The sequence below is a fragment of the Streptococcus sanguinis genome (assembly GCF_013343115.1).
Lineage (GTDB): Bacteria > Bacillota > Bacilli > Lactobacillales > Streptococcaceae > Streptococcus > Streptococcus sanguinis_H.
The window spans coordinates 115343-173013 of sequence record NZ_CP054570.1 but is presented as its reverse complement, the minus strand read 5'-3'; the positions used below and the strand labels follow the sequence as shown (position 1 = coordinate 173013).

53 protein-coding genes and 4 pseudogenes (2 of these 57 running past the window's edge) are annotated in these 57671 nt (G+C 43.0%); 5 read left to right on the top strand and 52 right to left on the bottom strand.

The features are described from left to right. From FOC72_RS00840 to FOC72_RS00700, 30 genes and pseudogenes are all read right to left on the bottom strand, one after another. Nucleotide 1, bottom strand: a 1-nt sliver of a protein-coding gene (locus tag FOC72_RS00840; protein ID WP_032913974.1) for a GyrI-like domain-containing protein. Its footprint begins 410 nt before the window's first position; a 1-nt sliver of its 411-nt coding sequence is all that appears in the window; its start codon straddles the left edge of the window (only 1 of its three bases is visible, at nucleotide 1); the stop codon falls past the left edge of the window. 69 nt (nucleotides 2-70) lie between these two features. Continuing rightward, nucleotides 71-1684: a CTP synthase gene (gene pyrG, locus FOC72_RS00835; protein WP_002893694.1), complete on the bottom strand. Its 1614-nt coding sequence runs from the start codon at nucleotides 1682-1684 to the stop codon at nucleotides 71-73. 198 nt (nucleotides 1685-1882) lie between these two features. Next, nucleotides 1883-1975, bottom strand: a pseudogene (locus tag FOC72_RS11700) (B3/B4 domain-containing protein); the annotation flags it as partial. A 34-nt stretch (nucleotides 1976-2009) separates the two neighbouring features. Next, nucleotides 2010-3716 (bottom strand): FtsX-like permease family protein, encoded by a 1707-nt coding sequence (locus FOC72_RS00830; RefSeq protein ID WP_002893696.1) that lies wholly within the window; start codon nucleotides 3714-3716, stop codon nucleotides 2010-2012. A 1-nt stretch (nucleotide 3717) separates the two neighbouring features. Beyond that, a complete protein-coding gene (locus tag FOC72_RS00825; RefSeq protein ID WP_002893697.1) occupies nucleotides 3718-4419 on the bottom strand; it encodes an ABC transporter ATP-binding protein in 702 nt (233 codons plus the stop codon). Nucleotides 4420-4625: 206 nt separating this feature from the next. Further along, nucleotides 4626-5309, bottom strand: coding sequence for a B3/B4 domain-containing protein (locus tag FOC72_RS00820; protein WP_002893698.1), 684 nt, complete (start codon nucleotides 5307-5309; stop codon nucleotides 4626-4628). A gap of 120 nt (nucleotides 5310-5429) precedes the next feature. Beyond that, nucleotides 5430-6020 (bottom strand): DNA-directed RNA polymerase subunit delta, encoded by a 591-nt coding sequence (gene rpoE / locus FOC72_RS00815; protein WP_002893700.1) that lies wholly within the window; start codon nucleotides 6018-6020, stop codon nucleotides 5430-5432. Nucleotides 6021-6112: 92 nt separating this feature from the next. Further along, the gene (locus FOC72_RS00810; RefSeq protein WP_002893701.1) at nucleotides 6113-6862 is read right to left on the bottom strand and encodes a CPBP family glutamic-type intramembrane protease; all 750 of its coding nucleotides are present in this window, start codon (nucleotides 6860-6862) and stop codon (nucleotides 6113-6115) included. Nucleotides 6863-6998: 136 nt separating this feature from the next. Beyond that, the gene (tig, locus tag FOC72_RS00805) at nucleotides 6999-8282 is read right to left on the bottom strand and encodes a trigger factor (RefSeq protein ID WP_002893702.1); all 1284 of its coding nucleotides are present in this window, start codon (nucleotides 8280-8282) and stop codon (nucleotides 6999-7001) included. Between the two features lie 79 nt (nucleotides 8283-8361). Then, entirely contained in the window at nucleotides 8362-8925 is a 564-nt protein-coding gene (locus tag FOC72_RS00800; protein ID WP_002893703.1) for a TIGR01440 family protein, read from the bottom strand. A gap of 12 nt (nucleotides 8926-8937) precedes the next feature. Then, nucleotides 8938-9420, bottom strand: coding sequence for an ECF transporter S component (locus tag FOC72_RS00795; protein ID WP_002893704.1), 483 nt, complete (start codon nucleotides 9418-9420; stop codon nucleotides 8938-8940). Further along, the gene (locus FOC72_RS00790) at nucleotides 9401-10171 is read right to left on the bottom strand and encodes a bifunctional hydroxymethylpyrimidine kinase/phosphomethylpyrimidine kinase (protein WP_002893705.1); all 771 of its coding nucleotides are present in this window, start codon (nucleotides 10169-10171) and stop codon (nucleotides 9401-9403) included. Before FOC72_RS00790 ends, FOC72_RS00795 begins: the two co-directional genes overlap by 20 nt. Beyond that, a complete protein-coding gene (gene truA / locus FOC72_RS00785; protein WP_002893706.1) occupies nucleotides 10161-10910 on the bottom strand; it encodes a tRNA pseudouridine(38-40) synthase TruA in 750 nt (249 codons plus the stop codon). Before truA ends, FOC72_RS00790 begins: the two co-directional genes overlap by 11 nt. Before the next feature lie 257 nt (nucleotides 10911-11167). Continuing rightward, on the bottom strand, nucleotides 11168-16900 hold the full coding sequence (locus tag FOC72_RS00780; RefSeq protein ID WP_002893707.1) for an SIALI-17 repeat-containing surface protein: 5733 nt from the start codon (nucleotides 16898-16900) through the stop codon (nucleotides 11168-11170). A gap of 320 nt (nucleotides 16901-17220) precedes the next feature. Continuing rightward, nucleotides 17221-18354: a molecular chaperone DnaJ gene (dnaJ, locus tag FOC72_RS00775; protein ID WP_002893708.1), complete on the bottom strand. Its 1134-nt coding sequence runs from the start codon at nucleotides 18352-18354 to the stop codon at nucleotides 17221-17223. A gap of 198 nt (nucleotides 18355-18552) precedes the next feature. After that, nucleotides 18553-19185 carry a DJ-1/PfpI family protein gene (locus FOC72_RS00770; protein WP_002893709.1) on the bottom strand — a complete coding sequence of 211 codons (633 nt, stop codon included), beginning with the start codon at nucleotides 19183-19185 and terminating at the stop codon, nucleotides 18553-18555. Between the two features lie 226 nt (nucleotides 19186-19411). Then, a complete protein-coding gene (gene dnaK / locus FOC72_RS00765) occupies nucleotides 19412-21241 on the bottom strand; it encodes a molecular chaperone DnaK (protein WP_002893712.1) in 1830 nt (609 codons plus the stop codon). A 37-nt stretch (nucleotides 21242-21278) separates the two neighbouring features. Further along, nucleotides 21279-21542: a hypothetical protein gene (locus FOC72_RS00760; RefSeq protein WP_002893714.1), complete on the bottom strand. Its 264-nt coding sequence runs from the start codon at nucleotides 21540-21542 to the stop codon at nucleotides 21279-21281. A gap of 15 nt (nucleotides 21543-21557) precedes the next feature. Then, entirely contained in the window at nucleotides 21558-22094 is a 537-nt protein-coding gene (grpE, locus tag FOC72_RS00755; RefSeq protein ID WP_002893715.1) for a nucleotide exchange factor GrpE, read from the bottom strand. A 35-nt stretch (nucleotides 22095-22129) separates the two neighbouring features. Further along, on the bottom strand, nucleotides 22130-23164 hold the full coding sequence (gene hrcA, locus FOC72_RS00750; protein WP_011837494.1) for a heat-inducible transcriptional repressor HrcA: 1035 nt from the start codon (nucleotides 23162-23164) through the stop codon (nucleotides 22130-22132). Nucleotides 23165-23327: 163 nt separating this feature from the next. Then, nucleotides 23328-24056, bottom strand: coding sequence for an ABC transporter permease (locus tag FOC72_RS00745; RefSeq protein ID WP_002893718.1), 729 nt, complete (start codon nucleotides 24054-24056; stop codon nucleotides 23328-23330). Then, complete coding sequence (locus FOC72_RS00740) at nucleotides 24049-24888, bottom strand: ABC transporter ATP-binding protein (RefSeq protein WP_032913976.1); 840 nt, start codon at nucleotides 24886-24888, stop codon at nucleotides 24049-24051. The genes FOC72_RS00745 and FOC72_RS00740 overlap by 8 nt, the downstream gene beginning before the upstream one ends. A 41-nt stretch (nucleotides 24889-24929) precedes the next feature. After that, nucleotides 24930-25502: a DUF2812 domain-containing protein gene (locus FOC72_RS00735; RefSeq protein ID WP_002893721.1), complete on the bottom strand. Its 573-nt coding sequence runs from the start codon at nucleotides 25500-25502 to the stop codon at nucleotides 24930-24932. After that, nucleotides 25502-25825: a PadR family transcriptional regulator gene (locus tag FOC72_RS00730; protein WP_002893722.1), complete on the bottom strand. Its 324-nt coding sequence runs from the start codon at nucleotides 25823-25825 to the stop codon at nucleotides 25502-25504. The genes FOC72_RS00735 and FOC72_RS00730 overlap by 1 nt, the downstream gene beginning before the upstream one ends. 215 nt (nucleotides 25826-26040) lie before the next feature. Further along, complete coding sequence (locus tag FOC72_RS00725) at nucleotides 26041-26829, bottom strand: M15 family metallopeptidase (RefSeq protein WP_002893723.1); 789 nt, start codon at nucleotides 26827-26829, stop codon at nucleotides 26041-26043. Beyond that, nucleotides 26816-27514 carry a histidine phosphatase family protein gene (locus FOC72_RS00720; protein WP_002893724.1) on the bottom strand — a complete coding sequence of 233 codons (699 nt, stop codon included), beginning with the start codon at nucleotides 27512-27514 and terminating at the stop codon, nucleotides 26816-26818. The genes FOC72_RS00725 and FOC72_RS00720 overlap by 14 nt, the downstream gene beginning before the upstream one ends. Nucleotides 27515-27613: 99 nt before the next feature. Then, on the bottom strand, nucleotides 27614-28315 hold the full coding sequence (locus FOC72_RS00715) for a histidine phosphatase family protein (protein WP_002893725.1): 702 nt from the start codon (nucleotides 28313-28315) through the stop codon (nucleotides 27614-27616). A 136-nt stretch (nucleotides 28316-28451) separates the two neighbouring features. Further along, entirely contained in the window at nucleotides 28452-29348 is an 897-nt protein-coding gene (locus FOC72_RS00710) for a hypothetical protein (protein WP_002893726.1), read from the bottom strand. Between the two features lie 132 nt (nucleotides 29349-29480). Beyond that, on the bottom strand, nucleotides 29481-30818 hold the full coding sequence (locus FOC72_RS00705) for a PFL family protein (protein ID WP_002893728.1): 1338 nt from the start codon (nucleotides 30816-30818) through the stop codon (nucleotides 29481-29483). A 10-nt stretch (nucleotides 30819-30828) separates the two neighbouring features. Next, the gene (locus FOC72_RS00700) at nucleotides 30829-31095 is read right to left on the bottom strand and encodes an ACT domain-containing protein (protein WP_002893729.1); all 267 of its coding nucleotides are present in this window, start codon (nucleotides 31093-31095) and stop codon (nucleotides 30829-30831) included. Between the two features lie 253 nt (nucleotides 31096-31348). On the opposite strand from FOC72_RS00700, the gene FOC72_RS00695 reads away from it, so the two are divergent. Further along, the gene (locus FOC72_RS00695; protein ID WP_002893730.1) at nucleotides 31349-34456 is read left to right on the top strand and encodes an LPXTG-anchored zinc carboxypeptidase; all 3108 of its coding nucleotides are present in this window, start codon (nucleotides 31349-31351) and stop codon (nucleotides 34454-34456) included. 58 nt (nucleotides 34457-34514) lie between these two features. Here FOC72_RS00695 and FOC72_RS00690 read toward each other — a convergent pair whose 3' ends face one another. Continuing rightward, nucleotides 34515-35549, bottom strand: coding sequence for an NAD(P)H-dependent amine dehydrogenase family protein (locus FOC72_RS00690; protein WP_032913978.1), 1035 nt, complete (start codon nucleotides 35547-35549; stop codon nucleotides 34515-34517). 86 nt (nucleotides 35550-35635) lie between these two features. On the opposite strand from FOC72_RS00690, the gene FOC72_RS00685 reads away from it, so the two are divergent. Continuing rightward, nucleotides 35636-36472 (top strand): MerR family transcriptional regulator, encoded by an 837-nt coding sequence (locus FOC72_RS00685; RefSeq protein ID WP_002893734.1) that lies wholly within the window; start codon nucleotides 35636-35638, stop codon nucleotides 36470-36472. Nucleotides 36473-36619: 147 nt separating this feature from the next. On the opposite strand, the gene FOC72_RS00680 is transcribed toward FOC72_RS00685, so the two are convergent. From FOC72_RS00680 to FOC72_RS00610, 16 genes and pseudogenes are all read right to left on the bottom strand, one after another. After that, nucleotides 36620-40837, bottom strand: a complete 4218-nt coding sequence (locus tag FOC72_RS00680) for a GH32 C-terminal domain-containing protein (RefSeq protein WP_002893735.1) — start codon at nucleotides 40835-40837, stop codon at nucleotides 36620-36622. Between the two features lie 282 nt (nucleotides 40838-41119). After that, the gene (locus FOC72_RS00675; RefSeq protein ID WP_002893738.1) at nucleotides 41120-42058 is read right to left on the bottom strand and encodes an ATP-grasp domain-containing protein; all 939 of its coding nucleotides are present in this window, start codon (nucleotides 42056-42058) and stop codon (nucleotides 41120-41122) included. Between the two features lie 14 nt (nucleotides 42059-42072). After that, nucleotides 42073-43323, bottom strand: a complete 1251-nt coding sequence (locus FOC72_RS00670; protein WP_002893741.1) for a dicarboxylate/amino acid:cation symporter — start codon at nucleotides 43321-43323, stop codon at nucleotides 42073-42075. 540 nt (nucleotides 43324-43863) lie between these two features. Beyond that, nucleotides 43864-44913, bottom strand: a complete 1050-nt coding sequence (locus FOC72_RS00665) for a DUF389 domain-containing protein (RefSeq protein WP_002893746.1) — start codon at nucleotides 44911-44913, stop codon at nucleotides 43864-43866. Next, the gene (locus tag FOC72_RS00660) at nucleotides 44910-45233 is read right to left on the bottom strand and encodes a potassium channel family protein (protein WP_000825751.1); all 324 of its coding nucleotides are present in this window, start codon (nucleotides 45231-45233) and stop codon (nucleotides 44910-44912) included. Before FOC72_RS00660 ends, FOC72_RS00665 begins: the two co-directional genes overlap by 4 nt. Beyond that, nucleotides 45230-45589: a hypothetical protein gene (locus FOC72_RS00655; RefSeq protein WP_000397555.1), complete on the bottom strand. Its 360-nt coding sequence runs from the start codon at nucleotides 45587-45589 to the stop codon at nucleotides 45230-45232. The genes FOC72_RS00660 and FOC72_RS00655 overlap by 4 nt, the downstream gene beginning before the upstream one ends. Next, the gene (locus FOC72_RS00650; RefSeq protein WP_006151097.1) at nucleotides 45514-45816 is read right to left on the bottom strand and encodes a TMEM175 family protein; all 303 of its coding nucleotides are present in this window, start codon (nucleotides 45814-45816) and stop codon (nucleotides 45514-45516) included. Before FOC72_RS00650 ends, FOC72_RS00655 begins: the two co-directional genes overlap by 76 nt. 568 nt (nucleotides 45817-46384) lie before the next feature. Beyond that, entirely contained in the window at nucleotides 46385-46669 is a 285-nt protein-coding gene (locus FOC72_RS00645) for a hypothetical protein (protein ID WP_014334291.1), read from the bottom strand. A gap of 69 nt (nucleotides 46670-46738) precedes the next feature. Beyond that, nucleotides 46739-46873 carry a hypothetical protein gene (locus tag FOC72_RS11630; RefSeq protein ID WP_302479833.1) on the bottom strand — a complete coding sequence of 45 codons (135 nt, stop codon included), beginning with the start codon at nucleotides 46871-46873 and terminating at the stop codon, nucleotides 46739-46741. Between the two features lie 45 nt (nucleotides 46874-46918). Then, the gene (gene cadX / locus FOC72_RS00640) at nucleotides 46919-47257 is read right to left on the bottom strand and encodes a Cd(II)/Zn(II)-sensing metalloregulatory transcriptional regulator CadX (RefSeq protein WP_032913687.1); all 339 of its coding nucleotides are present in this window, start codon (nucleotides 47255-47257) and stop codon (nucleotides 46919-46921) included. A gap of 11 nt (nucleotides 47258-47268) precedes the next feature. Next, nucleotides 47269-47883 (bottom strand): CadD family cadmium resistance transporter, encoded by a 615-nt coding sequence (locus tag FOC72_RS00635; RefSeq protein WP_217451764.1) that lies wholly within the window; start codon nucleotides 47881-47883, stop codon nucleotides 47269-47271. 299 nt (nucleotides 47884-48182) lie between these two features. Next, the gene (locus tag FOC72_RS00630; RefSeq protein WP_002893754.1) at nucleotides 48183-50246 is read right to left on the bottom strand and encodes a heavy metal translocating P-type ATPase; all 2064 of its coding nucleotides are present in this window, start codon (nucleotides 50244-50246) and stop codon (nucleotides 48183-48185) included. A gap of 1 nt (nucleotide 50247) precedes the next feature. Beyond that, on the bottom strand, nucleotides 50248-50526 hold the full coding sequence (locus FOC72_RS00625; RefSeq protein WP_002893755.1) for a DUF6110 family protein: 279 nt from the start codon (nucleotides 50524-50526) through the stop codon (nucleotides 50248-50250). A 180-nt stretch (nucleotides 50527-50706) separates the two neighbouring features. Then, nucleotides 50707-51297 (bottom strand): annotated as a pseudogene (locus tag FOC72_RS00620) (IS256 family transposase); the annotation flags it as partial. Between the two features lie 148 nt (nucleotides 51298-51445). Next, nucleotides 51446-51779 (bottom strand): annotated as a pseudogene (locus FOC72_RS11515) (diacylglycerol/lipid kinase family protein); the annotation flags it as partial. Nucleotides 51780-51782: 3 nt separating this feature from the next. Further along, nucleotides 51783-51926 (bottom strand): annotated as a pseudogene (locus FOC72_RS00610) (IS982 family transposase); the annotation flags it as partial. Nucleotides 51927-52276: 350 nt separating this feature from the next. Here FOC72_RS00610 and FOC72_RS00605 point away from each other — a divergent pair. Next, nucleotides 52277-52885, top strand: coding sequence for a DUF1269 domain-containing protein (locus FOC72_RS00605; RefSeq protein ID WP_002893760.1), 609 nt, complete (start codon nucleotides 52277-52279; stop codon nucleotides 52883-52885). 244 nt (nucleotides 52886-53129) lie between these two features. Next, a complete protein-coding gene (locus tag FOC72_RS00600; RefSeq protein ID WP_002893762.1) occupies nucleotides 53130-53351 on the top strand; it encodes a tyrosine-type recombinase/integrase in 222 nt (73 codons plus the stop codon). Between the two features lie 109 nt (nucleotides 53352-53460). On the opposite strand, the gene rpsI is transcribed toward FOC72_RS00600, so the two are convergent. The 5 genes from rpsI to rlmB all read right to left on the bottom strand — a co-directional run bounded on the left by rpsI (nucleotide 53461) and on the right by rlmB (nucleotide 56599). Next, nucleotides 53461-53853: a 30S ribosomal protein S9 gene (gene rpsI, locus FOC72_RS00595; RefSeq protein ID WP_002893764.1), complete on the bottom strand. Its 393-nt coding sequence runs from the start codon at nucleotides 53851-53853 to the stop codon at nucleotides 53461-53463. Nucleotides 53854-53871: 18 nt separating this feature from the next. After that, entirely contained in the window at nucleotides 53872-54318 is a 447-nt protein-coding gene (gene rplM / locus FOC72_RS00590; RefSeq protein ID WP_002893769.1) for a 50S ribosomal protein L13, read from the bottom strand. 180 nt (nucleotides 54319-54498) lie between these two features. After that, a complete protein-coding gene (locus FOC72_RS00585; RefSeq protein ID WP_002893771.1) occupies nucleotides 54499-55362 on the bottom strand; it encodes a DegV family protein in 864 nt (287 codons plus the stop codon). Next, nucleotides 55359-55874, bottom strand: coding sequence for an NYN domain-containing protein (locus FOC72_RS00580; RefSeq protein WP_002893772.1), 516 nt, complete (start codon nucleotides 55872-55874; stop codon nucleotides 55359-55361). The genes FOC72_RS00585 and FOC72_RS00580 overlap by 4 nt, the downstream gene beginning before the upstream one ends. Next, nucleotides 55871-56599, bottom strand: coding sequence for a 23S rRNA (guanosine(2251)-2'-O)-methyltransferase RlmB (gene rlmB / locus FOC72_RS00575; protein WP_002893773.1), 729 nt, complete (start codon nucleotides 56597-56599; stop codon nucleotides 55871-55873). The genes FOC72_RS00580 and rlmB overlap by 4 nt, the downstream gene beginning before the upstream one ends. A 152-nt stretch (nucleotides 56600-56751) precedes the next feature. Between rlmB and FOC72_RS00570 the strand changes: the two genes are divergently transcribed. After that, on the top strand, nucleotides 56752-57671 hold the 5' portion of the coding sequence (locus FOC72_RS00570) for an aromatic acid exporter family protein (protein WP_002893774.1). 37 nt of this gene lie beyond the right edge of the window; only the first 920 of its 957 coding nucleotides appear in the window; its start codon is at nucleotides 56752-56754; its stop codon lies beyond the right edge, outside the window.

The window sequence follows — 57671 nt, the reverse complement described above, 5'->3', positions numbered from 1 at the left end:
TCTTCTTCCCTCCTTTTGCTTTCATTATAACATTTCTCTAGAAAAATCGCTTATCCTAGAAAAAGCAGGTCTATCTCTCCGAGCTCTTTTCTACCGCTGCCGTGACAAAGGCTGTATAAAGACCTTCAGGTCGGTTCGGGCGGCTGGAAAGCTCTGGGTGATACTGACAAGCAACGAAGAATTTGTTTTCTGGGATTTCCACTATTTCGACCAAGCGATTGTCTGGTGAAACTCCTGAAAATGTAAATCCGGCTGACTCAAACTGCTCGCGAAAATCATTGTTAAACTCATAGCGATGACGGTGACGGCGCTGCACGACTTCTTGATAGTCGTAAGCCGCTGCTGCCTTAGAGCCACTCTTAAGCTTAGAAGGATAGAGCCCCAATCTCAGCGTTCCACCCAAGTCTTCTACATCAATCTGATCACGCATGAGGTCAATGATTGGATATGGTGTGTCTGGATTAAGCTCCGCTGAGTTGGCATCTGCCAATCCTAGGACATGACGGGCGAATTCGACACAGGTTAACTGCATGCCCAAGCAAATTCCCAACATAGGCACATCCTGCTCACGCGCATATCGGATTGCCTGAATTTTCCCCTCAGTTCCTCTCTGACCAAAGCCGCCCGGAACGATAATCCCATCCGCATTTCCAAGAAGCTCTACGGCGTTTTCGGCTGTTATCTGATTCGCATCAATCCAGTCAATCTTAACTTCCGCATCATTGGCATAGCCGGCATGCTTGAGCGCTTCAACAACTGAAATATAGGCATCTGGCAACTCGACATACTTGCCGACCAGAGCAATATGGACCTGCTTTTTCAGGTTCATCACTTTCTCTACCATGGCTGACCACTCTGTCATATCCGCTGCTGGCACATCCAGCTTCAGATGGTCACAGACGATTTGGTCCATCTTTTGCGCCTGCAAATTGAGAGGAATTTGGTAAAGATGCTCCACATCTAGCGACTCAATGACCGCCTCCGGCGCCACATCACAGAATTGAGCTAGTTTGTTTTTGATATTTTGTCCAGCTGGCTTCTCTGTGCGGATGACCAGCATATTAGGCTGAATCCCCAGACCTCGCAGCTCTTTGACAGAATGCTGAGTCGGCTTGGTCTTCATTTCGCCAGCTGCCTTGAGATAGGGCAGGAGGGTCGTATGGATATACATGACATTGTCTGCTCCGACATCCGCCTTCATCTGACGCAAAGCTTCTAAGAAAGGAAGAGACTCGATGTCGCCCACTGTACCTCCGACCTCGGTGATAATCACATCCGAGTCCGTCGTCCGTGCAGCCCGCTTGATCTTGTCCTTGAGAGCATCCGTAATATGCGGAATGACTTGGACCGTCGCTCCCAGATACTCACCTTTACGCTCCTTGCGCAGGACTTCGCTATAGATCTTACCAGTGGTGACATTGGAGTATTTATTGAGATTGATGTCAATAAAACGCTCATAGTGCCCCAGATCCAGATCCGTCTCGGCTCCATCATCTGTCACAAACACCTCCCCATGCTGGTAAGGGCTCATGGTTCCGGGATCAATATTGATATAAGGGTCAAATTTCTGAATCGTAACTTTGAGACCTCGATTCTTCAAAAGGCGGCCCAAGCTAGCTGCCACAATTCCTTTCCCGATAGAAGAAACTACACCACCGGTGACAAAAATATATTTAGTTGACATACGTGCTCCTTTTCATAAAACAATTCGTTCCAGCAAGCATCACAGTTGCTGGAAACTTAGCCATAGGAGGATTTTCCATAATCTGTCCGAAAAAGAAAAATAGCTCCCTGGAAACAGGAAGCTCTGACCTCTAAAAGAGGTGCCCGAACAGTATGATATCGCAAACCTAAAAAATTGTCAAATGATTTCATTCGGTTTTCATCCATTTTCACTAATACTGATGACATGTGTTTCGAATTCTACATCAGGCATGCACTCTGCTAAATCGTGACGGATTTCTTTCAAGACTTCCGACTCCTTACCTTAAAAATCTTCATACTACTTCTCACCATTCTGATAAGAATTCTGCCTGCCGATTATCATCCCTGATTTTTTTAACCTTTTGAATAAATAAAAATCTAATAATAAAGTACAGGGCATTCAAGATGACAAACATATAAACAAAGGTAATCCAGTTGAGCTGGAATGGCATATAATCCCCTGTCTGAAGAGAAGTCATAATCTGGATATTCCTTGCAGCATAGATGGCCACAGGCAGAGTGAGCAAGAAAAGTAGATTGCTGATCACAATGTAGGGGTTAAGCAGGATACGATAAACCTCTCTCTCCTCATATCCTAGTAAATCAAACATCAATAGAGTCTTCATATTACCATTCAAACCGATAAACACTGCTAGGTAAATCAATAAACATCCCGTTATGACACCGATACTTTGGTTGATAATAGCACTTGCTTTGTTAGAAGTTTGACTTCTTTGAACAGCTGATAATTTTTCCTCTAGGGAGCGAACTTTTCCTTCACCTTTTTCTTGAGGCTTATTGGTCAATCTACCATTAAAAATATCATTAGTCTCATCTACCATGGCGGATGCTTGGTCTTTGGGAATATATATTGTCTTTAAATCAGCATTCTCCGCAAATCCAGCTATCTTTATCTGATGTTGCTTTCCCTTTACTCTTAGCTCTAGAGTATCCCCAACTTTAAGACCATAATTCTCTCGCAATTCAGGATTTACAAAGACACCTTGTGTGGGATCTAGAATTTCTCCCTTACTGTCAATCAGCTGAAACAAGTCATTTTGGTTGGTAAATGCAAGGGCATGATAAGCTATAGCTTCGCCTTTTATCATTAGCTCAACATCGTATCTCAGATAGGTTACAGAATCTGAAGCTGACCCAGCCTCCTCCTTTCGATAGTTATCATAGCTGATATCATAAGAATAGTTCCGGCCTTCCTTCTGAGATTCAAGGATTTTAGAGGAGCTAAAAGTAAGAGACAGGCTTAAGACGAACATGATGCTAAACGTAACGATAGCAATCAACAAGAGCCCCAAGGTGCTAAAATGATTTAAAGTCAGCTTAAATTTGAATTTATGCTTCATCGGCAGCTTTTGAATCAGCTTCTCTATCAAACCAGGACGGATGCTTTTCCCGTCTGTCTGTTTCATCATTAGAGCAAGGTCTGTCTTTCTCACTGTCAGTCCTGCCAGATAAGTAAGAGCTCCTAAGAAAAGACTTAGGAAGAGGGTTCCCGTCATAACCGACTGCAGAGAAAGTCCTTTACTCAACCCTTGAACGAGATAGGTCTGGCTATTAGCAGAAAGGAGGATATCGGATCCCCAGAAGCCCAAGACTAAGCCAATCAAGGAACTGATTAAGGATAAACCGCAGATTAATAGGGCATAGCTTGCCAGCACACTGGAGAAAGAAAAGCCGAGGGACATCAGCTGGGCTAGCTGTACTCGATTTCTTTGAAGCGTCCCTCTGATGAATAAGGATAAAATGAGGGAGAAAATGGCTACCATGGCGACAGTAATGTTTCGAATCAAGACCTGATTGCTTTTCAATGCTGTAAGATAATCTGACTCATTACCTGATAATTGCTCTCCACCTAAACGAAGTAAATTAGCATCAATGGCAAAATGAACGAAGAAGAACATAAAGGAAATGAAGATTAAAATCAGAGATAGAATGGACACCATGGTCCTCTTAGCAAAAAAGTCTCTGGATAGATATTTAAATAGCAAATCCATATTAAATCTCCCAACTCATTTGATTCGGCGACAGCTTCTCCATATTCATGTCGTCCCTAACAATACGGCCATCTTCCAAGAGCAGTATTCGGTCAGCTGTTCTAGCAATTTCTCGATTATGTGTCGTAAAAAGGATACTGGTTCCGTAGGTTTGCTTGATAGCATGCAATAAAACAATAATGTTCTTACTATTTTCGCTGTCCAGAGCGCCTGTCGCCTCATCACAAAACAAAATAGTTGGTTTCTTTATAACAGCTCTGGCAAGGCAGACTCTCTGCTGCTCACCGCCCGACAGCTGATGAGGATATTTGTTCAAAAGCTTCTCAATTCCCAGTAGTGAAGCCAACTCTTCTAAGTCTGCTGCCTCAGCGGCATACTTGCTGCCCAACTGAATATTCTCCTCAACTGTTAGATTAGGAATTAGCATATAGTGCTGAAAGACCAAACCAATGTCTTCTCTCCTAAACTTGGCCACTGCTGATTTGCTTAGCTGACCTATCTCCTTTCCTTTATATAAGACCTGTCCTGAACTTGGTTTCAGTAGAGAAGATAGGATATTAAGCATCGTTGACTTTCCTGAGCCACTGTGACCCAAAATTGCTACAAACTGCCTCTGATCAATTTTTAGATCCGTATTCTGCAGGACATACTCATCCTCATATTTTTTGCTGATTGATTTAGCTTCTAATAGTGTTTCTGTCATCGCACGCTCCTTTTTCTTTGTTTATTATACCATTTTTTATTGAGTAATGTCTCCTATTTTCAGAAAAGCAAACTATAATCAATTCCCACCTTTCTCATTTTTTCAACCACGACTCTGACAAAAGAAATCGAAAAGCACTCAAAAAAGCTCCCTGAAAACAGGAAGCTGATAGTCAGTGAGAATCAAAATTGGAAAGCCTATTCCAGTTAATTTTCCTCAATACTGATGACATGTGTTTCAAATTCTAAATCAGGCATGCACTCTGCTAAATCGTGTCGGATTCGCTCCAAGGCTGCCAGACGCATTTCGACAGAGGTATTGGCATTCCCCTGAATGATGAAAATGGCATCCTTGGTCTCCTCATCAAACTTATAATACTCGCTGTCACGTACATCCAACCAAGCCAAAATGCCTTTGGCATCCCGATAGACATAGTCCGTCTTGGCAACATGCTTCTCCTTGGACAAAATAGGCAGAAAAACATCTTCCTTTTGGCTTACAGTGAATTCTATCTGACCATCAATCTTATCAAAATCATGCCCTCCAATAGCCAGTAGAGAATGCAGGGCTTCGACATTATAAATATCAATAATGCTATTAATATGAGGGAGCGAGCCTCGGTGCTGGATATTGCGAATCAGAGCAGGAACCGTCGGAGGATTTTTCTTGACACTGCGACCTACGCGCTGGAGTATGTCTATATAACCTTGAACTACTGGCGACTCAAGCACCTCATCCAAGTCACAGGCCAGAGCCCAGTCTTCCATTTCCTTTTTCTTTTTTAGAAACGAGGGAGACAGTTCTGCATGCGGATTAACATTCTTGGCAATCCCGATAGCAACACTTTTTATGCCTAGTTCACCTAGACTCTTATCAATGACAAATTTCATAGCAGTCTTCCTCCATCTATTCTTTATTAAATTTTATTAGTATTCTACACCTTCCGAACTTATATTTCAAGGAATATTAAAAGAAACAAGGGTTTTCATCCCTTGCTTCTTTTGGTTGATTTATTCTTCCTCTTCGGTCTCCGAGTCTTCGTCAGAGTAGTCGTCATCTTCTTCGTTGAGTTCGACTTCTTCACCTAGATCATCTGGAGCGATTTCGTTGATTTCTGCATCATAAGCTTCCACTTCATTCTTCTCATCGTCTGGATTTTCCTCATCGTATGAGAGAGCTGGATCTGCTTCGTAGCCGTCCTCATCTTCTGGATCGTCATCGCTGTAGTCAATGGCATCCTCGTCGCCATCCATAAAGGCATTGACGCGTTTCTTCTTGCGTTTCTTAGGTGCGTCATCCTCATCAGTCTCTTCCAAGGCGATGATTTCTTCATCCACTTCGTCGATGGCATACCATGAACGCAGACCCCATTTATTATCCCCCAGCGGAATAAAGCTGCCGTCTACATTGAGTTCTGTGTAGAATAAAGGCAGAGCATCGCGAATCTCACTGTTTGATTTTTCCAGGTAGTTTTGAATTTCATTGACCAGATCATTAAAATACATCTCATGATCGCGGCCGCGGGCTTCCAAAATGGCACGCGCCACTTCAATCATAGAAAGCTCACTTTTTTCCTGTCCAGCAAATACTTCTAATTCCAAGGCTTTTCTCCTTTTTTGTCTTTCCTTACTATTTTACGCTAATTTCCAAAAATAGTCAAAGGGTTACCATTTATATTTTAAGTTAAAATTTTTCAAATTCCTAAAAAAACGAATCTAAGCAAATCAACTACAGCATGGGCTATTATGGCGCTGTAGAGCCCCTGTTTCCGAAGCAAAAAAGCAAAAGGCAAGCCGAAAACAAGACTAAGAATAACGACGCTTCCTATATCAAATTTTTCCAAACTAAAGTGAATCAGAGTATGAGGCAAGGTCAGAATACCATAAACTAGCATATTCTCCATTTTTGAAAAAGTATCTTTTTTAGTCAGATAAAAGATAATAGCAAAGAAAAATAGTCTAAAAGCCACTTCTTCAAATACACCTGCGCGGAGAGCATCTAGGACAGCCTGAATAGGAAAAGAGCCTGGTAGACTGATAGGCTTGTGGGCCGAAGCGAGATTTAAAAACCCCAGCACAAATCCCACAAGAAGTCCCAAAATCAAAGCAAGAGCTGCTTGTTTCGGACTATCAAGTTTTAAAAGAGTGCTGAATTTTTCCTTTTCCTTCAATAAAAGACTGCTAGCCAGATAAGTCAGGACAGTCAAAGCAGCAAAAATAGGATTCGAGAAGACCGCTAAAAATCCCAGAATAATAGCTGTTATCCAGTCCCTTTTTGAAAGTTTGCGGTAGTTCTTAGCAATTACGGTCATGGCAATGCCAGCTAATAAAAGGAGCCAAAAAAGCCCTGTATTATGAAATAAAAGATTGACTATTAGCCAATAGAAAATAAAAAAGATAAGAAGCAAGCTTAGCTTCAGATAAGATTTTTTACTGCTTTTCATGCTCGACCTCCTTCACGAGTTCTATGGACTAGCGACAGAGCCAGCTTTCCTTTCAACTATATACTATTATTATAGCAGATTTGCCTCTTGTTTTCTAAAAAAAGGAGGCAAGAATCATATCTTGCCTCTTTCATCTTTATTTCACTTTCGCAGTGCTTGTAATCACTTCAACAGCTTTCTTGATAGCAATGTCGTGTTTCAGCATATCTTCTGAAAGCAATTGGCGAACACGTTCCACTTCCATGTTGTAGTCTGTAGCCAATGAAGTTACTTCTGCTTCGATTTCTTCTGCGCTAGCTTCAAAACCTTCTGCCTTAGCAACAGCTTCTACGACAAGGTTTGTCTTAGTGCGTGACTCAGCATCTGCTTCGTATTGCTTGTGTAGGTCTTCCTGAGTAGTACCAGTGATTTGGAAGTACATGTCAGGTGAGATTCCTTGGCGCTGCATATTGCCCAAGAATTCATTAACAGCGCGGTGTACTTCTTCGTGGACCATTTCTGCTGGCAAGTCAACGATTTCAGCATTTGCTACTGCTTGATCAATAGCTGCTGCTTCTATCGCATCCTTATAAGCTGTTTCCTTAGCTTCTGACAGTTCTTTGCGGTACTTTTCTTTCAGCTCGTCAAGAGTTTCCACTTCTTCGTCGATATCTTTTGCAAGTTCATCGTCCAATGCTGGAACTTCTTTTTCTTTAACTTCGTGAATAGTTGTTACAAACTTAGCTTCCTTGCCTGCCAAGTCTTCTGCTTGGTAGTCTTCTGGGAAGGTTACGACAACATCCACTGTTTCACCCGCACTGTGGCCAACCAACTGCCCTTCAAATCCTGGGATGAATTGGCCGCTGCCCAAGCCAAGCGAGAAGTTGTCACCCTTGCCGCCGTCAAATTCAACACCGTCAACAGATCCAACAAAGTCAATCACAACTGTATCACCGTCAGCTGCTGGACCTTCTTTGAGAACCAACTCAGCCAAGTTGTTACGCTCACGCTCAATGCGCTCATCTACTTCAGCGTCAGTCACTTCTTTAGTAGCTTCAACAGTTACTTCCAAGTCTTTGTAAGCACCCAGCTTAACTTCTGGCTTAGTGACTACTTCAGCTTTGATGACCCAGTCTTGACCTTTTTCCATAGACTCAACATCAAACTGAGGCTGAGCAACTACTTCGATACCTGCCTCTTTGACAGCCGCTTCGTATGCTTCTGGAAGAAGAGCGTTCAAAGCATCTTGGTAGAGGGCTTCTTCACCAAAACGTTGGTTGAAGATAGCACGTGGAAGGCGGCCTTTACGGAAACCTGGTACAGCAATATCTTTTTTTACTGACTTAAATACACGGTCCAAGGCTGGCTTGATTTTCTCTTGACTGATGCTAAAAGTCAAAAGACCGCGATTTGTTTCTTTGTTTTCAAATGATACAGACATTCTGTCATTTCTCCTTAAAATTTATTGAATACAACCCATTATAGCATAATTAGAGTTTTTTTCAAAATTATTTTTCCTTTTATCCCTTCCTAATCTTATCCTCTGTATAGGCCGATCTGGCGCCGCCAATTAGCTTGGGACGACTGGCTAAAGCTGTGACATGGGCAGCTCCCAATTCCTTGAGAATCGGTCGAATAGGAATCTGCACATGCTTGACATGCATACCGATAGCAGTATCGCCAATATCCAGCCCTGCCTGAGCGACAATGAACTCTATCTCAACAGGATCCTTCATGTATTGAAAAGCCGCTAGCTGACCGCTGCCTCCAGCATGAAGAGTAGGCAGAACATTAACAATTCCCAAATCCTTCTTGTTCGCCAAGGCTCTTTCGACTACGAGGGCGCGATTGAGATGCTCACATCCCTGAACTGCTAGAAAGATCCCCTTCTCTTCTAAGATATCCAGTATGGTTTTGACAATGACCTGTCCGACTTCCAGACTAGAATTCTGACCGATATGGCCTCCGACAACCTCACTAGAGGATAAACCCAAAACAAAAATATCTCCCTCAACCAAGGCAGCCTTGTCCAAAACATCTAGAACAATCTGACGAGTGTCTGCTCCAATCTTAGCTAAGTCCATGTCTCACCTCGTTTATTTCACTGCGACTGCCTTTTTCAAACTCTCCGGGAAAGCTTTGTAAAGAGCAAATCCAACTGCTAAACCAAATGCATTCTGCATAAAATTACTTGAGATTTCGGCTAGGGCAGCCCCGACACCATTCATAATACTACCAAAGAGGGCATAGCCACCGACCATAGCTACTGCAGCCAAGACCAGACCAAGATAGCGACTCTTGCCCTCAAAGCCAGCAAAAAACCCTTGAAGTCCGTGGCAAATAAGACTGAAAATCATCCATTGGGGATAGCCGGCAATCATATCAATCAAAAAGCCTGAAAGGCCTCCGACAATAGCCGCTTCCTTGCGGCCAAAGTAGAAAGCTGTAAAATAAATCCCTGCATCCAGCAGCGTCAAAAAGCCTGTCGGAGTTGGGATTTTTAAAAAATTTCCCAAAACCACAGACAGTGCTGTGATGAAAGCTAAGATAACTAATTTTTTAACTTGATGATTTCTCATACTGAACTACCCCATATTGATCTGAGCGCTGAATCGCTCGGTAAACAAAATCTTTAGAAATTTGAACTGCTGCAAGCGGAGACTTGCCTAGAAGCAGCTGACTGGCAATGCTGGAAGCAAATGTGCAACCCGCTCCGGTATTGTTGCTCGCCAGCACTGGCGATTCCATGACCTCAAAATCGCGTCCGTCATAGTAAACATCCACCGCTCGCTCCTTGCTTAAGCGATTGCCGCCCTTAATCACCACATGCTTAGCTCCCAAATCATAGAGCTCCTTGGCTACAGCCCGCATATCCTCCAGAGTTTTGATTTCTTTTTGGGTCAATAGCTGAGCTTCTGCCAGATTTGGCGTGATGATGCTGACATAAGGGAAAAACTTGATGATTTCTTCTCTAAGTGCACTGACTTCCAAGTCATGATTTTCCTTGCAGACCAGAACAGGATCCAGAACTACTGGTATATCCGCATGCTGCTTGACAAAAGCCAATGCCTGCTCTGCTATTTCCAGATTGGGTAAAAGTCCTATCTTAATAGCAGAAAAAGGAACATCCTTGAGACTAGCTAACTGCTGGGAAAAAATCTCTTCCTCAATTGGAATGACCTCAAATCCCTTGGTAGTCATCGCCGTCAGGCAAGTCACAGCTACGAAACCATGCAAACCGTTGACTGTATAGGTAGCCAAATCAGCGTGCAGTCCGCCGCCGCTGAAAATATCATTGCCCGAAAGGGCTAAAATCAACTTATTCTTCATAACGAATCTCCTTTAGATAGAGGCCGTTTGGACCAGCTGTTGGTCCTGCCAGATGGCGATCTTTCTCCGCTAAAATCCTCTGAACTTGCTCCACCGGCATGCGCTTGTTGCCAATCTTGAGCAAGGTACCGACCATATTGCGGATTTGCTTGTAGAGAAAACCATTGCCCAAAAAAGTAAAGACTAGAAAATTCCGCTCTGCATCATAGCGAACCTTAGCCTCGGTGATGGTCCGAACCTTGTCTTCCACACTGGTCCCAGAAGCTGTAAAGCCTGTAAAATCATGCGTCCCCTCCAGCTGAGCAATCGCTTCTTCTATCAGACCCAGCTCCAAAGGATATGGATAATGCGTGGCATAATGGCGCATCATAGGATTTTTAGGCCGGCCGATGTCCACCAAAAATTCATAGGTTTTGCTGTGCTTATTGTAGCGAGAATGAAAATCGTCCGACACCTGCTCCACACTGATAAAATCAATATCTTCCGGCGTCTGGGTATCCAAGGCGAAACGCAATTTCTCTTCATCCCGCTCTTCTGGTAAATCAAAATGCAGCACCTGGCCCAGAGCATGGACACCGCTGTCGGTCCGGCCCGCTCCATGAATCACCACAGGCTGGCCTTTATTGATACGGGTCAGGGTCTTTTCAATCTCTTCCTGAACACTTCTGGCATGGGGCTGTCGCTGAAAGCCAGCAAAGCCATAACCATCATAGGATATAATAGCTTTATAACGTGTCATGTGTTTATTTTAGCAGGAAAAAAAGCCCCCAGCAAGACCTAAAAACAGGAACTGTCTGGGGACAGATTTTTCTGAAAAATATCGTTTAAGAATCGGGGATTCTTTCTGTTCCGACTTGCCATTATACAACAAAACAACCCATCTGAATCAGACTGTCAGTGACGACACAAACAGAGCAAATTCAAATGGGTTATTGATTGCATATTGCTGAAGGTCATTATTTGCAGTTACACTAACTACAAATCTGACACTATTTCTTAGGAGCCCCAAATGGAGTTTTCATCCATAAAGCTGTTGGTGTTCTTGAGTAATTGCGTAAAGACAGCATACTTGAAGTCCTTGGTTGCGCGTTCATCGACACGAGATTTCTTCAAATCCTTGTCAACAGCTTCTGCAAAGCCAGCTTTCAGCTCTTCATAAGTGTGATAGACTTTTCCGTTGACAGTCACTGGCTTAATACCTGAGGTTTGTGCTTTATCCACAACTTTTCTGAAGTAAGCTTTCTTGAAGTCTTCCATTGTTTCAAATTCGCCTTCAGAAATTTGCTTGATGATAAAGTTATCGCTCAAACCAGTCACACCTTGTTCATTGGCTGTCTTGCGGTGTTTATTGGAAGCATAGCTTACAAAGCCTTTTTCATAGCCATAGTAACCCCAAATTCTGAAGGTATTATGCTTGAACATCAAGGCTCCTGGCGCTCCAGTATTGTTTTGACCGCCACCATAGATACCCGTCATGAAGTCGATAGAAATGTAACTAGAGTCATAGTCAGCAGGATTATAAGTTCGATTGTCAACTGCACGGTTAGACAGCAAGCCTTGATCAACCAAGTCCTCTACAGATGAAACTGACATGGCCGCTTTCTCTTCTGCCGTCAACTCTCTCACGACATCATATTGAGTCCGAGCATCTACAACCTTCGGCTCAACCTTCTTGAACCATTTAGCAGCTGCTGCATTTCCTTTATCCACAACTGCTTGACCTTCAAGGTAATCCAGCAGCATGAGAGTATCATTATAGCCCTTCATATAGTGGTCGATGTCTGCTCGGTTCTTGAAGAGACTTGGCGAGCTATTGAAAATGAGACTACCATTATTTGGACGATCAAAGGCCATATTGAGACCCAGAGCACCCCAGCCCGGCTGACCAGGAACAGGCGATTGGAGCAACCCTTGGGCATAGCCTTCTGGTCCGATCCCTTGTCGTCTGCCATGTCCGCCCAGATAAATATCTCTGTCATTGACGTGGGTGAGTTCGTGCGTGAAGACGGACACACCGTATTCTGTCAAGAGATCAAAGGCCTCGAAGTTCACACGGATCGAACCAGCAGCATGGGCACCATAGCCATTTGACTTGTACCAGCCACCAGCTCTGCCACCAACTAGGTTAAAGAACTCGCGGGATGGTGCATAAGGATTGCCCTTATTATCATTTCCGTTGACATCAATCCAGCCACGTCCTTCTACATCAAAACCATCCCATACAGCCGTTACATTTTGCTTGACCATTCTGGACTTGATATCATCTGAGAGCAGTTTGTACCAAGTGTCTACGTGATTTCGATGCTGGGTCGCTACTTCCTTGATGCGCGCGTTAAATCGTTCATCAGTCCATGACCGGCGCTTGTCTCTGTTGACAAAGGCCATCGTGCTATAGTTTGACAGAATGGCTAAACGCGTATTCTTCAAGGTTAGAAGCGGAAGGATATAATTGCTGAAATATTCAGAGTTGAGGTTATCAAAGACGCGATACTTAGCGGACTTAATCTCCTCGACTTCTGACTGGCGTTCTTCAAACTGAATAAAGCCTCGGGTTGCATCCTTGAACCATGAATCCATATCCGCAAAGTCAGTCAGCAGGCGACGATTGTAATCCAAGTAAGCCACTAAATCACTAGACTTGGACTCAGCCTTCAACTGACGTGCAAACATATTGACATTGTCTGCCCCTTTCAGTTGATTTTCTGTCGAACGCCCAATCTTAATCAAGCGATCCAGCAATGGTACTTTTTCACCATAGAAGTCAGGTTTGAAGAGCACCAGCTCCTTGAGGTTGTAGTCGCCAAATTTGAGATCGTAATAACGGTTAAGATAGGTCAGACCGAGCATGATAGCCGTCTTATTCTCTTCGATTTTAGCTTTCAGAGCTTCGTTGGCTGCTGGATTGTCAGCATGGAATCTTGTCCATTCATTGGCCAGGAGCTTACCAAGCATATCCTGCAAGTTGGCTTTCACCTCAGCCAGAGATTCATCCAAGAAGAGGCGCTTCACTTTGTTGACCTTGTCATTATCATTAGGCAGACCAACAGAACGATAGACCTCATCACTGTACAGGTCAAAGCTCTTCAAGCTCTCAGTCAGCTGAGTCAGCAAGTCTTCTTTGACTGCCGTTGAGTGATTTGGAGTATAGACTGTACCAAGCTCTGCAATCTGATATTCCGGCAGAGCCGTCTGTTCAAATCGTGCTTGATTTTGAAGATTGTAGATAGTCTTGCTTCCGTCTTCAAAATGGACTAAGATCTTATCTGCATCTGTTCCGCTAGCGACAAACTGGTTGCCCTTCAGCGCTTGAACTGATAGAACTTTCTTAGTCAACAGATCGCCCGCCTTACCAGCGTCCACCAGCTTATTGGCCTCATGAATCAAGAACTCTTGATTGTAGAAAGGCATAAAGCGCTCTAAGTTCTGATAAAGCTGTTCATTTTCTGCCTTGTATCCTGGTTTATCTTGATAAGTACTTGTTCTCAGGATAGCAGCATTTAGCTTCTCAGTTGTTACTTCATTTGCGCTGGTTTGTTCAAGAGCCGTAATCCGATAGCTCTTAACTTTTTGCTCCGCTTCAGCTTCTGTCAAGCGACGGAACTTGGCATCTTTTCCTGTCTTGGTTCCAGAGCTGTGTCCCTGAACACCAAAAAGGTTTTGGAGTTTTTGCCCCATCCAAGCGTCGGTAATCTCATTATCTGAGCTAAAGAGCTCTTTACCGTTCACTACTGTGGCATAGCTGACTGTGTCATTGATAGTTCCATACGGCCAAATGGAAGCAGCGATACCAGCCGCATTTCTTGAGCCTGCATCCTCCAACTTACCTTTGGCAACTGATTGCATCAATCTGCCCCAATTCCCCCAGCCTGAACCTGAATAGTCAGTGAAGTTTTGAGCGACCAGCATACCTGCGTTTTGGCCACTCTTGACCCAAATATCTGCTTCGACATAAGCTCGGCTTACCAAGGACATGGCGTTAGTTCCAGCGATACCGGCTGTAACAGAGTTTCCACCCTTGGACTTAATCTGACCCTTAAAGGAGACATTTTCAACTCGAGATTGGCCTTCTATATTGTTAACCAGACCGGCAATATGGTCTCTTCCTTCCAAGTAGCCTTGGACATTGACGTTTTCGATTACTCCTTTATTCTTCAAGCGAGCAGCAATTGTCGCAATTGTATCCCCCGCTTGCGAATCTGGATAAACCATATTAACCCGCTTAAAGTCAATATCCTTGACCATTCCGCCATTAATCGTATCAAATAGAGGATGCGCCAAGTCTAAAATCGCATGGCGCTCACCATTTTGCCCACCAATCAGCTGACCTTTGAATTCACCTGGCAAGTAAGACTTGCTGTTAGCTGGTTTGTCAATCAGATTGGCACTGATACTGCGACCCAGAATAAAGGTTCCAGAAGGATTTTCCTTGATGCCGTCCAAAAGGTCTTGGAAGTCATAATAGACATTCCCTTCACGCTTCTTGGCTTTTTCCAGATAGAAATCAAAGCTGTTTTGAAGACCAGTTGTGCTTCTTTGCAGCAAGTCTGGTAGCTGAGCCTTGATCTTGAAGACAGGCTGGTTATCAACGACCACTTCCTCGATAGAGGTAACCGGCAGGACAGTGTCCTTGAACTGGTCGGATGTAAAGTGCAGGTAATATTGGTCCAGATTTGCTGGTTTTTCAGCCAAAGTAGGCATCAATTTTGTCTGACCATTCTCAACCTTCATCAAGGCGACATTAGTGATGGACTTGAGTTCCACCTTCTTAAGGTCAAGCTGAACTGTCTCTCGAGCTAACTCTTTGCTTTCAGATCCATTTCCTAAGTCATAAGACAGGGTCGTCTCGATATCATAAGGTGAATAGTAGTCCAAACCACTGAAGCTGGCAGTCAACTGACCGGTCGCCAAGTTTTGCTCTGCTATTAATTGACCATCCTTCTTCAGACGAACATGAGCACTAGTAAAGGCTTGATCCCTGTCCGTCAGCTGGTATTGAATTTGCGCTGACTTCTGCAATTCATCCTTCTTAACCGCTGAAACAGTCAGAGTTGGCGCTGTTTTAAGAGCCAATAAGTCGGCTAAAGCCTGCTTGAGTTGATTGACGCCTGCATCTACTTCATCTTGACTTGACGAAGTTTGATAAACCGTCGCAGCCATATTCTTAATTGCTTGCAGCTGCTGATAGGATTGATTGTTGTAAACTGCTGGATCCACAGCCGCTGCTAAAGCTAGCTGCTTGCTCAATTCTTCTTTATTGATGCGAGCCTTGCTACCCCGAGTGACCACTGTATCAACTGCTTCATGCAAGATTCTTTCAGTTGTTTGCGGCTCCGATATGCGATTACCGTCCAAGACTTCATAGCTGGTTACAATTTCTTTTTGTCCTGGAGTTCCATCGACAATGGTCTCCTCATCAAGATACTTGCTATCATCTGTCTTGTTGACAACTTGAGGTTCAATCGTTTCTAGCTTGATGTCTGTATGCAGACTAGGCTGTTCTGGCTGAACTGTTGACTCACCATTAACGCCACCTGTGTATTCTGGCAAAGCGGGCTCAACCGGAGCCGTGTCACTAACTGTAGCTACCGGAGCATCATAGACTGGATTGTCTGCTTGAACTGTCGATTCGCCGTTAACGCCGCCTGTATATTCTGGCAAAACTGGCTCGACTGGGGCTGTATCCTCTGCTGTGCCTATCGACTCTGTATAAGCTGGTTTCTCAGGTTGAACTGCCGACTCGCCGTTAACGCCGCCTGTATATTCTGGGAGGGCGGGCTCAACCGGAGCCGTGTCACTAACTGTAGCAACTGGAGCATCATAGACTGGAGTTTCCGCTTGAACTAGCGACTCACCGTTCACAGCACCGCTGTACTCTGGCAAGGCGGGCTCTTGTAAACTTTCCCCTTTTGCCGTTTCTATAGGTGGATTTGACGACTGAGGAGCTAGACTAGGATTTGGAGTTGGATCTGGAGTTGGAAGATTTCCTATCTGGCCAGAATCACTTTCATCAGGATTCAGCTGATACTGCAACCCTGCCTGAGCAGCTCGATCAATAGAATCAGAATCCTCTTTTGCAGCTTCTGACACTTCTGCTTGCGCTTGAGCCTCTTGACCAGCTGGCAAAGAGGTTATCTTGGTCTCTGTCAAAGTACGCAAATCAGAAGCGGTAAAGTAACCGATATAGTTATAGCCTGCAATAGTCACATCTGCTTCAGAAACTGTTGACGAAACCGCAACTTGACGGTTATATGAAAGCAATTCCCGATTTTCTAGCGCAAACGCTTGAGGAGACTGTAACGCAGTTTGTCCCAAGCTGCCTAGCAAAAGCACTCCTAGTAACTTACCAGATTTCTTACGTGAGAATACCAAGACAGCCAAAATAGCAGTTCCCGCAAATAAGCCGAGAAGCGGCTGACCGTTATTTCCTGTACTCGGCAAGACAGTTTGCCCATCTTGCTTCCGATAAATCAGGTAATAATTTTCCCCTGTTTGCAGATTTTCAGGCAGACCTTTCTTAATCAGACCTTTTTCCTGCTCTGTTAGCTCTTGCTCTTCAACATAAGTATAGTGAGCAGTCGCACCGCCTCCTACTTCATCTGCAGCAACTGTCGAACTGGACAAAGAGCTCCCAAAAATCAGAGCTGCAATGGCAACTGAGCCCACACCAACAGACAATTTGCGAATCGAATATTTCTGAATTCGCTCCTGCACTTTTTCAAAACGTTTCACTTTATAAATCCCCTTTTTCCTAAAATGTATAAAGATAATCTCCCATTATCTTCCTAACCAACTCCCCAGCAGGCTAAAAAGATGCGTTTTATACATATAGTATTATCATATATCTTTTAGGAAATTTTTACAATAGATTTTACTTAAAAAAACAATTAATTTTTGTAAAAGTAAATAGAGAAAATCTCTTTACGCTTTTTATTGTGAATTTCTTTTAATTAAAAGGCTGATTAGAGCTGCTCTCTTACTTGACTACATTTGCCAAATGTCCTTCTAGAAAACATAAAAAGAACAGCATTAGGCTGCTCCTTTTTATATGATTACAAATCTTCCAAGGCATCTTTCATTTTGTCGAAGAAGCCTTTTTTCTTAGGATTGACCGAGATATTGCCAGCTTCCGCAAATTCTTTGAGGGCCGCTTTTTGACGGTCGTTGAGGCCAGTCGGTGTCACAACATTGACAGTAACATACTGGTCACCCATGCTTCCACCACGCAGACTCGGTGCTCCCTTGCCACGCAGACGGAAACGCTTGCCAGTCTGTGTTCCTTCTGGGATATTCAGCTCCACATCCCCGTGAACAGTTGGAATATCCACACTGTCACCAAGAGCTGCTTGGACAAAGTTGAGATTGAGCTTGTAGTAAATGGTAGAGCCATCTCGCTCAAACTTGTCACTCGGCTCAACTTGGACCACAACATAAAGATCACCATAAGGGCCGCCATTAAAGCCTGCTTCACCTTGACCAGACAGACGGACCTGCTGACCAGTTTCCACACCAGCTGGGATTTTCACCTTAACGCTGTGAGCCTGTTTTTCATGACCCGTTCCGTGACAGGTTTCACAAGGACTTTTGATTTCTTTTCCTCGGCCATGACAGACATCACAGGTCACTTGGCGACGCATCATGCCAAGCGGTGTCTGGGTATCAACATTGATGACACCTGAGCCATGACAGCGGCCACAGGTAACAGGACTAGTCCCTGGCTTGGCACCAGACCCAGCACAGGTATGACAGGTCGCTTCACGGTTATACTTGATTTCCTTCTCAGCTCCGAAAATGGCTTCTTCAAAGCGGAGATTTACACGATACTGGAGATCGTCCCCTTGGCGCGGAGCATTAGGATTACGCGAAGCACCTCCACCGAAGAAGCTAGAGAAGATGTCTTCGAAGCCGCCAAAACCGGAGCCATCAAAGCCACCGAAGCCACCTGCACCACCGCCAAAGCCACCATTAGCTCCCGCTGCACCGTATTGATCATAGGCTGCCCGCTTTTGCTCGTCGCTCAGCGTCTCATAAGCCTCTTGGACTTCTTTATATTTATCCTCCGCCCCAGCTTCCTTATTAATGTCGGGGTGGTATTTTTTAGATAATTTCCGATAGGCTCTCTTGATCTCATCCTGAGAAGCATTCTTAGAGACACCTAGACGGTCATAATATTCTGTATTGTTCATATAAGATACCAAGACCGTAAAATTCGACTGAAAAATAGGAAATCAGGCGACGGAGCGATGCTCCTAGACAGATTTCTCTTTTTTCCGAGAATTTAGGTCGGGTTCAGTTCCTTTCTTTTATATTGAGTCAGAATTTTTGGAACCCGTGTTCAGTTGCGAACACCCATGTTCCTTTCTTTAAATTTTAGAAAATATTGATTAGAGGGTATTTTCAAATTCATGCTTCATCTCAGCAAACTCTTCATCGGATAAAGTGAATATCAAGTCCTCTTCCGAATACTGATTCTGTTCTTTAAAATAGTTGTCAGCATTATCTACCAAATCTAGACTAAGAAGCACTTTTCTTGCAAACGCTTGATGTGCAAAGCCAACAGCTGTAATGATGTTTTTATCTTGTAGAACAGCTTGAGCTTTGAAATTCTCACGTGGAAGAAATTCAAAATAGTCAAAGAAGTTTTGCCAAATCCCACCAGTAAATTTATTATCCTTCAATAAACCTGCTTTCGCCAATAAAATGGGAGCTGATGAAATAGCTGCAATCAAAATCTCTTGCTGCTTCAAACTTCTTAGGAAAGAAATCAATTTTTCATCATGCAAAGCAGGGGCAATATTTATCATCCCTGGCAAAATGACACAAGAATAGTCTTCGATAACTACTTCATCCAGTGTTCCAGTAGGTTGACAGGGAAGTCCATCTTCCGATCTTATAACATTTCTATCTGTACCAACATAATCAACCTCAACACCAAAAGATAGAGCTAAAGTACTGGTCAGACCAACTACTTCATAAAGTGAAAAATTAGGATAAATTAAACAGAGCACTTTCTTCATAAGCGTCACCCTCTAGTTTACCGAAAAACAGAGGCTGGGTTGCAACCTCTGGATTTCTTCCTATCATTACGACGTGAAATTTTCAAAACAATTTTTTTTGAAAAATTTTTGACGCGGTAGCTGATTGGATTTTAGGTTCGTCTTTCAGACTCCCAAAAATCCTAATCATCCTCGCGGGGGTTCGACTACGAACTAAAAACTTTCAATTTTAGTTCTGTCTCACCGCCTATTTCTCAGTAAACTCTCCGTCTACGACATCATCGTCTGCTTTAGTTGAGCCCGTGTTTTCAGCTCCTTCTGCTCCTGCTTGGGCTTGTTGAGCCGCAGCAGCTTGTTCATAGAGTTTCACTGCCAGTGCTTGAGCTTTTTCGTTGAGAGCTTCCAATTTCACTTTCATGTCGTCCAAGTTATTGTCTTCTTGCGCTTTCTTAAGTTCATCAAGAGCAGCTTGGGTAGCGTCACGCTCTGCGTCGAAGCCTTTGCCTTCTGTTTCCTTAATAGTCTTTTCAGTCGCAAAGATAGCTTGGTCAACTTCGTTACGAAGGTCAACTTCTTCTTTACGTTTCTTATCTGCTTCAGCATTTGCTTCCGCATCCTTCATCATACGGTCGATTTCTTCGTCAGTCAGGCCGCTGTTAGATTGGATAACAATGTGTTGTTCTTTTTGAGTTCCAAGGTCTTTAGCCTTAACAGATACGATACCGTTCTTATCGATGTCAAAGGTTACTTCGATTTGAGGGATTCCACGAGGAGCTGCTGGGATATCTGTCAATTGGAAACGTCCAAGAGTCTTGTTGTCTGCTGCCATTGGGCGTTCACCTTGAAGAACATGGATATCAACGGCTGGTTGGTTGTCCGCTGCTGTAGAGAAGACTTGTGATTTAGAAGTTGGAATTGTTGTGTTGCGGTCAATCAGCTTAGTGAAGACGCCACCCATTGTTTCGATACCAAGTGACAATGGTGTTACGTCAAGAAGGACAACGTCTTTGACATCACCAGTGATGACACCACCTTGGATAGCAGCACCCATAGCAACTACTTCATCAGGGTTCACTGATTTGTTTGGCTCTTTACCAGTTTCAGCCTTAACAGCTTCCACAACTGCAGGAATACGAGTTGAACCACCAACCAAGATTACTTCGTTGATTTCTGACAAGCTCAAACCTGCGTCAGAAAGAGCACGGCGAACTGGTTCTTTAGTGCGCTCTACCAAGTCACGAGTCAAATCGTCGAATTTAGCACGAGTCAGAGTCATTTCCAAGTGGAGAGGTCCAGCGTCACCAGCTGTGATAAACGGCAAGCTGATTTGAGTAGAAGTTACACCTGAAAGATCTTTCTTAGCCTTTTCAGCTGCATCTTTCAAACGTTGAAGCGCCATCTTATCATTTGACAAGTCGATGCCGTTCTCTTTCTTGAACTCAGCCACCATGTGGTCGATAATCTTTTGGTCAAAGTCATCACCACCGAGTTTGTTGTCACCAGCAGTTGCCAGTACATCAAAGACGCCATCACCCAACTCAAGGATTGAAACGTCAAAGGTACCACCACCCAAGTCAAAGACCAAGATCTTTTCTTCTTTATCTTGTTTGTCAAGACCGTAAGCAAGGGCTGCTGCAGTTGGTTCGTTGACGATACGTTCTACTTCAAGACCAGCGATTTTACCAGCATCTTTAGTCGCTTGACGTTGCGCATCGTTAAAGTAAGCTGGTACTGTGATAACTGCTTTGCTTACTTTTTCACCAAGGTACTCTTCTGCATAGCCTTTCAAGTATTGCAGAATCATAGCTGAGATTTCTTGCGGAGTGTATTCTTTACCGTTAGCAGCTACTTTTTCAGATGTTCCCATTTTTGATTTGATGGAAATGATTGTATCTGGATTTGTTACTGCTTGACGTTTTGCCGCATCACCAACGATGATTTCACCATTTTTGAATGACACTACAGATGGTGTTGTGCGATTTCCTTCTGGGTTTGCAATGATTTTGCTTTCAGTTCCTTCAAGAACTGCAACTGCTGAGTTTGTTGTACCTAAGTCAATACCGATAATTTTAGACATATTTTTACCTCTCTTATTTTTAACTATATTTACTATACTATGGTTTCCAATGACGGAATGAGTCTGGGAAATCTGGATTTCCTTCCTCATATTCATAATCAGATGGAACTCCAACTTCATCTAACTTTTCAGAAATATTATTTGCGTTAAAATCAATTCCTAACGTTTCTAAGACTTCATCTCCGTGTTCTCTTCTAAAGCTGTCCCAATCAATAAAATTTCCATACACGAAATCATCATTTCCTACGTTAGTATTAACGTATTCAGCAACAATTTCTTCCCAATCGTTAAAATTAAACATGATATCTTACTCTTTCTAATTATAAACTACTACCATAGCCGGTCTAAGGATACGGTCATGAAGTTTGTAGCCTTTTTGGAAGACCTGCGCGATAGTGTCAGCTGGGTGCTCATCGTCAGCTGGAACTGTTTGAATGGCCATGTGATAGTTATGGTCAAAAGCTCCGTCAGCTGGGATTTCTTCGATACCCTCTTCTTTGAGAGCATGAATCAAACTTTCCTGCACCATTTCCAGCCCCTTTTTGACATCATCTGTCAGCCCTTCAACGGCAAGTGCGCGCTCCAGATTATCTATCGAAGGCAAAATAGCTTTTGCCAAGTCCTGACTGCGGTATCTTTGCAGCTGCTGGCGTTCTTCATTTGCTCGGCGCTGGATGTTCTGCATTTCTGCATGAGCGCGGAGATATTTGTTTTCAAAATCTTCTGCCCGCTCATTAGCTAGTTCTAATTCTGATTTTTCAGGGCTTGCTGATTCAGCTTGCTCAGCTGCTTCTACAGCTTCCTCTTTTACTTCTACATCTTCTGGATGTTCTTCTTGTTTATGCTTTGCCACAAGGCACCTCCTTTTTAGGAATATTTATACTATAATTAATGGACTTCGTAGTGATTACTGCTAAGGTAACGATAGAAGTCGGTTAGTTTCATGGTCAGCACGCGGTTGACAACATTCATCTGACTGACCAGTCGTTGGTAGTCAAGATTGACCGGACCGACAACTGCCAGCACTCCAAATCCTCGATAAGGAATCAGGAATTTGCTGGAAATTAGTGTCAAATCAGCCAAACAGCTTTCTCTACTGTCTGCCACGCGCACGCTTTGCATCTGATCTTCAGCCAAACTATCGCGAATTTCAAATGCTACTTTCTGCGGGTCATCAAAAAACTGATAGGCCGTCAGATCTGAGAATTCTAAGAGCTGAACCTTACCAGACAGAATCACATTTTCCTTGAAAATATCACCAAAGATATGCTCAAAGAGCTGGATAACATTGTCCGTCGTGGTGAAATAGCGCTGAATAATCTGCGGAATTTCCGTCCGAATCTTGTAATGGATGTCCAGCACTGTCTGTCCCAAGAACCGCTCCCTTACTAGGCCTTTAAGCCTATCCAGGTCTTCTTTTAAGAAGTTACGCGGAATCATAAACTGACTGGTAATGGTATTGGACTCATCCAAGGTGAAGACCGCCAGAGCCGTGTGCTGACTGAGCACAACGATGTCAAAAGCTGTCAAACGCTGCCGACTGGGTTCTACATCCAGTGCAACAACCGTGCATCCACTGAGCTTGGTCAAAAGGTCTGCTGCCTGTTGAAGAATGTCCTCCAAGTTGAAAAACTCATGGTCAAAGGCTTTGATAACCTCATAAAGTTCATTCTCAGCGAGACGATCAAAGGACAGAGAATGCTTGACAAAGTACTGAAAACCAGCCACGCTAGGCTTACGGCCGCTGGACGTATGCGCCTTTTCCAGAAGCCCCTGCTTTTCCAAAGCTGCCATATCGTTTCGGATGGTGGCACTACTGGAATTGATAGAATCCTGCAGGGCTTTGGAGCCGACCGGCTCGTGAGTCTTGGTAAAGATATCAATAATCAAATTCAAAATCTCATTTTGACGCTCCGTGACCACGGCATCACCTCCAATCAAGATTCTGCTGTCAATTAGCACTCAACCACCTCGAGTGCTAACTCATGATTCTATTATACACTCTTCTACTCCAAAGTCAAGACAAAAACTCAAAAAATTAGCACTCTTTTTTCAAGAGTGCTAAAAATCAGTCTAGCGACCTAGATTAGTCGTCCAAGATTTGCAAACGGCGCATCAAATAGAAAGAAATTCCTGCAAAAAGAAGCAACCAAACTAGCAGAGCCAAAAATTCTCCGCTCCATAAATGGAAATGAGACCAATCTCTCATATAGCTAGTAAATAAGCCCATAAAACTATAACGCAGTACCTTAAATAAATCCTCGCTCATATTTGAAAACATAGGAATAAATGCCGCCAAGAGCATGGCTGGAACACTAAGGGATTGTGCCATGACCTGATTTTTACAAAACAGACCAACCATTAAAAAGAAGAAAATTAAGACCAGCATGGTCAATAAGAGAACCAAACTATAACTGAACAGATGATTAGAAAGCTTGGCTCCTACCAAAAGTGGGGTAATGACGATATAAAAAATCCCAATAATCGCAGGCCAGATTAAAGCGGAGAGAATATATTGCCCCGCTGTCACACCAGCCAAGCGCAAACTTTGCAAATTATGTTTTTCTCTTTCCTCAGCTAGGATGATGATGATAGGTGTCCCAACAGACATGGCTAGAGAGAAAGGCAGAGAGATCGTAAGCAACATAATAGCTAGTTTATCCGCTCCAATTTCCTTACCTGCTCCATTCAAAGAAAAAATAAATTTATAGAGAAAAATGAGAAAAATCGGCATGAAAACCTGCAACAGAATACTTTTATTAGCTAGCGTCACTTGACCTCTCAGCCAAATCATACCTTTTAATTTATTAGACATTTAAGGTACCTCCTGTCAAAGTGATGAAAACATCTTCTAAAGTTGGTTCGCAGGAATGAATACTGATAACATTGGACAAATCCAAGCCTCCTTGCAGTTCATCAAAGGTAACTGTCTTCGTCGTCAAATCTTCATATTCTAAACGAACCTTCTTATCTGTATTATACTTTTGGATTATCTCATGCGGACTGCCTACTTCGACTAGTTTTCCTTTACTTAGCAAGGCCAAGCGATCACACAAGAGGGTAGCTTCCTGCATGTCATGGGTCGTCAGAAAAATAGTTGTCCCCTGCGTTTTTAGTTCCAGCAGTAGTTCATGAATGGTGCGAGAGGTTGACGGATCCAAACCACTGGTTGGCTCATCCAAGAAGAGCAGTTTAGGTCGGTTAATCAAGGCACGGACCAGTAGCATGCGCTGTTTCATACCCGTAGATAGTTTTTCAGCCACCTTGTTGCGACTATCATAAAGTCCCACTTTTCGGAGAAGTTCATCGACTTCTGTCATATTAACACCAAAGAGCATAGCATAAGCCTTGAGATTTTTATAAAGTGACATCTTTTCATAAAAACCACTGCTATCGCTGACAATACCAATCTGCTCCAGGACTTCTGCCTTTAAATCCTCAACCGGAGCAGACAGCACATGAGCTGTTCCAGAATCTGCAGACAACTGACCAGTCAAAATATTGATAGTCGTCGTTTTACCAGATCCAGACGGTCCTAGGAAGCCAAAAATCTCTCCCTCTCGGATGGAAAAATCGATTCCTGCCAAGGCTTCTTGTTCCTTGAATTTCTTTTTCAAGCCTTGCACTTCAATAATGGTCTTTTTCATTGTTTTCCTCGCTTTCACAACAGTATTTAACAAAACTGCAATCAGTCTTTCAGTTCCTGCCTCATTTTCCAAAAACGCAAGGCAATATGGACCAGTTGGCAGAACAGGATGAGCAATATGACACAGTCTATTGCTAAGATTGATTTGAATAATAGACTTGCTTTCAAACTTTTCTGGGAAATATCTAGAATGAGATAGGTAGTGACACACAAAACCATGATGGCTGGTAAAAACCGCCATACAAGTAAACGCTTGACCATTTCTAGCTTAGACCATGCGTCATTATAGATTTCAAAATCGCTGTCTGCATCAATCTGAGAAACCGGTTTGCGGAAATAAGAGAACTGATTAAAGTTTGTAATATGCTTCCAGCCACAATCCTCAAACAGTTGATAATAGGATTCTTGCTCCGCCTTCTTCATGGGGCGAAAATCCAATTGATAGGCCACTTCCTGAGGCGGACATGCTTCAAAAGTATAACGAACTGCAACAAGAAAGGGAGAATAACTTACTTTCTTCAATTTCCAGCCCTGGATGTGCATTTTTTTAAAATAAGCTGCTTCTCTGTCATAGTCTGCAATGGTAAAGATTTTATAGACAATTCTCTTTTCCATCAAACTTCCTCCTTACTATTGCGGTAAAGGCGCTTAATCCGCTGGATTTCCAACTCTAAAATCTGCTTCCCAAGCTCCGTGATAGAATAGAGTTTTCTCTTTTCTTCCTCACGAACAAAGGCAATCAGACCATCTTTTTCCATCTTTGCCAAGGTTCCGTACATGGTTCCAGGGCTGATAGATAGCTGTCCCTCTGTCAGCTCCTTGACTTTTTGAGTAATACTGTAGCCATGCCTTTCTTTCTGAAGACAGAAGAGGATATAAAAACCTGTCTCTGTCATTGGCACATAGACTCTCCTAAGCTTTTCTGTCAATCCACTCATCTTCTCAACTCACTTTCACCTCGATATATCGAACCTTGATATAAAAAATTATATCGCAGTTCGATATAGTTGTCAAGGATTTATAAATATTTTTTACAGAAAGTGGTTCGTTTTTGTATCTCTATGTTTGTTGCTAAAGCTGCTTTAATCAGAAGTTAAAAGGATTAGAAATCTAAATCGGCATAAAAAAAGCCAGGAACACCTGACTTAGTTTTTTATTTCCCCGCTGCCTTGAGTAGGGCGATATATTCTTCCAGAACCAGATTATGCTTCTGCATATACTGGGCATTCTCCACACCGACATAGCGGTAATGCCAGTTCTCAAAGTCAACTCCAGTAATGTCGCTCTTGCCATCTGGATAGCGAAGGACAAAGCCATACTGCGGAGCTAGTTGGGCAATCTTAGCTGCCAATTCATCCTCCTGGCCTTCTGGAGCGCTCATATCAATAGCCAAGCCCGTTTGATGCTCGCTGGCTCCTGGAAGCTGCACCTGCTTCAGCACGATGCTGACTGCTTCTTCATTTGACAAGCCTTTGGCAACTTCCCCAGCAACTTTTTCGTTATAGAGTTCCTCCTGCTCAGCTCGGCTGCGATAGCCAGAGATTAAAGTTTCTTCAGGAGCTATCGCCTGGGCTGCTGCTAGGAATTGCCGAGTATTTTCAGCAATGCGGCTGTCCACCTGGACCTCTCCAATCTGAGTCAGATCAGGTGTTTTTTCTTCTTGCTGGTTGTCACGATTGACCAAAATCAAATTCCAGTCAGTAGAAGACACCTTGGGCAAATCAGACTGTGAACTCTCTGAGCTAGAAGAGCCCTTCGTAGCAGAACTACTAGACGAACCCGAAAACTGAATCTTTGCAAGCAGATCTTGTAACAAGGACGGACGGAAATAAATCGCCGTTCCTCCAGCTGCCAGACACAAGACGATTAACAACAAAAGTGTCAACCCAATCTTCTTAGACTTCGATTTTCTCTTTTCTTTGCGATGTTTAGCGCGCTTCAACTTCTTCCTCCATTACTTTGGCACCGGCCTCTCGATAAGACATGTCTCCGACGCAAGCTACTGTGAATTTACCGTCTTCATAGTCTACAACCGTCACACTACCATTGTCCAAACCATGAGGCCGAGTTCGATTGATTAGATAGACAAAGGTTCCGATGGTCATGCCGTGGCTGACGACCAGAGCATTGCCACCACCAGCAGCTTCCAGCTCCTCAGCTATGGCTGAAAAGCCTTCCCAGATTCGGCCGCTGAGCTTTTCCCAGTTTTCCGCCCAGCCAGCTGTATCGACTTCTACAAGACCTTCTGCCAACTCAGCATAGCTAAGCTGATGAACATGCTCAATATTGAAAACCCGGGGCATCACACCCATAAAGAGTTCTCCATCATAGCCACCATCAAAACTGCCAAAGCACCATTCGCGAATCCGCTTATCAAAGGTATAAGGAATCTGATCTGTCAGACCCAGCTCCTCCAGAATAATGCCCATGGTCTGAATAGTTCGGCCGCTGTCGCTGGAACGGGCCAATTTGAAATCAAGTCCAGCTTCTCTCAGGCCAATGCCCAACTCATGAATACCACGTTCCCCGACTTCAGTCAATGGGGTATCAGACCAGCCTTGAGCCCGGCCGATAGTATTAAACATGGTTTTGCCATGACGAACCAAGTATAATCTTGTTTTTGCCATTTCATTTCCTCCGTTGTTCTTTTCATATTATACCATTTTATGAAGAAATTGGCGCCATCTGGCTTTCAAAGCAAAAAGCAGGAGTTTCAAAACTCCTACTCATTCTTGATTTTCTCGGTCTAATATGGCTGCGCCGACCTGACGGTAAGACACATCACCCAGAGCTTGAATGCTAAAGCGGCTATTTTCATACTCCAGCACTGTGACACTGCCATTATCGACATTAGGATTTTTCGTGATATTCTCATCAACCAGATAAGCCAAGGTACCAATGGTCATACTGTGGCTGACGACCAGAACATTGCCACCGCCTGAGGACTCCACCTCTCTAGCAATGGCTTCAAACCCTTCTAAAATCCGACCGCTAAGCTTGTCCCAAGGCTCAGCCCAGCCAGCTGTATCCACTTCTACCAGACCATTCGCCAAATCGGGCCAACTGAGTTCTTTGTAATTATCCGTCTTAAGAACTCGTGGGATAACACCATGAAAGAGCTCACCACCATAAGCACCATCAAAACTGCCAAAGCACCACTCCCTGATGCGCTTGTCATAGCGATAGGGAATCTGGCCAGTCAGGCCCAGCTCCTCTAGGATAATCCCCATGGTCTGAATGGTCCGGCCGCTATCACTGGAAAAAGCCTTGACAAAAGGCAAACCCGACTCTCGCAATCCGATACCCAGCTCACGAATACCGCGCTCCCCTTTAGCAGTCAGCGGGGTATCAGACCAACCTTGAGCCCGGCCGATAGTATTGAACATGGTCTTGCCATGACGGATAACATAGAGTCTTGTTTTTGACATAGTTTACCTCTTTTATTTTTGTTTGTTATAGTATATTTTGAAAAAGGCCTTCGAATTCTTTAGGATAAAGAAGAGGGAGAACTCAGTTCTCCGCTATGATAGACAGCGGCTCGCTGTGAAGTTAGCATCTAATCAACTATAGAGACTTAATATGAACTTTGACGGCACTGACACATCCAAGAACAATGAACAGATAATGGAGCCAATAATTAATGCCAAACTGTCCGGATAAAGCGGCTTTATTAATAGCGATAACGGCTTGCAAAATATTGCCTTCCCCTTGGTAAAAAGAATTGGCATAACCGATTTGAACAGCTAAAAAGCTCATCGCTAAAGTAAAAAAGAAACTCACTACAATTCCCAAAACAGAAATACCTTTGACAAATTTTTCATAGCAAGCAATGCTAAATAGCAGTGTAAAACCTGATATGAAGCCCATGGCCAAGGATGCACCTGTCAAAAAGAAGACAAGACATGCACCAAGTAAGCTCGTCAAGAATGCTCCGAGAACACCCAGAAAATAATGTATTTTCTGCGGATTTTGATGAGGAAGGGAGCGCTTTGTCGCCTTATCCAGCGAGATGGAAACCATCCGCTCATAGCTAGATGGCGTGAGAAAGAGCCAATCTCCTTTGAACGGATATAGGTCGACCTCTCCGGTTTCACCGGTTTTCTCACAGGCGCTAACCAGCCCTTGCTCCTTAAAGTAGCGGGTGCAGTCTTCGATAGCCTCCTCCAAAATATCCGGCAGCAGATCTCGATCCTGATCAGCCAAAATCTGACAAGCCAGACAATAGCCTGCTCTCTCAAAATCAATCAAAACCTCAGAATCGTTAATCAACGCTTCCAAGGTATCTCGACCGATATAGCCCTGCTCACATTTGACTGAAAAGAAAATCGCAAATTCGTCGCCATCTGTTATGGTCTCTAGATAAAAAGCATAATCCCTTCTACGGCCATATATAATGCCGCTCTCCTTATCAAAATCCAAACCTAAATCAAGGGCCAGCTCAGCTAGCTCTCTTTTATTCATAACCTAAACAATCTCCTTATAATCCCCTATATTTCAAGCATCCAGCTAGATTCAATCCCGCAAACTCCTACACGGAAACTGAATAGCTGTCCTTTACGATGCTTTCTTAAAAGCTGTTTCAAATCTAGCTTTTTAGTTTTTAAAACTGTGAATGGGTGCTGGAATTTGACCGCCCCGCGCGATAAAGGCGGCTGACGAAGCCTGATTGACCTTCATGACTGGAGCTGTTCCCAAGAGCCCGCCAAATTCAATCATATCGCCTTCCTTGCCTTTCGGAATAATCCGCACAGCTGTCGTCTTTTGATTGATGACGCCAATCGCCGCTTCATCCGCAATCATGGCCGCGATGGTTTCAGCCGGCGTCGCCTCTGGGATGGCAATCATATCCAAACCTACCGAGCAGATAGCCGTCATAGCTTCTAACTTTTCTAGATTGAGCGAGCCATTTTGCACAGCCGCAATCATGCCCTCGTCTTCAGAAACAGGAATGAATGCACCAGATAGTCCGCCCACCTGATTGCAGGCCATGACACCACCTTTTTTGACTTGGTCATTGAGCAGAGCAAGCGCCGCTGTCGTGCCATGAGTACCAACTGTTTCCAAGCCCATTTCTTCCAAGACACGAGCCACTGAATCCCCGACTGCCGGCGTTGGAGCCAGACTCAAGTCAACAATCCCGAACTTGACACCCAGACGCTCGCTAGCCATCTGACCGACCAACTGACCAATACGGGTGATTTTGAAAGCTGTTTTCTTGACCGTTTCAGCGACCACGTCAAAGCTCTCACCACGGACCTTTTCCAAGGCCCGTTTGACAACACCGGGCCCAGAAACACCAACATTGATGACCACATCTGCTTCGCCGACACCGTGAAAGGCGCCTGCCATGAAAGGATTGTCTTCTACCGCATTGGCAAAGACGACCAACTTGGCCGCACCCATATCAGATAACTGAGCGGTTTCCTTGATAATCCGCCCCATATCCGCAACAGCTGTCATATTAATACCAGTTTTGGTTGAGCCGATATTGACAGAGGAGCAGACCTTGTCCGTCTCAGCCAAAGCGCGCGGGATGGAATTAATAAGGATTTCATCGCCTTTTTGATATCCCTTTTGGACCAAGGCCGAGAAGCCACCGATAAAGTCAACACCGATTTCCTTGGCCGCCTTGTCTAAAGCCTTGGCCAGAGGCACGTAGTCTCTGCTGTCTGTCGCTGCCCCAATCAGAGAAATTGGAGTCACTGAGACCCGCTTGTTGACGATAGGAATCCCGAGCTCTGCTGCAATTTCGTTCCCAACTTCCACCATGTCTTTCGCTTTGGTCGTGATTTTTTGGTAAATCTTCTCCGCTGCCCGATCAATATCTGTGTCGATACAGTCCAAAAGTGAAATGCCCATGGTGATGGTCCGAATATCAAAATTCTGCTCCTCAATCATGGCAATGGTTTCTGTTACTTGTCTAATATCCATCCTTCACTCCTTAGATATTGTACATGGCATCAAAAATGGCCGCGCTTTGAATGTTGATTTTGACATTAAGCTCTTGGCCGAAAGCTTCAAACTCATTGCGAAGGGCCGTAAAATCTTGCTTTTCATCGCTGGACACCAAGGCCATCATGGTAAAATATTCCTCCAAAACGGTTTGGGAAATATCGTCAATATTCAGCCCCAGCTCCGCAATCTTAGTAGAAACTCCGGCTACAATCCCTGTTTTATCTTTTCCGACAACGGTAATAATTGCTTTCATGCTTGGCTCCAATCATTTTTAGTTTGTCTCATTGTAGCATAAATTCGAGGATTTTGTATACTATTTCAGAAAATAAAGACAGAAGGTTCGGATATTGCAAAGAGCACTTGGAACTAGGAAGACCCCTATGCTCAGCAATTCATCTGAGAGACTATTTTGGGCAACTTTGTATGTTTTTTCTATTTTTATTTGAAAGCGCTTTCGATATTTGTTATACTAAATATAGAATATTTTACACAAAGGAGATTTCCTAATGAACGATCCATACAAGAAGCGTCTCTATACTCAGGCCTTGAGTTTATCAGCCGCTGTATTGATGGCTGTTTTGACTCAGGGCAAGGCCGCAGCTGACCAGCAGAACAGCACCGACTCACAGACAGCTGCCAATCAGGTAGAGGCTGTTACTCCTGCAACAGAAGCTGCTCAAGCTGCTCCAAATCAAACAGTAGAAAAAGAGCAGGCCCCTGCTCCTGCCGCAGAGAATCCCGCCGTTTCTGCCGCAGGTCAACCAAGAGCAGCTGCTTCTGAAGAAGCTAAGACCCAGCTGGCTGATGGCACCGTTTATATGTCCGAGCCTGCAGAGCTCAAGGAAACAGTTCAGGGACAGGCTTCTCAGGCGGGCAAGCTGACCTGGACTCTGGACAATAAACCGATTGCTGACTGGAAAACCTGGAACATGGACAGCGGCACCTTTACCGGCCAACCCTTTGTCACAATTGAGGAAAAGGCTGACGGAAATGACCTTCATCTGAATCTGCAGTTTAAGGAACTTTTCGGACAAGATCTCAGCCTGCGTTCTCCCAACAATATCCGCCGCACCTATCGAAACTTCATTGGCAGCCATGAACTGGTTGGTACGAGCCAGGACTTGAGCTTGACCATTCGCAAAAATATCGTCTTGCGTCCTTATGAAGACTTTCACAGCCATGAAGAGATGCTGGCATCTATCGAAAAGAGCAGACAGGACGCCAAGACCGATCGCTTGGTACAGATTGAGAACATTGGAAAGAGCGCTCAGGGGCGCGATATCAAGCTGGGTATCATCAGCTCTGACCAAAAGAGCATTGACGACTACCTCAGCACAACTAATCCGCAGGCCTTGACCAAACCAGCAGAAATGCTGGCAGCTCTCAAAAATGGCAACTTAGACTATAAACTGCCTGTGCTCATCAACAATACCCACGCTGATGAACAGCCTGGGATTGATATTATCACAGGGCTATTTAAGACCTTTGCGACCAAAGACCAAGTCAGCTTCAAAACAAGTGCTGCTGATGGCTCCGAAAAGATGGTCACTCTCAACATCCAAGACTTGCTGAAGAAGTTTATCTTCCTCTTTGACTTTACGGAAAACCCTGACGGCGATGTCCTCAACACTCGGGCTCTGGCCAATGGCCTTGACCCTAACCGAGATACTGGCTACCAAGCCAATCCTGAAACCCGTACCGTTGCTGGATTGATTAACAAATGGAACCCAATTGCCCTCTATGATATCCACGGCTTTGTCAAGGAATTCCTGATTGAGCCAGCAACCCCGCCTCACGATCCTAACTTTGAATATGACCTTTTAGCTGATCTCATGCTGGACAATGCCCATCATATGGGACGGGCCGGCGTTGCCAACTCTGGCTACGACAAATACATCATTCCAAAACTGGACTGGGGAGACGGATGGGACGATTCCTTCTCCGGCTACACAGCGGTTTATTCTATGTACCATGGCATCCTGGGACATACCATCGAAATTCCGGAGGGCAATCAAGAGTCCTACAAGGCTGGATATTATGCAGTTTTAGGAGGCCTTGACTATCTGGCTCAGAACCCAGATAAGCTCATGGAGATGCGTCTCAACTTCTACCTGCGCGGAATCAATAAAGTCGAAGATCCTAAGGCAGAAAATGAACTCGTCGGACCAGATGGTCAAGTCGTAGGCCGGATTAAAAAAGGCCAGGAAAAATTCTTCCCAGACTACTATGTCATCCCAATGGGAGTGGACAAGGACAACGATACCCAAGAAGCCTTTAATATGATTGACTATTTCAAGCGCAACGGTGTCCTGGTCAAAGAACTCAAGGAAGACAGCGGCAACTATAAAAAAGGCGATTTGGTTGTCGATATGGCGCAGGCTAAGCGTGGCTATGCCAACCATGTCCTCTACAAAGGCTCAAATGAATCCAAGTGGGCTGCCATGTATGCGGAATTGGTCGTCAATTTCCCTGATATGAAAGGCTTCAAAGCCCAGCCAGTCTTCGGTGACAAGCTCTTTGAAGGCAAGCTAGGCGACGTGACAGCCCTCCGTGCTGCTCGGACCAGTCAGGTTGATCATAAAGCGCCTTATTACGTCATTGCCAATACGTCTGAGAGCGCGGTCAAGGCTGTCAACCAAGCTCTTGCTGAAGGCAAGAAAGTCTACCTGACAGATGACGGCTACATCGTTGATACACCGACCTTTACCAGCCTCCTAGATCGTTATGCTATTTATGGTGATGCCCTTTATAAGATTCCACAGGGACCAACTCTGAAGCCTCTAAAGGTCTACGCACCACCGCATCAATTCTCATGGGCAGGCGTGGACGCTCCAGCACATACTGCCTTAGCTCTGAAAAATATGGGTTTTGAAATCGTTAACAGCCCAGAAGAAGCGGACGTCATCGTCCTTGAAAGCAACAACTATGACAAGTCTCTTGTCGGACTCAAGCCAACCATCGTCGTCGGAGGCTCTGCTATGCAGCGCTTGGAAAAACTAGGTATCCTAGATGGATTTGACGCTGAGCGCTTCAAGAACGGCAGTGACTATGAAGGACTGATGAAAGCCATTATACAAGACCAAGACCCGCTGACCAGCGGCTACAAGAAGGATGGACTTTTTTACTCCAACTCTGGTAACTGGATTGCTAAGATTCCTGCCAACTTTAGGACTCTTGCCAGCATTGCTGGCAGCGACTTCTACATCGCTGGCTGGTGGCCTGGCAATGAACAACTGGCCAACAAAGTCGTAGCTATTGCCGGCACTTATAAAGAACAGCCTCTCTTTGTCTATGCTGGCAATCCGACCAATCGGCTTCACCCTGTTCACTTCTACCGCTGGATCTCCAACGCTATCTTTGGCAGCCAGTTGGCTGAACTGACAGACCTCCCAAGTCCTGCGACACCTGACCCAACCTATCAAGCGCCAAGCCAGACAGTCCTTGACTGGAAGCCTGCTACAGTGAATCCACCAGCTCAAACGGTAGTCCTGACCTACAAGAGCCAGACCCTTCCGCAGACCGGCAGTCAAGAAAAAACTGCTAGCTTTACTCTAGCTGGAATCCTAATCGCAGGAGCAGCTGGACTCTTACTTTTAAAGAAAAAGGAAGACTAATACTTAAAAACACACCTCCCACTTGATGCGGGAGGTGTATTTTTAGTTATAAGCTCTGCTATTTTTCCACATAGGTATGAAGCGGATAGGTCGGATAGGCCAAGTCACGCGCCAACTCAGAGGTCACATAACCTGCCGGTGCATCTAGCACAGAAGGGATTCGATTGACGATAGTGGCACAGGTCAAGGCTACGGTATCAGGCTTGCTGACTGAAAAGGCTAGATTTGGCTCACCAGTAATTTCCCAATCACACATATCTCCGTCATTTTCCCGATAGACCTTGCCAATACACTCTACTTCCAACTCAATTCCCTGATGGGTATGAATGGTTGTCACAGCTGACATACCCGTTACTTGCCCCGCCGGAACTGTGCGACCCAGCGTTTCAGAATAAACATCTTCATCCAAAATGTAAGGAACACTTTTTTGTGAAATATCCTGAATGGTCCAGTTCATCTTAGAGCAAATAGCTTCAGCAGCATTCCACATATAGGACGGCAGACTCTCAGCACTGGCAATTTCCTTTTCAAATCGCTCTGAATCGTAACCAGCACCATGCGCTTCTGCCAAAGCCAGACCATAATCTTCCACATTATAGCTGGCAATCCCTTTCACCTTTTGAATGCGATTAAGGCCAGACATAGCCAAGCAAGGCATATTAATCCAGTAAATATCCTGCATGCCTGAGCCCATTACAGTGACACCATATTTTTTAGCCAGCTTGTCCAAGCGGTTTGTTTCGGATGGCGACGTCGTCCAAGGGTAGATGGCTTCCTCACAGGTCGTGATGATATTAACTCCATGCTTGATAGCTGTTTCAAAAAAATCATACATTTCCGGCATATAGGAAGCAATGGTGACAATGGCAATGTCTGCGTCACACTGGTCAAACACACTGTCAGCCTTATCAGAAATCAGGACACCAGTCTTATAGCCTAGCTCTGCAAAGTCACCGACATCTTGCCCTACAACAGCTGGATTGTTATCAATAGCTCCGACGATTTCTACACCGTGATCCAGTAGGTACTTGAAAATCACTTTAGACATCTTGCCGCAGCCATATTGGACAGCACGAATTTTTGTATTTCTCATGGCAAACCCTCCATTAATTGTTATTATTTTCACAATTATAGTATAATATCTCTAGCAACTAGAGAGTCAATAGAGGGTTTTAAAAAATGAAAAAAATTTTGCGTATCGGAGAATTTTCCCAAATAAATCAGATTTCCATCCAAACTCTACGATTCTATGACCAAATCGGTCTTTTAAAACCCTATAAAGTCGATCCAGAAACCAACTATCGCTACTACCACATCAATCAATCTTCTCTGGTTGACTCCATTCAGTACCTGCGTCAACTGAATTTTTCCTTAGAAGACATCAAAGAAATCCTATCTGACAAGGATCACTTTCAACTGCATCAGCTTATCGAGGAACGCTATCAGCGCCTTCTAGAGGAAAAAGAGAATTTAGAAAAACAAATCCAAGAAATCGAAATCTTTCGGTCTGGTGCCCGTATCTATGGCGAAAAACAGAGCGAGCAAGAACTGGAGATCCTAACTTTTCCTGAGCGTCAGCTGCTTACTTTTGAAATTGATCAAAATATTTATCAAATGAAAAGTGAAGAATACGAACTTGCTCTCCGCTGCTTCAAGCAAGAAATCCTGCGTTACAGTCCTTTTTTCACCCATTTCAGCCGTGTTGGTTCCATTATGAAACAAGAAGATTTCCAAAAAGAAAGATGGATTTCCAAGCAACTCTGTCTCTTCCATCATACTCCCAATGAACTCCCTCACTTAAATCGAATATTGCTGCCGGCAGGAAATTATGCTGTTGCTTACTGCTCTTCCTTTGCAGATGAACTTAAAGCTCTGCCGCATTTTTACCAGGCTCTTATCCAAGCTGGATATACTCCTGTGGGCGATTATATCTGCGAGGTCATTCATGAACAACCACAACTCCAGGAACAGCACCGCGATATGTTCATCCGGATGCAAGTTCAGATAGAGGATTAAAAACAAACAGATGGATGTATCGGAATTCTTGCCAGATACTGGAGCAAGCTCAGCCAAAAACGAATCACTTCACAAGCCGTAATTATATCAAAAAAGGATGGGAAAACACCCATCCTTTTTATATGCCAATAACCATTGCTTAGCACCTTAGTCTTCTTGTTTCTTTCTTCCAGCTAGAAGCCCCATTCCCAGAAAAGCTAAACCAACCAGAGGCAGAAACTTATCTTCTTGAGTGCCAGTCTTAGGCAGAGCTGAGTCGGGAGCTGGCTGCAATCTTGGCGACGGAATAACTTTCTCTTCCTCACCTTGCTTTAGAGCTTGAGGCTGGGTCCTTGTCAAAGGCTGTTTAGCACTTTCAGCCACCACCTTGCTGCCAACTTCTACTAGTTCGTCAACTGCTAGAGAGAGCACTTCCTGACCGAGGATGGTTCGCTGACCCTTCAAGACTTCTACAAAGACTCGTTTTTGACCTTTTTGGCCGGCTACAAGTATCCGCCGCTGCCCTCTTTCCAGTTCTGGATTTTCCTGTTCTTGAGTCTGATATGCAATCTCTTCCATTACGACTTCTAAGAAAGGTTTTTCTTCCACTAGGTCCTTTATCCCCTCTTCCGGAGTGACCTGATGACTTGGTTTTACAGCCAGAGCAGCAAGAGCTGTCTTCAGATCTTGCTCTGCTCTATCTAAATCTGCCTGCTCCGCTTTTTCATCTGCCAAGAGAGACTGGGCTCGAGCCAAGGCTGACTGGTAAGCCTGAACTGTCTCATCTGTGTAGAGGCTTGGATCTAGACTAACCGTACTGTCTACCACTTTCTGCAGAGAAGCCTTATTAACTGCTGGGGCATGAAGATTGGTCACAAAGAAATTGCGCGCTTCCAAGTCTCCATCCCAGAGTCCTAGACCGACGTAGGCATCATTATAATAAGGCTCAACCGTATCAAATTGGTGGTTCAGGTATTCTACACCGTCCACAGATACACTGACACCATTTTTAGTTTTCACTAGCTTAACATGGTGGAACTGGCCGTCATTAAGATGCTTGCCATTCATGCTACTTTCTGCAATCGTCTCTCCCATAAAGTGGTAAAATCGAATCTTATCATTATCGCCAAATTGAATAGAATAAGCATTGCGAGGATCAACATTTTCAGACGCATAGAAAATGTTAATCAAGCCTTTTTGATACTTGAGATCCACATCCAAGTTATACTCAGAGAAAGGAATCTTCTGACCTCCCATATAATAATCATTGGCGCTGGTATTCTGATTATAGAGGCTTTCACCGTCGACATACCACTTACCAGAGACAGCTTTTAAGTCTGGAACATTGGTCTTAAAGTCATTGCGGCTGATATTGATGGTGAAGGCCTTGGAAAGGCTTGGATTTTCCTTAGAGGTCGCCGTTACCTTGACCACACCCCTTTGCAGAGCAGTCACTCGCAGCTTGTTGCCATCTTCCGTGACAAAGACCAGGTCTGGCTGATCCACATTCCAGCTGATCGCTTGAGAGACACTTGCTGGCATGACATATGCCTTCAAATCCAAGGTATCGCCGACATAAATATTATTTGTTACAGGAGAAGCCTGCACTAGTTCCAGTGGTTTGGTCACTGCCTGTTTGTCTTTCCAGATGCCCTTCAGCGGATAAAGAGCAATGTCAGCCTTAGCAGCACCACCTTTTACAAAAACACTAGCCGCAAGGCTATTTGGCGCAGGGAATATCTGATTGGCACCCGCCACAGTATATCCTTTGGCAAAGACTTCTAGGCTGGAGCGATCTACATAGAGATGCAGATCTATGCTGCCATCCGCATTGCGTTTGACGGACTGACTATCCACCTGAGCAAATTTATTACTGAGAAGAATCCCAGACTGACTGCGGTCAATAGAAAGAGTTTCCTTTTCTAAATCATAGATAACTCTAGTCACTTCTCCATCTCCAACCCGCAGGTTAAAACCGACTTTCTTGGTCGTTTCACTCGGCCGGAAAGTAGAGACAATTTCATACTGATCACCGGAAAAATCTTTCAACAGCTCATTCTTCTCACTAACTTCCACGTCTTTATATAACACAGCCTTGTCTTCCTGACGCAGAGACTGATAGGCTGCTATTGGCGTCTGAGTCAGCCGATAGCTGCCGTCTTGCTTGATAATGCCTAGTTTGAGGTTAAGATTGAAGGTTCCGTTGAACTTCTGACCGACGGTATCGGCTACCAGATTACAGTAGTCTTCCCAGGTATTCATCCAGTTAGACTCGATAATGTCAGGTAGGGTTGGATTAGCCTTGCTGCCAAAGTCCTGAACGTAGTAAGTCATGGCTGCATAAGAGTCTTTACCAAAGTTCATAACCTGATCAGCCTGAGCAAACTCAGCATCTGGGACGAAGGTCCACTTGCCCTCCACCTGTCTAAAATCACCGACCTTATAGGAGCGACCGCCACGAGACAGGACCCACTTAAGGCTACCATCGTCTGCCAGTAAAGGATAGAGATCTGGACACTCCGTATGGAGATCCACATAAGTTGACTCCACCTTCCAATTACGCAGATTATCAGAGGAATAAATTCTCAGCGGTCCGCCTGCGACGACCATAAACCATTTACCCTCCCAACGGAAGACCTTGGGATCACGAAAATCCTGAGATTGCAGTGGATCGTCCGTCCAGTCAGCTGCAATTTGATCAAGCTTCGTCCAAGTCCGGCCCTCATCTTTACTGTAGGCCAGCTTGATGCGCTGACCGTTTCCGTCGGCAGTAATCAGTGCGACTAAACCGCCCTGGTCATTTTCAAATAAACCAGAGGAATTGGTAGTATCTGCTACGATAGAGCCTGAGAACATAGCCCCATTAGCATCCGGATAAAAGGCAATCGGCTGTTCTTCCCAATGAATCAAATCCTTGCTGGTCGCATGACCCCAGTGCATAGGCCCCCATTTGGTATCGTCATAAAACTGATAGAAGAAATGATAGACTCCCTTATAATAAACCAGCCCGTTGGGATCATTGGCCCAACCGTCCTTGACCGAATAATGATACTGACCGCGATAGAGCTCATTGTAGTATACCTCATCTGCCTGCCGACGATGGACATTGAGCCGGTAAGTCAGGCTGACCTCCTGCCCATCCGCATCCGTCACAGTGCTGGTCACAGTCAGATAGTTTGCCCCCACTACCAGCGGAATATTCTTCAAATCACTATAAACCCTACCTGCAGCATCGGTCACGCTTACCTTGGCAGCAGGATTTTTCGCTACGACAGTCAAGTCTACATTCTCAGCATCATGTTTGACATACTGGATAGTAATAGGGGCACTAAACTGACCTTTCTGCTCCACTTTCCCAACCGAAGAAGTCACCCTTATATCCTCCAACTCGGGATTAGACTGAGGAGTGATTTCTTTGTAAAAGGTGTTTTGAAAAAGCAGCTCGCTATTCCAGTTTAGTAAGCCAAAATAACCTTCTGACAGATAAGTATTCTGCCCCTTATCATCTCTCTGAAGCGTGTAATCTCCTGAGCTGGCCACTAGAATATCATTGACATAGTAGGATACCCAAGAGCCAATTGAAACGACCTTGAGCCGATATTTATTATCATCCGTTGGCTCGATATGCTTTTCATTGATAAACTGATAATCACGCCCGCCTTGCCAACGCCAAAACTTCACATTGTTGCTGCCACCATCAATATTAACTGCATAGCTGCTCTTGTCATCTGGATTATTATTACTGCGGAAAATGAGGGCTGCCGCCCCTTCCTTACTGAGGAAAGTTACATCCGTTGAGTAAACAAAATCCTTGCCCTGACTTTGAGAGTAAAGGAAACTATCACCTTTGCCTCTGGCATCACTATAAAGTCCTTGCTCTCGGACTTCCCAAACTCCATTTTTGTCTCCCTTGGCTTCTGCCAAATTAGTATTGAAGCCTGGTTGCTTATCTACAGTCTCTACGGCAGGGAGTTTTTCCGCAGCAACTTCCTTCGCTGCTGGCTGTTCATCTTCTTCCTGTTTGATCTCTTTGGCATTTGCTGTGACTTGTTCTTCCTTATCGGCCTTTTGATTGGCTGACTCTACTGCTGCATCCTGACTACTTGCTTCTGTCGCTGCAGTCTCCCCGGCTACAAGGTTCTCTGTCTTATCAGCATTCCTTGTAGAAGCAGCTATTTGTCCGCTCTCAGGCTTCGAGACAGCTGATGAATCAGCCTGCAAGACCTGCGCAGGAGCTGGATTAGCCTTACCCTCATCTGCATAAACAACTCCACCGCCATCTAACAAGAAAGCTCCAAAAGCCAGCAAGGCACACCCAAAAACCCAACGCTTTCCGCTTTTTCTCATAAACCAATTTTTACACACTTTTTCCTGATGATTTTTCATGACACACCTCAATATTCTAAAAATAAAATCAGACTCCTCACAACCAAATCACTGTTACATAACACACTCCTTTCAACTTTTCTTGTTCAAAATGAACACCTCGTTTAACACTTAACTCCCTTATAAAAAAGAAGCAATCTCAATAATCTAAATATAACAAATTTTTGTAAGCGCTTCACCTAACGTTTGTCACAAAAACAAAATGACAGATGTCATATTTTAGAAATAATGAAGAAAAAAACAAAAAGCCTCCTAAACGGAAAGCTCTTGTTTGTTTTAAATTTATTCTGGATAGGATGCTGCCAGCTCGTTCTTTAGATATTCTGCCAGATGCTGATGAGCAAAAATTCCTGCTTTTTCTTCTGCTGTCGGATTATAGTTGGTATTGGTGTTCACATCATAGACATAGATCTGACCTGCCTCCGACTCTACCCACTCAATAGCCGCCACATCAATACCAGCCTGAGCTAGAAATGTCTCATAAGCCTGTCTTTGACTAGCAGGCAGCGGCTCCGTGATTTGAAACTTATCCGAGGTCTCTAGCTGATCAGGCCTTTGTCCAATCTGACACCCATCTGCCGGACAAAGCTGAAAGCCATCTGATGAATCAATGGACACAGTATAAAGAAACTTCTGGTTGATAAACTCCGAACGACGAATGCGACCATCCGCAGGCTTGATATAGGCCTGAAGCAGAGTGATTCCATCCACAGAAGGCTCAAAAGCAGGACTGTCTACATAGGCTTCTAACTCTTCCTCACTATTGAAGAGCTGCACTCCCAAACCTTTCCCAGCCCGATTATGCTTGGTAATCAAGGGATAAATATTAAGCTTTCTAGCTGCCTCAAGAATATTCTCCTGTCCCAAAACGGCTACTGTCTCTGGATAAGCAATTCCAACCTCAGAAAGCTTCAAATACTGTTTAATTTTGCTAATTTCCAGATTAATAGCTCCGCTTCCGTTGATGACCTTGCGACCGTGAGCTTCCAGCCAAGTTAGAACCTGCTCTGTAAATTCTGGTGCATAGCGGTGTCCACGCGTATGAGAAGAAGCAGACATCCGATTGTAGAAAATTCCTGTTGGGGGCGGACTCTGCAGATCTAAGATCCCACTTGACAAATCCCACAGTTCATAAGGCACCTTGTCTTTCTCTAGCCATTTGACCAAGTGCTGGGTCCACTCCAAATTTTCATGAATAACATAAACTTTTGCTTGACTCATAATTCTTCTCTCCTTTAGGAATATCGAACAGCCAGCTTACTGCTTTTCGATTCTTCTACTACATTGACTTCCGTTTTTTCAATGACACTGACAGCCAAGACCTGACCTAGAACATTGAGGGCAGTACGACCAGCATTGACAAAGAAATCAACTGCAAAAATCAAAGCAACTCCTTCCACCGGCAGGCCTAGCTGAGGTGCAGCTGCCAGCAAGACAACAATCGCTCCAGAAGGCACTGTTGCAGCTGTTTTACCAATCAAAGTCAAAAGCAAAACAGTAAAGAAAAGTCCTGATACAGAAAAAGCAATCCCATAAGCATGGGCAATAAAAACAGTTGCTACAGAGAAGTAGACAGCAGCCCCTTCAAGATTAAAAGTATAACCCAAAGGCACAACCAAATCTATGACATGCTCATCATGCCCCTGCTTCTTTAAATCTTTCAACAGTGGCGGAAGGACAACACTGGAACTGCCAGAGACAAAAGCCAAAGTCAGAAGACTCCAAATCCGTTGCAAGCTTGTCAGATAAGGAATTCTGAAAGCAAAAGCAATCAAAGGAAAAATCACTAAAGCTAGCACCGCATAAGCCAGATAAGTCCCTGCTACAAATTGCCCCAAACCGACCAACTTGTCAACTCCTGTCGTAGCCACATCCTTAGCAATAAAACCAAAAATACCAATCGGAGACAGCTTCACAATCACACCGACAATTTTATAAATAGCCTCAATCCAAATCTGCAGCAGCTCAACAGCTTTCTGAGTCTTTTCTTCCTTGAGACTTCCAAGCCCAAATCCTAAAAATATAGCAAAAACAATAATAGGAAGAAGAGCTCCTTCTGAAAGCGACTTGACAATATTAGAGGGAATGAAGCTAAGCAAAAACTCATCCAGCTGAATACTTTTGGCAAGCCCGTCAATGCTTGCTCCCTCCTGACCGATATTGACTCCTTGGCCAAAGCCCAGATAATAAGATGCAAAGACAAAAATAAAGGTAATCGCCGTCGTGACCCCAAAGAAATAGAGCAGACTCTTTGTCAAGAGCTTTCCAAAAGATTTCTTGCCGATCACACCAGCAACAGCTACGACCACAATCGGAAAGACCAGCGGAATAATCACCATATTAATCAAACTGATAAAAGCTTGACCCAAAAACTGGTAAAAAGCCGAAAACTGTGGCCAGATAAGAGCAACAAGAACACCCAAAATTAAAGCAATCAAGAGTTGCAAGCCCAGAGAAACCTTTGACCATAAAGAAACTAACTTCATTCCAAACTCCTTTAGTCTATTTTGTTAGCTATTTTACTATGATTGCCCCTATCTGGCTAATATATAATTTCTATGAAAGTAATAGAAGAATTTTATGGTGGAGTTGAATAGTGAAAAAAAGACATCCAAGAGAGTTCTCTTGAATGTCTGTAAAAGTTGATATAATCGTATTGATTAACGTTTTGAGAATTGTGAAGCTTTACGAGCTTTCTTAAGACCTGGTTTGGAAAGTATGAATTTCAGTTGGACTAAAAACAGCGTAATATCAAGACTTTTCTCCGCTTTTATAAAAGCTTTTTTCCAATCAAATTCAACTAATTTTATCCGAATGGTGTGGATTTTACCCCCAAAATTACAGAGAATGGAGCTGATAAACACTAAACGTTCACACCATTAGTTAAATGATTTTTTGTTCATCATTTTTCTTAGATGATAGAACTTCTAATTTATTTCTTATTCAAGCAAAAACAACCTGCTATAAGTAAGAAAGAGGAAGATACAAGAAAAACACGGCGTAAAAACCGATTCAGTTCATTGTCCTCAATCCTTGTCTGCTTCATTTTCTTTTACGAGATCGTTTTGTGAATCTTTTTCAGAGAGTTTTTGATCAATATACTTGTCAATGTTTTCATAAAATTCCTTGGTCGCTTCACTATCTAATGTTGGCGAGTTCTGAACTTGATTCACTTTCAATTGAACAGATTGAATACCGTAAGAGGCTTGTTTTTGGTGGAGTGTTTCTAATTCTTCTTCTGAAATCGGATCTCCAACAACCGTCAAGACCAATTCATTGTTACTTGACTTGTAGACTTGATTAATAACCGTATAATTGGCGAACTCTTTTCCTACAAACTGTTTGATCCCTTCTTTGCGCGCTTGTTCTATTGTCAGAGTAACTGCCGAATAGCTAGCTGGAAGAATCAACAATACAATCAAAGATATCAAGCCAATTCTCATTTTAATGCTCAGCTCTTTAAATGAAGTTAAAGGAGTTTTTCTCATCAAAATTCTTGTTCCAACAATGTTGGCTAGCATGATAAAGACACAGTTGATCAAGAAAAGATAGAGAGCCCCCAATAAAAATCGTACATTCCCATTAGCTAAACCATAGCCAGCAGTACAGATAGGCGGCATCAGAGCTGTAGCAATGGCTACTCCTGGCACGATATTGTTTGCTTCTTTTTTCCTTGAACCGATCACACCAGCAATCCCACCAGCAATAGCAATGAGGACATCCCAAATGGTTGGAGAGGTTCGTGCAATCAACTCGCTACTTGCATAAGACAAGGGAGAAATCCAGAAATACAGAGTCGAGACAAGCAAACTGACCAACACTTGAGTCAATAAAACCTCTAGAGATTGCTTGATTAAACGCGTATCAAAAATAGCTAAACCGAATCCCAGTCCAACAATCGGTGTCATGAGAGGTGAAATCAACATGGCTCCTATAATGACAGCTGTTGAATTCATATTTAGTCCGATAGAGGCAATAAAAATTGCACACATCAAAATCGCTGTATCTCTCAATCGAACATGAAGGTCATCGTATAATTTCTCACGGTATTCCCGTGTTGAATAATTGGCAGTCATTTGTCCTCTCCTCTTTCCTTATTTAAATTGGTATAATAATTAAAAATAACAGCTGATAAACAGCCAAAAAATATGAGCCCATAAATCGTCAAGAAGACACTGGTAATCCTTCCAATCAAGGTCACAGCTAGGAGATCCCCGTAGCCGACAGTCGTCGAAGTCACAAAAGCATACCAAAGACCGTCTCCGTAATTTGTGATAGCAGGTTCAACTAGGAAAAGCACGCCTCCTGACCCAAAAACAAAGGTCACAAAACTCAGAGCAAACCGAGTAAAACCCGTAACCTGCATAATATGCCATAACATTTTTAAACGTTTCATTTGTTCTCCTTATTCATACTAGCTCCTGACCGAGCCGTTTTTTTCCAATAATCAAAGTGAAGATAGGACATGATCTCCATCAGAGAAAGATAGACAAACTGATAGATCTGATTTAAGCTGATTATCAACTGATATTGTTTGAAAAATGACTGGAAGAAAGACCAGATATGACTGTCTTGAATCAGTCCCTTCTTAATATCAGACAGGATATTAGCTAAAGCTCCCAAGGACTGAAACGGTAAATCCTTGACATTTATATAGATCCGGTCCACCACATCATTCAGACTGGTATCTTGGATGGCATGAAATTCTCCAAAGAGAACTCCTGCCGCTCCAAGAGTAGAAACAAATTCCACCAAATAATTTCTGAGGAAATTTTCTCAACCTTTTCCCATAATGTGTTTAGTGCCATCCATAACGATCCCAACCAGAAAAAGGAAAGAAAACAAGCAAAGAAATTTTGCCGTAAATCCCAAAAAGCTTCAAGACTTGGTGTTGTTGGTTTTTCTAACTCTAAAACCAAGATGGTCATAATAATTGCTAGAACAGCATCTGTCAATACAATTAATCTGTCTTTCTTCATCGGATTGCATCCCCTTTCTTTTTTGTAACATTCTATCTTATCGCATAATATTGGATATTCTTTCATAATCCGACTACAAACAAAAATAAACCAAAAAGTATGTCCCTATTATACTATATTTAACTCTAGAAGTATTCATCCATCTAATTAATAAATATATCATATTTCACAATAAGTGAATACTATCAAAGATTCATCCCCTTTCACTTCATCATGTAGTGTTGCTTAGATTTATCAAAAACAACCAAATTTGTATTAATTTCAAGTATCACCTAGTTACAAAAATTTGGGGTGAACAGAAAAAGCATCCCGTATTTTTGATACGAAATGCTTTCAATAAGTTTAAATAAGTTTTAACGTTTACTAAATTGTGATGCTTTACGAGCTTTTTTCAAGCCTGGTTTGGAAAGTATGGATTTCAGTTGGACTAAAAACAGCGTAATATCAAGGATTTTCTGAACAATATCTACTTTTTAATTTCATAAAATCTGAATCAATATTTTTAAAATAGGGAATAGTTTAGGTCTCTAAGCATTAAAATAATACACCTAACTTTGGTCACCGTTTTTTAGTTATTCACTCTTTTTTCGGATAGTGTTTTTAAAGTTATGATGTAAAATGCCGCAATTAAAACACTATACATCATAATCGGAGGATAGAGAATTAAGGACAGAATCAATCCCACTCCTTTAATTATTAGGTCAGGTATCAATAACTTCCTATATTGTGCGGTAGCTTCAAGTAATTCTTTCTGATCTATATTGGGTTTATCAATTACTTTATGTAAAAACCAGTTTGCTACCGTTGAAACAATAACGATCAGTCCATAAAAGAGCTGTGCCGTATGATTCATGAAATGACTACTAACTATTCCAGTAGCATAGGGCATAAATGAAACAAAAAATAAAAGATACAAATTCTTTCAAATTTCTTCCTTTTCAACTTGGCTAACTTGACCTGCATTACCTAGGTCGGTTTGCTTTAAATTATACTTTTTTCTTAAACATTTGCTACGAGTAGGTCTTTCTTGTGAGTAATTTTCATCAAAAAATTTCATAGATAAGTCCTATATATAATCATGGAAAAGTAGTAAAAATAGTTGTTATCCTAGTTGATTAAAAAAATCTCTGATTTCCTCATCTTTTATAAAATAATATATAATTTTCCCCTCTCTTCTAGTATCCAAGATGTTTTGATTGGCTAGTTTACGAAGATGGTGGGAGGCAGATGCCATACTGAGATTTAGTAAACAGGCTATATCGCAGACACAGAGTTCTTCAACAACAAGGAGATAAAAGATGATATTTATCTGTTTATTATCGGTAAACTTTGATAAAATGCGAAGTGATTTTTGGACTTTTTCCTTTTCAAGGTAGTTCGTTGCGGTTGTAACATTTTGTTGATTTATAACATTCACTTGGCAGATACTATCTTTTTTCATAATATTTTCTCCTAGCTTAACACAGTCCATAGCATGTTAAAACTGTTGTTTTCAATCAGGATATATATCCCCAATCCTAAATAAACAACGGCAATAAACCATCTGCTATATTTTTCCAAGGTTTCTCCAATAGAAGGGACTTGTGCCAATTTTTGGGCAGAAAAAACCAAGAGATAAATCATGACTAGAAAAGTAAGTAAAGTCACTATCAAATTCGCTAAATTTAAGGTGGTAAAATATGGGACAAAGACACCAATATTGTCAGCGCCACAACTTGCAAAAGTAATCATAGCGACTAGAAAAATCAGGTTTTTATTGTCTTTTCGCAAACCATCTTTTGCAATAGCTTCTCCATCAGAATCTCCTAAAAGCAAAACTTTGAGGCCTAGGAAAATTGGAATCAAACCGAGTAAACCTAAAATCTCTTTACTAGGAATATAATTTAAGACAAATGCAAAAAGCAAACTTAGGAATATTAGACTAACAGAGCCTAGAAATTGTCCTAAATAGATGTTAATGATGTCTTTTCTGCTTTTTCTTTTGGCAAAAAATAACATTAGGATAATAAGTAAGTCTACGGCTGTCCCAGAATACAGGATTATTGAAGTAACAATATTTTGAATCATAAAACACCTTATTCAAATATATTTTTGAATGTATTCTAACATTAAACTTTGTAGATGTCAACTTAAAATCCACCAATTAATAATTGCATGTCAATATTTGTATTGTGAAACTAGTTTCAGAAATATATAGTCTTAAAGTATGTCCACTGCCAATGGTTTTTTCAATATTTAAAAGGAGAGAACCAATTTGGTCCTCTCCAGGGTATAATTTTCCACCAACCCACTACAGTTGACAAAGAGCCGTTATTCTCAAATGAGACAACTCCTTTTAGTTTTTATAACCTCAGCTTCTCGGTCTCTTACCTACTTTTAATAGAAAGACTACGAAGGACGATTCTTAAAGTAGTCAGATTGTGCAATATCGAAAGATTAGATGGGCTTAACCAATTTAACAACCCAAATCCAATTAAACTTCCATTTATTACAACTGTTTCTTGAATATTTCTTTGAATTAATTTCTGCAACGATTCAGATAAAGAATTCAATTCCTCGAAGAAATCTAAACGATTATCTAATAATAAAATATCACTCATCTGCTTAGAAATATCAGCACTTTCATTCATCACAACCCCAATATCTGCAAGCGTCAAGGCAGCAGAGTCGTTTAACCCGTCTCCAACCATCAAAATAGTTCGGCCAGCTTTCTGTAATTCCTGAACCAACTGAAACTTACCATCTGGTTTTAAATCAGTATAAACGTTGTCAAATGGCAGATCTTTAACCAACTCTTCTGTTCTAGCCAACGTATCACCAGTTGCCAGAATCAGTTTTTTCCCTTGGCGCTTTAGCTTTTTCAATGCAACTTTCGCCTCGCTTCTCAAGGGAGTGTGGATACAAAACATCCCAATTAATTCTTTCTTATAAGCCAAAAACAATAAATTGTAATGAGTCTTATATTGCTCAATCAAGGCCAGCTGCTCAGAACTAATTCTTACCTGTTCGTCTTGCATTAGTACATAATTTCCAATGACAACCGATTGACCATCAATTTGCGATTTAATCCCTTTGCTTGCAACATACTGAAGCTTGCCATGCATTTCTTCGTGTTCAATGCCTTCAATTTCAGCTTGTTTAACAATTGCATTGGCAATAGGATGATAGATATGTTCCTCCAAACATGCACTTATTCTTAAAATATCTTTCTCAGTATAATCTCCGAAAGGAAGAACCTTTTCAACCAAAGGATAACTCGTCGTGATGGTACCCGTTTTATCAAACAAGAAAGTATCCACTTCCAGATATTTTTCTAATACATCACCATCTTTAATAACCATTTCTCGATTTAGACCTTCCTTTATGGCCGTAAGGTAGGCTACAGGTGTGGATATTTTTAGAGCACATGAAAAATCCACCAATAAAAAGGAAATGGCTTTTGAAAACGAACCTGTTAACAGATAAGTCAAACCAGCACCTAAGAAGTTATATTTTACAACCTTGTCTGCCATCCTAATAAAATGACGTTGTTTTGTCTTCTTACTCTCTTCAGATTTTTTCATCAGATTGATGAGTTGCAAAATACGACTGTTTATCTGATTATCAGTCACACGAATTCTTAACTCTCCTGTTTCCAAAACAGTATTCGCACATACAGAATCTCCCTCTTTCTTTTCAACAGGGAAGCTCTCTCCAGTCAAGGAACTCTCATTGACCATGCCTAATCCTGAAACCACTTGGCCGTCAAACAAGATTTCATTACCTTGGGAGACAACTAATACATCACCTACTTGAACATCAGAACTCTTGATGCTGATGACCATGTCTCCCCGCACTAAGAAAACATCACTTTCTTTAGCAAGAAGGCTTTGTTCCAAATCTGTTGCTGTTTTTTTTAAAGACCACTGATCCAGATGATTACCCAAATCAAGCATAAACATGATGTTGCTAGCTGTCTTGGATTGGTTCATAAACAAGGACAACAAAATGGCCGAACAGTCCAAGACCTCCATGGTTAGTTCCTTGCGCGCTAAAGTTTGATAGGCTTCTTTGACATAACCCAAAGCCTGATAACAAGTCCAAATATAACGAATAGGGTAGGGTACAAAACTTCGAAACAGCAAACGCTTAATCGCTGCACCCGATACAATTGAATAAGCACTCTCTTCTCTACGAATGGGAAGAGTCATCAAGTCCGAAACTTTCCCCTTGTCAATTTTTTTTAAAAAGGCCTCTGCATTTTCTAATACAGAGAAGCCTTCTTTCATACGTAGAGTAAAGTGCTGCTGATCCATATAAAACTGAATAGAGTCGATCCCTTTTTCATCTTTAGCCAAGGAACGAAGATAATCTTGAATATCCAAGGTCAGTGAAAACGAGGACGATAATCGGATATGTTGATATCCTCTGTGTAGCACTTTAAAAGACATATTATTCACCTGTCAGGCTATCTAATTGTTCTTCTTTCTTTTCCTGTTCGTATAAATATTTAGCGTCTTGTAAAACATCATCACCGTGTTGTTTTACAACAGAAACAGATGCATCCAGTCCATCTTTCAATTTGTAAGCTTTAGCCAAGGCCTTAGAATAGCCTTTCTTAGCTTCTTTACTTGCTAAGACTTTCAAGCCAAGCGTCCCAAATGCTACCCCTCCTAAGAAGAGAGATGATTTTTTCGCAACTTTTGCGACGTTTAATACTTCTTTTAACATGTTTATTTCCTCCTTGTAACTATTGTAGCGAAAAATGACAGCAAAAGCAATTGCTGATATCTGATATATAGATAAAATTCTCTATACTGATATTTAATTATATTATGATGAAAACAATATACTTTATTTTTTGATACTGTAAATAATTATGTGTAAACACTTAAGTAGAGTTACGGAGTGTTAATTAAATAAGCTTTCAAGTGTATCAGAACATTGACCAAACCCTTTATGGATTCGTTGACTTTGCTTGAAATTATAATCTTCAAACAACGTAACTAAGTAACGTTCCAGAGCCTCCTCATTAGGAAAAAGAACCTTCTTTTTCGTTTGATGTTTGATTTCTTTGTTAAGAGACTCAATGAGGTTTGTCGAATACATGCTGTGCCAAATCTGGTAGGGAAACTGATAAAAAGTTAAAAGATTATCCGTCTTCTCCAGACTTTCCATGACTTTCCTATACTTTGGTTTCCATTCGGCGAGAAAGTCCTCTAAAGCTTGTCCTGCCATTTCTAAATTTTCAGCACGATAAATCATTATAAATTGCCCCAGAATAACCGCTCTATCTGCTCGTTTCACTTTACTAGCTAGATTTCGACTAATATGAATTAAGCAACATTGTTGTTTAGCTAATGGGTGAGCCTGACTGATAATCTGCTCAAGCCCCTTAAAGCCATCTGTAACTACAAGAGAAATCTGTTGGATTCCTTGGTTTTGAAGCTTGTCTAACAGGGTGGACCAAGAAGCATTGTTTTCTTGAGGCAACTGTGCATAGCATATCTCTATGCGACTAAAGTCGCTAGAGCTATCCTAATTGCGCACCGCCAGTTCTCATAGAAAAAAACACCTTGCAAGATGCAAAGTGTTTTCGTTTGTATTCTGCTGTCCAGCAACGAATTAACGTTTAGAGAACTGGCTAGCTTTACGAGCCTTTTTCAAGCCTGTTTTCTAGTATTTTTATATCTATTGGCAGATTATCCGACTTATCCCCATCAACATCTGACTCTAACTCAACCTCTGAAGAAATCCTAATATTGCGTACTTTGATATATTCGATATTATTGTTACCTACTAGATCCCCTTTTTAATAAATCTGGGATAGCCGATAATTTAGAAATGATGGATGAATCCTTTAAAATCAAGATATTTCCATATTCATCTGTATTTTCATCAAATAGTTTTTTGTCTGCATAGTAATTGGATAGAAGAACTAAGACCTGAGTAGCTTCACCTTCATAATTGCCATTTTTGCTTTCAAAAGGTAATAATTGCTTGTTCATAGCTTGGCGAATCAGTTGCACCAGCCAAATTAATTGTCTTGACCGACGAATAAAGCGACTTCTTTCAAGGATTCGACCATAAGGAAACAGTTGGCAGATTCTATAAAAGTGTCGATGTGATTCGGCACGCTCATCAGACTCGCTACACAGAGCTGGTACATAATATCTGCTATAATTTTCTGGAAGATTTGGTCAAGCGGTCTTTTAGCCGTGTGACAGGCATACAGGAAAAACACTATTTATTTACTTTTTGCACGGGAGGCTTTAAGATGTTGCTGGACGCCTTTCTTGATAATCACTCAGAGTCGCCAGAGTGTCTGGGCTGGGATATGGCAAAGATATACCGCTGCCTGAAACTGTTCTTTGACGCTGATAAACGCGACATATCAATTAAAATGTCGCACTAAAATGATTGAAAAGTGATTGAAACTGTATTATAATGAACGTATATATTTAGAAAAGAGGTACTAACTATGGAAAACCTAGTAGTTTCAGTCTTTAACACTGAAAGCGAAGCTTATCAGTCCTTTGCGGATTTGAAGGCTTTCCGCCAAACTCAGACGACCAAGGTTGCTCAAATCGCCTTGGTCAAAAATGAAAACGGTCACATCGTTGAAAAAGAACGCTATGACTTTGAAGATTCAACGACGGATGCAACCCTAGAAGGTGGCTTGCTCGGTGCAGTTATCGGGCTTTTGGGTGGTCCTATCGGCGTCTTGTTTGGTTATGGTATTGGCAGCCTCTATGGTTTGGCTGCTGGTGATACCGTTGATACGGCAGAAGCTGGCTTGATTGACGTTGTGTCTCAAAAATTGATCGACGGCGAAACAGCCGTTGTCGCCTTGGTGCAAGAAAACAACGAAGCAGTCATCGATGCTTACTTCACCAAGTACGACACCCAAATCGTGCGTTGGGATGTAGCAACCGTCGTAGCCGAAATCGAAGCAGCTCTGCAAGTCCAAGAAGACCTCTACAACCAGGCACGTGCACAAATGAAGGCTGAACGTAAAGCCGAACGCAAGGCTAAACTTGAAGAATTCAAGGCAAATGTCAAAGCAAAATTTGACAAATTGAAAGCCTAACGTCTAAGCGTCTCATAAATTTAAATGTGACTGAGACGCCATTTAAAATTTATGTGCGTCGGATTCTCACAGTTAAATAATTGCGTTGACAAAGCCGTTACAGCCGTTCTTCCATTCTTTGAAAAGAATGTTTAATAGACAAGAAATCTGGACTAGTATTGGTCTGGATTTTTTTGTGAATATAGAGGTCATAGCTTTTTGACTATGCTTCGTTATAATTAGAAAAATTTTAAGTTTTATCAAGATGAAATCAGTCAGACGAAGACATCCCGAATTAGCACCAGCATCACCACACAAACTAAGACATACTGGTGCTACTCTTGCTAAACAAGCAGGTGTTTCTCTTGAAGCCTTCTCAGAAGCTCTTACTCATAGTGATAAAGAGATTACAAAAACTTACGTTAATATCAAAGATAAAGTCAATCAGACTGTAGGTGATATTGCTTTTCGTAGTTTAAAAAATTGATGGGGTGAATATGGGGTGAATTTTGGGGTGAACTTTGATTTTTTGAAACAAAAAAGACATCCAAGAAATAATTCTTGAATGTCTGTAAACGTTGATATAATCGTATTGATTAACGTTTTGAGAATTGTGATGCTTTACGAGCTTTCTTAAGACCTGGTTTCTTACGCTCAACTTTACGTGAGTCACGTGTAAGAAGTCCTGCGCGTTTCAATGAATCGCGGAAGTCTGGGTCTACTTGAAGAAGAGCACGAGCGATACCGTGACGGATAGCTCCTGCTTGACCAGCGTAACCACCACCTACAACGTTAACGAAAACGTCGTATGAACCTGCAGTTGAAGTAACTGCGAATGGTTGGTTGATGACCAAACGAAGGTCAGCGTGTGGGATGTACTCTTCAACATCTTTTTTGTTAACAGTGATTTTACCAGTTCCTGGAACAAGGCGAACGCGTGCAACAGCGTTTTTACGACGTCCAGTACCTGCATATTGTGCTTGTGACATACTTTATTGTTCCTTTCCTTAGATAAGTCCTGAAATATCAAGAACTTCTGGTTGTTGTGCAGCGTGAGTGTGCTCAGCGCCTACAAATACTTTCAGCTTCATACCTTGAGCGCGGCCAAGAGTATTGTGCGGAAGCATACCTTTAACAGATTTTTCGATCAAACGAACAGCGTTCTTAGAGCGAAGCTCACCTGCTGAGATTTGTTTCAATCCACCTGGGTACATTGAGTGAGTGTAGTAAATCTTATCAGTCGCTTTTTTACCAGTCAATTTTACTTTTTCAGCGTTGATAACGATTACGAAGTCACCTGTATCAGTGTGTGGTGTAAAGGTTGGTTTGTTTTTTCCGCGAAGTACGCTTGCTACAACAGCAGAAAGGCGTCCAAGAGGGACATCAGTAGCGTCCACTACATACCATTTGCGTTCAACTTCACCTGGCTTAGCCATGTATGTTGTTTTGTTCATGATTTCTCCTATGAATATCGTTTTTGTTTACAGGGCGGATGTTCCGGTCCGCGAGTTATTTGAAAGGTTCCGGGGCCTTACAAATGGGGTAAACAATACCGCCTACTATCATATCAAAAATAGTAGGCAAAAGCAATAGATTTGAAGCAATTATTTATGAAATAGCGATTTCATGTTTTCTTAATCTTGAATGTCTTGGGCGATACTAAAGAGTCCCAAAGTTCCAGGACCAGTATGGGTAGAAATGACAGGTCCCAGAGGCATAAGGAGAACTTCCTCTACTTGATCGCTTTCCAGCAGCTGGGTTTTTAGACTCTCAGCAACTTCTTTGGCACCTGCATAGGCGATGACCACCCGCGGATCAGCCACTCCCTCCAGGGTCATGCGGACCACTTCGGCCTGTGCCTTTTTCTTACCACGAACCTTAGCGACCGAGTCCAGAGTCCCATCTCCCTTGACAGCGATAATCGGCTTGATATTAACTAAGCTCCCCATAAGCGCAGCAGTTTTGGAAATCCGGCCGCCCCGCATGAGGTGATTGAGGTCATCAACCAGAAAATATGTCTTGACCTTAGGCACCAAGCTCTCAATCAAGTCCGCTGTCTGCTCCAAGGTCTGGCCTGCCGCTCTAGCCTCTGCCGCCTTCATGACTAAAAGTCCTTCACCCATGGAAGCTGCTTTGGTATCAATGATACGAATCGGTGCATCTGGGAAGTCTTCTAAGACTATCTCCCGTGCCATGACAGCACTCTGATAAGTACCCGATAGGGCTGAAGCAAAGGCTACATAGAGAACTGGTGTCCCTTCCTTAGCATAGCTGCGAAAGACATCTTCAAACTGGCCGACATTGATCTGGCTGGTAGTCGGTTTACTGCCGGACTCCATCTTGTCCAGAAGTTCTTGGCTGGTCAGCTTGTCCGCACCAACTGTCTCATAAGTTTGGCCATCTAGCTGAATGGTCAGGCCTAGGACCTGCACATCATTTTCCTGGATCCAGTTTTCTGGCAGGTCTGCCGTTGAATCGGTTAAAATTTTAAAGGTCATCTTTTTTTCTCCATCATTTTTTGTAAATCGCGCAAAGATTGGCTGTCCATCGGTCGCAAGGGCGGTCTTTGCAGGTTGATTTGTCCGCTCAGTTTATTGAGGTCTGATTTGGTAACAGCCACTCGCTTCTCTAGCTCTCTAGCGGAAACTCTCAAAGCTCCTTGGGCAAAGACAGTCCACTGCTCATTGAGATCGCTGGTCGCAACCGATACCTGATTTTTGGGTGTATTGAGCTCAGCTGCCAAGCTCTCGATATAGTCATCCGCCGTTTCCTCCTCCTCGGTGAAAACGACCGTTACATTAAACTCCTCATAGGTCTGCCGAACTCCCGGCATATACTGGGCATCAAAGACGCAGATAACTTCCAGTCCTTCAAAGCTGGCATAATTGCTGAGCTTCTGGAGCAGAATCGTTCGCGCTGCATCTAACTCCCCACGATTAAAGTAAGGACGAGTCTCCCGCCAAAAGGCCGTCATATTGTAGCCGTCCACCAGTAAGATTTTTCTTTTCATAGGCGATTGCGAAAGACTTCATACATAAGAATAGCAGCTGCGACACTGGCATTGAGGCTCTGAACATGCCCATTCATGGGAATGGAAATCATCTCGTCCACCTGCTTTTTGATATTGGTTGAAATCCCCTTGCCTTCGTTGCCGATGATGAGGGCCAGCTTGCCTGCCGTATTCCACTTATGAGAAGGCGTCCCCTGCATATCTGTACCGAAAATCCAAAAACCAGCTTCCTTGAGCTTGTCCAGGGTCTGGCTGAGATTGGTCACACGGGAAATGGGAATATGCTCAATGGCACCCGTTGAGGTCTTGGCTACGACTGGTGTCACACCGACTGCCCGGTGCTTGGGAATGATGATTCCAGCTACATTAGTCGCGTCAGCCGTCCGCAAGATAGAACCCAGATTGTGCGGGTCAGTCAGCCCGTCCAAAATCAATAGGAGCGGATTGTCTTCCTGCTCTGCTTTTTTCAACAGCACCTCGAAGTCAGTATAGGCGAACTCCGCCACTCGCAGGACAAACCCTTGGTGAACAGCCCCATCGGTCATTTCCTGCAAAGTCTTCTTAGGCGTCCAGGAGATGGAAACTTTTTTTTCTGCAGCTAAATTTTTGATTTTATCGACCTTTTTACCACGCAGGTCGTCCTGAATGTAGAGTTTATTTCCAGTGTTAGCAGCGAGAGCCTCTGTCACCGCATGCACACCGTAGACAATATCGTTTTTTTCCATAGGACTAGTATAACACAAAGGCGAAAAAATGGCGGCAGGATTTACTCGGGCGAGACAGAATTCTGCTCTGATAAAAAGCAATCAGCAGCCCCTAAGATTCCCCGCCAGTCATGTTATAATAGAAAGAAGTCTAAAAAAGGAAACTCTTACTCATGTCTCTCCTCCAACGCACCATCAAGCTGGTACTAGCTACTTGTCTAGCTGCCTGGTTGGCTGACTTTTTAGGTCTGGCCTACTCAACTTCAGCCGGAATTATTGCTATCCTCAGCGTGACCGATACCCGCCGCAGCACTGCAAAGCTAGCTGGCAATCGCTTTTTATCTACCCTGCTGGCTCTGGCTATCGGAAGCCTGGCCTTTCACTTTCTAGGTTTCAATCTCGGAGCATTGGCCATCTATATCGTGATCTATGTACCACTGGCCTTTCGGCTTGGCTGGGAAATCGGCATTACACCCAGCACCGTCCTAGTCACCCATCTGCTCTTAGAAAAATCCACCTCCTGGTCTCTGCTTGGAAATGAGCTAGCTCTATTTCTCATTGGAACCGGCTTTGCTCTGCTAGCCAATCTCTATATGCCCTCGCGCCAGCAAGAGATTGACAGCTACCACGAGCAAGTGGAAGAACAGCTGAAAAAGATTTTGCTACGCTTTGAATATTTCTTAAAATCTGGAGACGGCCGAAATGATGCAGCTCTGATCAAGGAGCTGGATAAGATTCTGCAGCAGGCCTTGGAGCTGGTCTATCTGGATCACTCCAACCACCTCTTTCACCAGACCAACTACCATATCCACTATTTTGAAATGCGACAGGCTCAAAACCGTATCCTGCAAGACATGGCCAGCAATATCAATAACTGCCATCTAGCAGCCAGTGAAAGCTTGATTTTAGCCCGCCTCTTCTCCCAGACCGCTAAGCAACTAAGCCAAGAAAATCCCGCCCGAGACCTTCTGGACGAGATTGACAACTATTTAACCGTATTTCGTGAGAGGCCACTCCCTAAAACCCGCCAGGAATTTGAAACACGCGCCATGCTCCTGCAGCTCCTGCGAGACTTAGAAACCTTTATTAGAAT

What these genes read in the sequence shown, in the direction of transcription:
- cadX (WP_032913687.1), bottom strand. Translation starts at nt 47,257, where the DNA reads ATGAAAAAAGATAGTATCTGCCAAGTGAATGTTATAAATCAACAAAAT.
- FOC72_RS11630 (WP_302479833.1), bottom strand. Translation starts at nt 46,873, where the DNA reads ATGAAATTTTTTGATGAAAATTACTCACAAGAAAGACCTACTCGTAGC.
- FOC72_RS00800 (WP_002893703.1), bottom strand. Translation starts at nt 8,925, where the DNA reads ATGGACTTAGCTAAGATTGGAGCAGACACTCGTCAGATTGTTCTAGAT.
- rlmB (WP_002893773.1), bottom strand. Translation starts at nt 56,599, where the DNA reads ATGGAAAAAAACGATATTGTCTACGGTGTGCATGCGGTGACAGAGGCT.
- truA (WP_002893706.1), bottom strand. Translation starts at nt 10,910, where the DNA reads ATGACACGTTATAAAGCTATTATATCCTATGATGGTTATGGCTTTGCT.
- FOC72_RS00625 (WP_002893755.1), bottom strand. Translation starts at nt 50,526, where the DNA reads ATGTTAAAAGAAGTATTAAACGTCGCAAAAGTTGCGAAAAAATCATCT.
- rpsI (WP_002893764.1), bottom strand. Translation starts at nt 53,853, where the DNA reads ATGTCACAAGCACAATATGCAGGTACTGGACGTCGTAAAAACGCTGTT.
- FOC72_RS00700 (WP_002893729.1), bottom strand. Translation starts at nt 31,095, where the DNA reads ATGAAAGCAATTATTACCGTTGTCGGAAAAGATAAAACAGGGATTGTA.
- FOC72_RS00580 (WP_002893772.1), bottom strand. Translation starts at nt 55,874, where the DNA reads ATGAAAAGAAAAATCTTACTGGTGGACGGCTACAATATGACGGCCTTT.
- FOC72_RS00635 (WP_217451764.1), bottom strand. Translation starts at nt 47,883, where the DNA reads ATGATTCAAAATATTGTTACTTCAATAATCCTGTATTCTGGGACAGCC.
- FOC72_RS00795 (WP_002893704.1), bottom strand. Translation starts at nt 9,420, where the DNA reads ATGAGAAATCATCAAGTTAAAAAATTAGTTATCTTAGCTTTCATCACA.
- FOC72_RS00830 (WP_002893696.1), bottom strand. Translation starts at nt 3,716, where the DNA reads ATGGATTTGCTATTTAAATATCTATCCAGAGACTTTTTTGCTAAGAGG.
- FOC72_RS00630 (WP_002893754.1), bottom strand. Translation starts at nt 50,246, where the DNA reads ATGTCTTTTAAAGTGCTACACAGAGGATATCAACATATCCGATTATCG.
- dnaK (WP_002893712.1), bottom strand. Translation starts at nt 21,241, where the DNA reads ATGTCTAAAATTATCGGTATTGACTTAGGTACAACAAACTCAGCAGTT.
- FOC72_RS00715 (WP_002893725.1), bottom strand. Translation starts at nt 28,315, where the DNA reads ATGTCAAAAACAAGACTCTATGTTATCCGTCATGGCAAGACCATGTTC.
- FOC72_RS00665 (WP_002893746.1), bottom strand. Translation starts at nt 44,913, where the DNA reads ATGACTGCCAATTATTCAACACGGGAATACCGTGAGAAATTATACGAT.
- FOC72_RS00705 (WP_002893728.1), bottom strand. Translation starts at nt 30,818, where the DNA reads ATGGATATTAGACAAGTAACAGAAACCATTGCCATGATTGAGGAGCAG.
- FOC72_RS00710 (WP_002893726.1), bottom strand. Translation starts at nt 29,348, where the DNA reads ATGAATAAAAGAGAGCTAGCTGAGCTGGCCCTTGATTTAGGTTTGGAT.
- FOC72_RS00680 (WP_002893735.1), bottom strand. Translation starts at nt 40,837, where the DNA reads ATGAAAAATCATCAGGAAAAAGTGTGTAAAAATTGGTTTATGAGAAAA.
- FOC72_RS00735 (WP_002893721.1), bottom strand. Translation starts at nt 25,502, where the DNA reads ATGGAAAAGAGAATTGTCTATAAAATCTTTACCATTGCAGACTATGAC.
- FOC72_RS00770 (WP_002893709.1), bottom strand. Translation starts at nt 19,185, where the DNA reads ATGAAGAAAGTGCTCTGTTTAATTTATCCTAATTTTTCACTTTATGAA.
- FOC72_RS00745 (WP_002893718.1), bottom strand. Translation starts at nt 24,056, where the DNA reads ATGTCTAATAAATTAAAAGGTATGATTTGGCTGAGAGGTCAAGTGACG.
- dnaJ (WP_002893708.1), bottom strand. Translation starts at nt 18,354, where the DNA reads ATGAACAATACAGAATATTATGACCGTCTAGGTGTCTCTAAGAATGCT.
- FOC72_RS00820 (WP_002893698.1), bottom strand. Translation starts at nt 5,309, where the DNA reads ATGAAATTTGTCATTGATAAGAGTCTAGGTGAACTAGGCATAAAAAGT.
- FOC72_RS00790 (WP_002893705.1), bottom strand. Translation starts at nt 10,171, where the DNA reads ATGAAGAATAAGTTGATTTTAGCCCTTTCGGGCAATGATATTTTCAGC.
- rplM (WP_002893769.1), bottom strand. Translation starts at nt 54,318, where the DNA reads ATGAACAAAACAACATACATGGCTAAGCCAGGTGAAGTTGAACGCAAA.
- FOC72_RS00695 (WP_002893730.1), top strand. Translation starts at nt 31,349, where the DNA reads ATGAACGATCCATACAAGAAGCGTCTCTATACTCAGGCCTTGAGTTTA.
- FOC72_RS00685 (WP_002893734.1), top strand. Translation starts at nt 35,636, where the DNA reads ATGAAAAAAATTTTGCGTATCGGAGAATTTTCCCAAATAAATCAGATT.
- FOC72_RS00670 (WP_002893741.1), bottom strand. Translation starts at nt 43,323, where the DNA reads ATGAAGTTAGTTTCTTTATGGTCAAAGGTTTCTCTGGGCTTGCAACTC.
- FOC72_RS00810 (WP_002893701.1), bottom strand. Translation starts at nt 6,862, where the DNA reads ATGAAAAGCAGTAAAAAATCTTATCTGAAGCTAAGCTTGCTTCTTATC.
- FOC72_RS00690 (WP_032913978.1), bottom strand. Translation starts at nt 35,549, where the DNA reads ATGAGAAATACAAAAATTCGTGCTGTCCAATATGGCTGCGGCAAGATG.
- FOC72_RS00585 (WP_002893771.1), bottom strand. Translation starts at nt 55,362, where the DNA reads ATGACCTTTAAAATTTTAACCGATTCAACGGCAGACCTGCCAGAAAAC.
- FOC72_RS00605 (WP_002893760.1), top strand. Translation starts at nt 52,277, where the DNA reads ATGGAAAACCTAGTAGTTTCAGTCTTTAACACTGAAAGCGAAGCTTAT.
- FOC72_RS00660 (WP_000825751.1), bottom strand. Translation starts at nt 45,233, where the DNA reads ATGAAACGTTTAAAAATGTTATGGCATATTATGCAGGTTACGGGTTTT.
- FOC72_RS00650 (WP_006151097.1), bottom strand. Translation starts at nt 45,816, where the DNA reads ATGAAGAAAGACAGATTAATTGTATTGACAGATGCTGTTCTAGCAATT.
- FOC72_RS00720 (WP_002893724.1), bottom strand. Translation starts at nt 27,514, where the DNA reads ATGGCAAAAACAAGATTATACTTGGTTCGTCATGGCAAAACCATGTTT.
- FOC72_RS00675 (WP_002893738.1), bottom strand. Translation starts at nt 42,058, where the DNA reads ATGAGTCAAGCAAAAGTTTATGTTATTCATGAAAATTTGGAGTGGACC.
- FOC72_RS00825 (WP_002893697.1), bottom strand. Translation starts at nt 4,419, where the DNA reads ATGACAGAAACACTATTAGAAGCTAAATCAATCAGCAAAAAATATGAG.
- FOC72_RS00645 (WP_014334291.1), bottom strand. Translation starts at nt 46,669, where the DNA reads ATGAATCATACGGCACAGCTCTTTTATGGACTGATCGTTATTGTTTCA.
- FOC72_RS00730 (WP_002893722.1), bottom strand. Translation starts at nt 25,825, where the DNA reads ATGAGTGGATTGACAGAAAAGCTTAGGAGAGTCTATGTGCCAATGACA.
- FOC72_RS00600 (WP_002893762.1), top strand. Translation starts at nt 53,130, where the DNA reads ATGAAATCAGTCAGACGAAGACATCCCGAATTAGCACCAGCATCACCA.
- FOC72_RS00740 (WP_032913976.1), bottom strand. Translation starts at nt 24,888, where the DNA reads ATGAAAAAGACCATTATTGAAGTGCAAGGCTTGAAAAAGAAATTCAAG.
- tig (WP_002893702.1), bottom strand. Translation starts at nt 8,282, where the DNA reads ATGTCTGTATCATTTGAAAACAAAGAAACAAATCGCGGTCTTTTGACT.
- FOC72_RS00760 (WP_002893714.1), bottom strand. Translation starts at nt 21,542, where the DNA reads ATGTTTAATTTTAACGATTGGGAAGAAATTGTTGCTGAATACGTTAAT.
- pyrG (WP_002893694.1), bottom strand. Translation starts at nt 1,684, where the DNA reads ATGTCAACTAAATATATTTTTGTCACCGGTGGTGTAGTTTCTTCTATC.